53 protein-coding genes and 2 pseudogenes (1 of these 55 running past the window's edge) are annotated in these 54,503 nt (G+C 72.5%); 16 read left to right on the top strand and 39 right to left on the bottom strand.

Going from position 1 to position 54,503, the window contains the following annotated elements; all coding sequences use genetic code 11:
- A protein-coding gene (locus AB0J12_RS33430) for a tetratricopeptide repeat protein (RefSeq protein ID WP_363268369.1) crosses the window boundary here: on the bottom strand, positions 1-355 show its 5' portion. The gene continues 146 nt to the left of window position 1, outside the view; only the first 355 of its 501 coding nucleotides appear in the window; its start codon is at positions 353-355; its stop codon lies off the left edge, out of view.
- A gap of 109 nt (positions 356-464) precedes the next feature.
- Here AB0J12_RS33430 and AB0J12_RS33425 point away from each other — a divergent pair, with 109 nt between their 5' ends.
- Positions 465-875, top strand: a complete 411-nt coding sequence (locus AB0J12_RS33425; protein ID WP_363268367.1) for a hypothetical protein — start codon at positions 465-467, stop codon at positions 873-875.
- Positions 876-950: 75 nt separating this feature from the next.
- On the opposite strand, the gene AB0J12_RS33420 is transcribed toward AB0J12_RS33425, so the two are convergent.
- The 7 genes and pseudogenes from AB0J12_RS33420 to AB0J12_RS33390 form a co-directional block, all read right to left on the bottom strand.
- Positions 951-2,552: a DUF1996 domain-containing protein gene (locus AB0J12_RS33420; protein WP_363268365.1), complete on the bottom strand. Its 1,602-nt coding sequence runs from the start codon at positions 2,550-2,552 to the stop codon at positions 951-953.
- Positions 2,553-2,682: 130 nt separating this feature from the next.
- Positions 2,683-2,952, bottom strand: a pseudogene (locus tag AB0J12_RS33415) (helix-turn-helix transcriptional regulator); the annotation flags it as partial.
- Positions 2,870-3,442 (bottom strand): sensor domain-containing protein, encoded by a 573-nt coding sequence (locus AB0J12_RS33410; RefSeq protein WP_363268364.1) that lies wholly within the window; start codon positions 3,440-3,442, stop codon positions 2,870-2,872. The gene AB0J12_RS33410 and the pseudogene AB0J12_RS33415, both read right to left, overlap by 83 nt.
- A 140-nt stretch (positions 3,443-3,582) precedes the next feature.
- Positions 3,583-4,608, bottom strand: a complete 1,026-nt coding sequence (locus tag AB0J12_RS33405; protein ID WP_363268363.1) for an SDR family oxidoreductase — start codon at positions 4,606-4,608, stop codon at positions 3,583-3,585.
- A gap of 60 nt (positions 4,609-4,668) precedes the next feature.
- Positions 4,669-5,274 carry a winged helix-turn-helix domain-containing protein gene (locus AB0J12_RS33400; protein WP_363268362.1) on the bottom strand — a complete coding sequence of 202 codons (606 nt, stop codon included), beginning with the start codon at positions 5,272-5,274 and terminating at the stop codon, positions 4,669-4,671.
- A gap of 377 nt (positions 5,275-5,651) precedes the next feature.
- Positions 5,652-6,683: a glutamine synthetase gene (glnII, locus tag AB0J12_RS33395; protein WP_363268361.1), complete on the bottom strand. Its 1,032-nt coding sequence runs from the start codon at positions 6,681-6,683 to the stop codon at positions 5,652-5,654.
- Between the two features lie 306 nt (positions 6,684-6,989).
- On the bottom strand, positions 6,990-7,436 hold the full coding sequence (locus tag AB0J12_RS33390) for a MarR family transcriptional regulator (RefSeq protein ID WP_363268360.1): 447 nt from the start codon (positions 7,434-7,436) through the stop codon (positions 6,990-6,992).
- A gap of 69 nt (positions 7,437-7,505) precedes the next feature.
- Between AB0J12_RS33390 and AB0J12_RS33385 the strand changes: the two genes are divergently transcribed.
- Positions 7,506-8,366: an alpha/beta fold hydrolase gene (locus AB0J12_RS33385; protein ID WP_363268359.1), complete on the top strand. Its 861-nt coding sequence runs from the start codon at positions 7,506-7,508 to the stop codon at positions 8,364-8,366.
- A 24-nt stretch (positions 8,367-8,390) separates the two neighbouring features.
- Here the strand turns inward: AB0J12_RS33385 and AB0J12_RS33380 are convergent, their stop codons facing one another.
- Positions 8,391-9,101, bottom strand: a complete 711-nt coding sequence (locus tag AB0J12_RS33380; RefSeq protein WP_363268358.1) for a hypothetical protein — start codon at positions 9,099-9,101, stop codon at positions 8,391-8,393.
- 122 nt (positions 9,102-9,223) lie between these two features.
- Positions 9,224-9,583 carry an arsenate reductase family protein gene (locus AB0J12_RS33375; protein WP_363268357.1) on the bottom strand — a complete coding sequence of 120 codons (360 nt, stop codon included), beginning with the start codon at positions 9,581-9,583 and terminating at the stop codon, positions 9,224-9,226.
- Between the two features lie 244 nt (positions 9,584-9,827).
- Here AB0J12_RS33375 and AB0J12_RS33370 point away from each other — a divergent pair, with 244 nt between their 5' ends.
- Entirely contained in the window at positions 9,828-10,154 is a 327-nt protein-coding gene (locus AB0J12_RS33370; RefSeq protein ID WP_363268356.1) for a hypothetical protein, read from the top strand.
- Between the two features lie 134 nt (positions 10,155-10,288).
- Here AB0J12_RS33370 and AB0J12_RS33365 read toward each other — a convergent pair whose 3' ends face one another.
- Together AB0J12_RS33365 and AB0J12_RS33360 are read right to left on the bottom strand one after the other, a co-directional pair.
- Positions 10,289-11,476: a winged helix DNA-binding domain-containing protein gene (locus AB0J12_RS33365; RefSeq protein ID WP_363268401.1), complete on the bottom strand. Its 1,188-nt coding sequence runs from the start codon at positions 11,474-11,476 to the stop codon at positions 10,289-10,291.
- A 119-nt stretch (positions 11,477-11,595) separates the two neighbouring features.
- Positions 11,596-13,242, bottom strand: a complete 1,647-nt coding sequence (locus tag AB0J12_RS33360; RefSeq protein WP_363268355.1) for an alpha/beta fold hydrolase — start codon at positions 13,240-13,242, stop codon at positions 11,596-11,598.
- A 73-nt stretch (positions 13,243-13,315) separates the two neighbouring features.
- Between AB0J12_RS33360 and AB0J12_RS33355 the strand changes: the two genes are divergently transcribed.
- Complete coding sequence (locus tag AB0J12_RS33355) at positions 13,316-13,591, top strand: hypothetical protein (protein ID WP_363268354.1); 276 nt, start codon at positions 13,316-13,318, stop codon at positions 13,589-13,591.
- Positions 13,592-13,646: 55 nt separating this feature from the next.
- On the opposite strand, the gene AB0J12_RS33350 is transcribed toward AB0J12_RS33355, so the two are convergent.
- The 4 genes from AB0J12_RS33350 to glnA form a co-directional block, all read right to left on the bottom strand.
- On the bottom strand, positions 13,647-14,231 hold the full coding sequence (locus tag AB0J12_RS33350) for a hypothetical protein (protein ID WP_363268353.1): 585 nt from the start codon (positions 14,229-14,231) through the stop codon (positions 13,647-13,649).
- A gap of 2 nt (positions 14,232-14,233) precedes the next feature.
- The gene (htpX, locus tag AB0J12_RS33345) at positions 14,234-15,154 is read right to left on the bottom strand and encodes a zinc metalloprotease HtpX (RefSeq protein WP_363268352.1); all 921 of its coding nucleotides are present in this window, start codon (positions 15,152-15,154) and stop codon (positions 14,234-14,236) included.
- A gap of 160 nt (positions 15,155-15,314) precedes the next feature.
- Positions 15,315-15,572 carry a hypothetical protein gene (locus AB0J12_RS33340; RefSeq protein ID WP_363268351.1) on the bottom strand — a complete coding sequence of 86 codons (258 nt, stop codon included), beginning with the start codon at positions 15,570-15,572 and terminating at the stop codon, positions 15,315-15,317.
- A 125-nt stretch (positions 15,573-15,697) separates the two neighbouring features.
- Entirely contained in the window at positions 15,698-17,107 is a 1,410-nt protein-coding gene (gene glnA, locus AB0J12_RS33335) for a type I glutamate--ammonia ligase (RefSeq protein WP_363268350.1), read from the bottom strand.
- A 210-nt stretch (positions 17,108-17,317) separates the two neighbouring features.
- Between glnA and AB0J12_RS33330 the strand changes: the two genes are divergently transcribed.
- Complete coding sequence (locus AB0J12_RS33330) at positions 17,318-17,785, top strand: RDD family protein (RefSeq protein ID WP_363268349.1); 468 nt, start codon at positions 17,318-17,320, stop codon at positions 17,783-17,785.
- A gap of 250 nt (positions 17,786-18,035) precedes the next feature.
- Positions 18,036-19,115 carry an IS630 family transposase gene (locus AB0J12_RS33325; protein ID WP_363268348.1) on the top strand — a complete coding sequence of 360 codons (1,080 nt, stop codon included), beginning with the start codon at positions 18,036-18,038 and terminating at the stop codon, positions 19,113-19,115.
- 119 nt (positions 19,116-19,234) lie between these two features.
- Here AB0J12_RS33325 and AB0J12_RS33320 read toward each other — a convergent pair whose 3' ends face one another.
- From AB0J12_RS33320 to lipB, 4 genes are all read right to left on the bottom strand, one after another.
- Positions 19,235-19,933: a DUF4191 domain-containing protein gene (locus AB0J12_RS33320; protein ID WP_363268347.1), complete on the bottom strand. Its 699-nt coding sequence runs from the start codon at positions 19,931-19,933 to the stop codon at positions 19,235-19,237.
- Positions 19,934-20,004: 71 nt separating this feature from the next.
- Positions 20,005-20,229 carry a hypothetical protein gene (locus AB0J12_RS33315; RefSeq protein WP_363268346.1) on the bottom strand — a complete coding sequence of 75 codons (225 nt, stop codon included), beginning with the start codon at positions 20,227-20,229 and terminating at the stop codon, positions 20,005-20,007.
- Between the two features lie 275 nt (positions 20,230-20,504).
- Positions 20,505-21,470: a lipoyl synthase gene (lipA, locus tag AB0J12_RS33310; protein WP_363268344.1), complete on the bottom strand. Its 966-nt coding sequence runs from the start codon at positions 21,468-21,470 to the stop codon at positions 20,505-20,507.
- 73 nt (positions 21,471-21,543) lie between these two features.
- Positions 21,544-22,341 carry a lipoyl(octanoyl) transferase LipB gene (gene lipB / locus AB0J12_RS33305; RefSeq protein ID WP_363268342.1) on the bottom strand — a complete coding sequence of 266 codons (798 nt, stop codon included), beginning with the start codon at positions 22,339-22,341 and terminating at the stop codon, positions 21,544-21,546.
- Positions 22,342-22,572: 231 nt separating this feature from the next.
- Between lipB and AB0J12_RS33300 the strand changes: the two genes are divergently transcribed.
- Positions 22,573-24,027, top strand: coding sequence for a regulator (locus tag AB0J12_RS33300; protein ID WP_363268340.1), 1,455 nt, complete (start codon positions 22,573-22,575; stop codon positions 24,025-24,027).
- 116 nt (positions 24,028-24,143) lie between these two features.
- Here the strand turns inward: AB0J12_RS33300 and AB0J12_RS33295 are convergent, their stop codons facing one another.
- Positions 24,144-25,517, bottom strand: coding sequence for an NAD(P)/FAD-dependent oxidoreductase (locus AB0J12_RS33295; protein WP_363268339.1), 1,374 nt, complete (start codon positions 25,515-25,517; stop codon positions 24,144-24,146).
- Between the two features lie 172 nt (positions 25,518-25,689).
- A complete protein-coding gene (locus AB0J12_RS33290) occupies positions 25,690-26,583 on the bottom strand; it encodes a TIGR01777 family oxidoreductase (RefSeq protein ID WP_363268338.1) in 894 nt (297 codons plus the stop codon).
- Positions 26,584-26,657: 74 nt separating this feature from the next.
- Here AB0J12_RS33290 and AB0J12_RS33285 point away from each other — a divergent pair, with 74 nt between their 5' ends.
- Entirely contained in the window at positions 26,658-27,155 is a 498-nt protein-coding gene (locus tag AB0J12_RS33285) for a GNAT family N-acetyltransferase (RefSeq protein WP_363268337.1), read from the top strand.
- 13 nt (positions 27,156-27,168) lie between these two features.
- On the opposite strand, the gene AB0J12_RS33280 is transcribed toward AB0J12_RS33285, so the two are convergent.
- On the bottom strand, positions 27,169-28,353 hold the full coding sequence (locus AB0J12_RS33280; RefSeq protein ID WP_363268336.1) for a MarP family serine protease: 1,185 nt from the start codon (positions 28,351-28,353) through the stop codon (positions 27,169-27,171).
- A 200-nt stretch (positions 28,354-28,553) separates the two neighbouring features.
- Between AB0J12_RS33280 and AB0J12_RS33275 the strand changes: the two genes are divergently transcribed.
- On the top strand, positions 28,554-29,432 hold the full coding sequence (locus AB0J12_RS33275; RefSeq protein ID WP_363268335.1) for a peptidoglycan recognition protein: 879 nt from the start codon (positions 28,554-28,556) through the stop codon (positions 29,430-29,432).
- 55 nt (positions 29,433-29,487) lie between these two features.
- Here the strand turns inward: AB0J12_RS33275 and AB0J12_RS33270 are convergent, their stop codons facing one another.
- The 7 genes from AB0J12_RS33270 to AB0J12_RS33240 form a co-directional block, all read right to left on the bottom strand.
- The gene (locus AB0J12_RS33270; protein ID WP_363268400.1) at positions 29,488-30,006 is read right to left on the bottom strand and encodes a DUF4240 domain-containing protein; all 519 of its coding nucleotides are present in this window, start codon (positions 30,004-30,006) and stop codon (positions 29,488-29,490) included.
- Between the two features lie 56 nt (positions 30,007-30,062).
- Positions 30,063-31,064: a YafY family protein gene (locus AB0J12_RS33265; RefSeq protein ID WP_363268334.1), complete on the bottom strand. Its 1,002-nt coding sequence runs from the start codon at positions 31,062-31,064 to the stop codon at positions 30,063-30,065.
- 77 nt (positions 31,065-31,141) lie between these two features.
- Positions 31,142-33,853: a pyruvate dehydrogenase (acetyl-transferring), homodimeric type gene (gene aceE / locus AB0J12_RS33260; RefSeq protein ID WP_363268333.1), complete on the bottom strand. Its 2,712-nt coding sequence runs from the start codon at positions 33,851-33,853 to the stop codon at positions 31,142-31,144.
- 382 nt (positions 33,854-34,235) lie between these two features.
- The gene (locus tag AB0J12_RS33255; RefSeq protein WP_363268331.1) at positions 34,236-34,859 is read right to left on the bottom strand and encodes a GntR family transcriptional regulator; all 624 of its coding nucleotides are present in this window, start codon (positions 34,857-34,859) and stop codon (positions 34,236-34,238) included.
- A 311-nt stretch (positions 34,860-35,170) separates the two neighbouring features.
- On the bottom strand, positions 35,171-36,943 hold the full coding sequence (gene sucB / locus AB0J12_RS33250) for a 2-oxoglutarate dehydrogenase, E2 component, dihydrolipoamide succinyltransferase (protein WP_363268330.1): 1,773 nt from the start codon (positions 36,941-36,943) through the stop codon (positions 35,171-35,173).
- A gap of 57 nt (positions 36,944-37,000) precedes the next feature.
- Complete coding sequence (gene lpdA / locus AB0J12_RS33245; protein ID WP_363268329.1) at positions 37,001-38,389, bottom strand: dihydrolipoyl dehydrogenase; 1,389 nt, start codon at positions 38,387-38,389, stop codon at positions 37,001-37,003.
- Between the two features lie 313 nt (positions 38,390-38,702).
- Entirely contained in the window at positions 38,703-40,253 is a 1,551-nt protein-coding gene (locus AB0J12_RS33240; RefSeq protein WP_363268328.1) for a leucyl aminopeptidase, read from the bottom strand.
- Between the two features lie 351 nt (positions 40,254-40,604).
- Between AB0J12_RS33240 and AB0J12_RS33235 the strand changes: the two are divergent.
- Positions 40,605-40,802: pseudogene (locus AB0J12_RS33235) on the top strand (endo alpha-1,4 polygalactosaminidase); the annotation flags it as partial.
- Here AB0J12_RS33235 and AB0J12_RS33230 read toward each other — a convergent pair.
- Positions 40,762-41,367 (bottom strand): RDD family protein, encoded by a 606-nt coding sequence (locus AB0J12_RS33230; RefSeq protein WP_363268327.1) that lies wholly within the window; start codon positions 41,365-41,367, stop codon positions 40,762-40,764. The pseudogene AB0J12_RS33235 and the gene AB0J12_RS33230 sit on opposite strands and share 41 nt — an antisense overlap.
- A gap of 43 nt (positions 41,368-41,410) precedes the next feature.
- Positions 41,411-42,199: an adenosylcobinamide-GDP ribazoletransferase gene (locus AB0J12_RS33225; protein ID WP_363268326.1), complete on the bottom strand. Its 789-nt coding sequence runs from the start codon at positions 42,197-42,199 to the stop codon at positions 41,411-41,413.
- Positions 42,200-42,269: 70 nt separating this feature from the next.
- On the opposite strand from AB0J12_RS33225, the gene AB0J12_RS33220 reads away from it, so the two are divergent.
- Complete coding sequence (locus tag AB0J12_RS33220) at positions 42,270-43,034, top strand: hypothetical protein (protein ID WP_363268325.1); 765 nt, start codon at positions 42,270-42,272, stop codon at positions 43,032-43,034.
- Here the strand turns inward: AB0J12_RS33220 and AB0J12_RS33215 are convergent.
- From AB0J12_RS33215 to cobT, 3 genes are all read right to left on the bottom strand, one after another.
- Positions 42,932-43,678 carry a hypothetical protein gene (locus AB0J12_RS33215; protein WP_363268324.1) on the bottom strand — a complete coding sequence of 249 codons (747 nt, stop codon included), beginning with the start codon at positions 43,676-43,678 and terminating at the stop codon, positions 42,932-42,934. The two genes, AB0J12_RS33220 and AB0J12_RS33215, sit on opposite strands and share 103 nt — an antisense overlap.
- On the bottom strand, positions 43,675-45,411 hold the full coding sequence (locus AB0J12_RS33210) for a phosphatidylglycerol lysyltransferase domain-containing protein (protein WP_363268323.1): 1,737 nt from the start codon (positions 45,409-45,411) through the stop codon (positions 43,675-43,677). The genes AB0J12_RS33215 and AB0J12_RS33210 overlap by 4 nt, the downstream gene beginning before the upstream one ends.
- Before the next feature lie 110 nt (positions 45,412-45,521).
- Positions 45,522-46,646 carry a nicotinate-nucleotide--dimethylbenzimidazole phosphoribosyltransferase gene (gene cobT / locus AB0J12_RS33205; RefSeq protein ID WP_363268322.1) on the bottom strand — a complete coding sequence of 375 codons (1,125 nt, stop codon included), beginning with the start codon at positions 46,644-46,646 and terminating at the stop codon, positions 45,522-45,524.
- 168 nt (positions 46,647-46,814) lie between these two features.
- Here cobT and AB0J12_RS33200 point away from each other — a divergent pair, with 168 nt between their 5' ends.
- Positions 46,815-47,372, top strand: a complete 558-nt coding sequence (locus AB0J12_RS33200) for a class I SAM-dependent methyltransferase (protein ID WP_363268321.1) — start codon at positions 46,815-46,817, stop codon at positions 47,370-47,372.
- Positions 47,373-47,379: 7 nt separating this feature from the next.
- Here the strand turns inward: AB0J12_RS33200 and AB0J12_RS33195 are convergent, their stop codons facing one another.
- Positions 47,380-48,588, bottom strand: coding sequence for a bifunctional adenosylcobinamide kinase/adenosylcobinamide-phosphate guanylyltransferase (locus AB0J12_RS33195; RefSeq protein WP_363268319.1), 1,209 nt, complete (start codon positions 48,586-48,588; stop codon positions 47,380-47,382).
- A 234-nt stretch (positions 48,589-48,822) separates the two neighbouring features.
- Between AB0J12_RS33195 and AB0J12_RS33190 the strand changes: the two genes are divergently transcribed.
- Complete coding sequence (locus AB0J12_RS33190) at positions 48,823-49,035, top strand: hypothetical protein (RefSeq protein ID WP_363268318.1); 213 nt, start codon at positions 48,823-48,825, stop codon at positions 49,033-49,035.
- Positions 49,036-49,078: 43 nt separating this feature from the next.
- Here AB0J12_RS33190 and AB0J12_RS33185 read toward each other — a convergent pair whose 3' ends face one another.
- The 3 genes from AB0J12_RS33185 to AB0J12_RS33175 form a co-directional block, all read right to left on the bottom strand.
- A complete protein-coding gene (locus tag AB0J12_RS33185) occupies positions 49,079-50,158 on the bottom strand; it encodes a trypsin-like peptidase domain-containing protein (protein WP_363268317.1) in 1,080 nt (359 codons plus the stop codon).
- 84 nt (positions 50,159-50,242) lie between these two features.
- On the bottom strand, positions 50,243-50,944 hold the full coding sequence (locus AB0J12_RS33180; protein ID WP_363268316.1) for a methyltransferase domain-containing protein: 702 nt from the start codon (positions 50,942-50,944) through the stop codon (positions 50,243-50,245).
- A gap of 83 nt (positions 50,945-51,027) precedes the next feature.
- Positions 51,028-51,657: a DUF3043 domain-containing protein gene (locus AB0J12_RS33175; RefSeq protein WP_363268315.1), complete on the bottom strand. Its 630-nt coding sequence runs from the start codon at positions 51,655-51,657 to the stop codon at positions 51,028-51,030.
- A gap of 257 nt (positions 51,658-51,914) precedes the next feature.
- Between AB0J12_RS33175 and AB0J12_RS33170 the strand changes: the two genes are divergently transcribed.
- The 3 genes from AB0J12_RS33170 (at position 51,915) to AB0J12_RS33160 (ending at position 54,303) form a co-directional block, all read left to right on the top strand.
- Positions 51,915-52,700, top strand: a complete 786-nt coding sequence (locus AB0J12_RS33170) for a PspA/IM30 family protein (protein WP_363268314.1) — start codon at positions 51,915-51,917, stop codon at positions 52,698-52,700.
- A gap of 36 nt (positions 52,701-52,736) precedes the next feature.
- Positions 52,737-53,015, top strand: a complete 279-nt coding sequence (locus tag AB0J12_RS33165; protein ID WP_363268399.1) for a hypothetical protein — start codon at positions 52,737-52,739, stop codon at positions 53,013-53,015.
- 61 nt (positions 53,016-53,076) lie between these two features.
- Positions 53,077-54,303 (top strand): histidine kinase, encoded by a 1,227-nt coding sequence (locus AB0J12_RS33160; protein ID WP_363268313.1) that lies wholly within the window; start codon positions 53,077-53,079, stop codon positions 54,301-54,303.
- Positions 54,304-54,503: the final 200 nt, after the last annotated feature.

The following is a 54,503-nucleotide window of genomic DNA, read 5'->3' as shown; positions in this document are numbered from 1 at the left end:
GTACCGCGTCGTCCAACTCGTCGGAAGGGCGCTCCAGTTCGGGGGTCAGGAGTTTGACGCCCTCCTCCGGCCGGCCGACGTTGCGCAGGGAACTGGACAGCTGGATCTTCGCCCGTCGGCCCCGGTATCCGTCCAGGCCGCGCGCCAGCGCCTCCTGGTACAGCGGGACGGCCTGGTCGGAGTGGCCGGTCGAGTCGAAGGCGCAGGCCCGCTCGAAGGGGCCCAGCGGGCTGTCCTCGGGCAACTCGGCGACGAGCGCGTCGATCCGGGCGCGGAACTCGGCGGCCCTGTCCTCGGGGTAGTCGTCGAAGGCGGCCCAGGCCGTGGCCACCCGGTCTTCCCAGTCCTGGTTCACCGGCACACTGTCGCACAGGGGTACGGACACGCGGTACCGGATTGAGCGTCGGGCGCGCGGCAGCCGTATCGACAGGCGTCGCGCACCCGCCCGGACCCGGAGGAAACAGATGAGACGCACCCGACCGATGCTCGCCGTGACCGGTGCCCTCGCCGCGCTGGCGGTCGCGGGCTGCGGCGCCGGCGGCGGCCAGGACGACGCCGTACCGCCGACGGCGACCGGCAGCCTGGAGCACCTGGCCGCCGAGGCCAAGTGCCGGCCGGACATGCAGACCGACGCCGACGAGATCCGGCAGGCCATCTGCACGACCACCGAGGGGAAGTTCGTGCTGGCCACCTTCGCCACCGACCGCGGGCAACGCGAGTGGATCAACGAGGCGAAGGACTACGGCGGTTACTACCTGGTCGGCCGCAAGTGGGTCGCCGTCGGCGACGACGGCGTGGTCGGCGCGCTGCGCTCCACCCTGGGCGGCACCCTCGAGCAGGGCACCCAGCACGGGGGAGCGCACGCGGGTCACTGAGCCCGTTGGAGGCATACGAAAGCCGGCGGTGGGGGAGTGGCACCGCCGGCTTTCGCATGTGGGGGGCTCAGGGGGTCACTGGCACTTCTGTCCCCGGTTGATGCAGTTGGCGATCTTGCTGTTGAGGTTGCCGGTCATCACGTTGATGAAGTCGTCGTGGTCCGTGATCGCCTTGTGCAGCTGCTCCGGGAAGCCGTCGACCGCGTAGGCGTTCTTCAGCTGGCCGTTGCTGATCACCGGCGCCGGCACGTCGTACACCAGGCGCATGGTCAGCTGCGGGATCGCCTTGAAGCCGTTCTGGCAGCGGCCGTTCGCGTCGGCGAAGGCTACGTGGGTGCGGTGGTTGGCGCTGTCGACGTTCTGGCCGTCCCAGCAGGACTGGAAGGCGAACGAGCGCACCACACTGCTGCCGGCCGGGCAGACCGGGTACTTGTCGGTCAGCTGCACCTTGTTCTCGAAGCCGGTGCAGCTCCAGTGCGCGTTGGCGTTGCCGGGGCCGTTGGTGAAGGCCTTGGCGTCACCGGTGATGATGCGCAGGAACTGCGGCATCGCGACGACCTTGCTGGTGGCATTGCCGATGAACTTGATCTGGGCCTGCTTGGCGAGCAGGATCTTGCCGACGTTGCCCTCCTTGCCGCCGCCGTCGTTGTTCTGGTCGAAGTCCTGCGTGCCGTCCTGCACCCGCAGCACCGGCCAGTAGTACGACGACTTGTCCTGCTGGTTCTGGCAGGTGGTCTCGGCCGCGGCGAAGGTGTCGTTGTTGGCGAAGGCGTCGTTGGACTGGTTGCCGACGTAGTCGTGCAGGTGGTGGGCGCCGTTCTTGACGCCCGGGGCCACGATCACGTTGTCGGTGTTGTGGTTGCCGTTGGCGTTCACCCCGCAGCGGGTGGTGAAGGTGCCGACGGAGGCGTTGCGCATCTTGCGGGGCTGGGCGGGGACGTTCGGCTGCACCTTGGTGATGTCGACGAAGTCGGCGGCGGAGGGGCCGTTGCCGGCCTGGCCACCGCTGTTCTGGCCACCCTGCTGACCGTTGTTCTGACCGCCGTTGTTCTGGCCGCCCTGCTGGCCACCGCCCTGCTGGCCACCGCCCTGCTGCTGGCCGCCGCCCTGTTGCTGGCCGCCGCCTTGCTGCTGGCCGCCGTCCATCTGGCCGCCGTTGTTCTGGCCTCCGTTGTTCTGGCCTCCGTTGGTCTGCGGCTGTTCCGCGGGGCTGGCCGTGCAGCCGGCGAGGCCGTCGAGGCGGTCGGGGGCGTTGCCGCCGACCCGGTTGATCTCCAGCTGGATGCGGTCGATGATCGCCGCCCGCCGGTCCTTGAGCGGCTGGAGGATCGAGTTCTGCACGAAGCTCGCGTCGCGGGTCTGCGCGTCGCGCGTCGTCGCCAGCCGCTGGTAGGCGTCGGTGATCTGGCGGTCAAGGCTGGCCAGTTCGCCGTCCACCTCGGTGCGCGCCTGGCCCGGCACGTCCGTGAGCTGCTGACCGACGTCGGGGCAGGAGATCGTCGCCACCTGGGCGGCCGCCGCCTTGGTGCGGTTGCCGGCCCAGGAGTCGTGCGACTCGTGGGCCGACGCGTAGAAGTTCGCCCAGACAAGCCCGCCCCCGCCGAGCGCTAGGGCCGCCGATGCGGCTACGGCCTTGCCGGCCATGGACGAGCGGCGTTTTCTTGTGTTGCGTCCCATGGAACTCCTCTGACTTCCGTGCGGGCTTCCGGGGCGGCAGCGAGGCGCCCGAGGGGTGAAGCGGCGCCCTTGGATACGCAAGCGGCTCCAGTGGCGTTCAAAGCCCGTGAGGATTCAGTGGAGTTGCAGGTCAGCGGCCGTGATCGAGAAACGCCAGCACGGCCAGCACGCGCCGGTTGTCGTCGTCCGACACCTCCAGGCCCAGTTTCGTGAAGATGTTGGCGGTGTGCTTGGCGATCGCCCGTTCCGTCACCACGAGCCTGGCCGCGATCGCCGTGTTCGCCCGTCCCTGTGCCATCAGCTCCAGCACCTCCAGCTCACGCGGCGTGAGCCGGGCCAGCGGCCGGTCCGCACCCGCCCCCCGCGCCGGCAACTGCTGGATGACCTGCGGATCCATCGCGCACGGCGACGGCCAGCCAGACGCAGCCGAGCAGGGCGGCGGCGAAGGCCGTGCCCCAGCCGGTGACCGGGACGAACTCGTACCACCAGTCGTCGGAGGCGGCCACGATGGGCTGCCACAGACCGGCCCCGATCAGGATGCCGAAGAGCCCCTCGGCGAGCAGCCCCGGTGCCAGCGAGGCGACGGCCGCGCCCGCTGTCGCGTCCACGGACAGCCAGCGCAGGTCCTGCCAGGTCGCCGGGTCCCGCAGCAGCTCCCGGGTGAGTCCGGCCCGGCCCGGGAGCCCGCCCCGGGGCGGCGCCGGAAGCGGCCGGTAGGGGGCGGGTATCTCCAGGCCCGCCCAGCGCGCGGCCAGCTCCCGCCGGTGCTGGGCGTATCCGCGCACCATCCGCAGCACGGAGGGGGTGGTGAGCACCCCCAGGCCCAGGGGGATGAAGGAGAGGGACAGCAGGGCGAGGACGGACAGGCCGATCGAGGCGGTCCAGCCCATTGTGGACAGCGCGACGCCTGCGCCCCCGCCACCAGTGCGTCGCGTACCCGTGTCCGGTTCATGGCCCCCCGCCTTCGTCGCTCGGTGCGGGGACAGTCTGGCCGAGCGGGCGCCGGGCCCGCACGGGGCCGGGCACCCCGTCAGGGGGTGGTGCCGGGTACACCCCCGCCGATGGCCAGCACCTTCGCCTCGATCTCCGCGTCGAGCCCCTCGGCCGTGCGGTCCGCGCGCATCGGTGCCGTGCCGCCGAGTGCGCGCAGCCACCGCCAGGTGTCGGCGGCGGTCTCCTCGACCGGCCGGCAGCGCAGACCCGTGGCCAGCGCCCGGGAGACGTCCGCGCGGTGCAGCGCGTCGTGCAGGTCACTGCCCGGCGGCACCCACACCGGCAGCTGCACCCACGGCTCGATGCCGGCGTCGAGGATCGTCCGCGGGTCGGTCCAGCGCAGCTCCGCCGGGCCCGAGGTGGCCCGCACACAGGACTCCAGCAACGCGGCCATGGTGGCGTGCCCCGAGGGGCTGATCACGTTGTACGGCCCGCTCAGGTCCCGCTCCGCGGCCCCGAGGGTCCACTCGGCGAGGTCGCGGACGTCGATGAACTGCAGCGGCAGTTCCCTCGGGCCGGGCGCGAGCACCGGGCCGCCGCGCGCGATCCGGTTCAGCCACCAGGGCAGCCGGCCGACGTTCTCGTACGGCCCGAGGATCAGCCCGGCCCGCACCAGCAGTGAGCGGTCGGCGCCGAACTCCGCGGCGGCCGCCAGCTCACCGCCGAGCTTGTCGCGGCCGTAGTCGGTGTGGCCGGCGTCGGGGGAGGCGCCCTCGACGAGCGGCGCGTCCTCGCCGTACCCGGCGGGCGGCGCCCACGCGTACACCGAGCAACTGGAGACGTACACATACCGTCCGGCGCGCTCCCGCAGCAGGCGTGCCGTGTCCCGTACCGCGCGGGGCGCCGCCGACCAGGTGTCGACGACTACGTCCCAGCGCCCGTCCGAGCCGGCCAGGGCGGCGAGGCCGCCGGGAGCGGTGCGGTCGCCGTGCAGCGACCGCACCCCGGGCGGGGCCGCGTGCCGTCCCCGGTGGAAGACGGTCACCTCCCAGCCGCGGCCGAGGGCCGCCTCGGCCACGGCCCGCCCCACGAACTCCGTACCGCCCAGCACCAGAAGTCTCATGCCGACGACTGTGCCGGAGCCGGGCGGGGGCGGAACCGGGTTCTGCTCCCGGCAGAGGTGTCAGCGGCCGGCCGGCGGCGCGTACTTGTAGCCGACGCGGCGCACCGTCTGGATGGCCTCGCGGTGCTCGGCGCCCAGCTTGCGGCGCAGGCGGGCGACGTGGACGTCGACGGTGCGGCCGTCGCCCACGTGGCCGTAACCCCACACCGTGGTGACGAGCTGGTCGCGGGTGTGCACCCGGTGCGGGTTGGCCACCAGATGCGCGAGCAGCTCGAACTCCAGGTAGGTCAGGTCGAGTTCACGCCCGCCGACCCAGGCGGTGCGCCGCACGGAGTCGATCCGCACGAGCGGCTCTTCGAGGACCGCGCCGGACGCGTCGGGCACCGGCTGGTCCTGCACCGGCTGGTTCGCCACGGCCACCGGCAGGAACGGCGGCTGCTGGTCGGCCGGGACGAGCACCAGGTAGCCGACCATCGGCGGCCGGCCGGGCAGTGTGGGCAGGGCGTGCGGCGGGGCCGGCAGCCAGGTGGCACCGGGCGGCAGGAAGTCCGCCACGTCGACCACCTCGTCGCGGTCGACGGCGCGCAACCGGTGACGGGCGGCCGGGGCCGGGGCGGGAGCGGGGGCGGGCAGGGTGGCGGTGCTGAGGGAACGAGTGGTCGCCATGAGAGGTCAGCTCTTTCGCGCGAGAAGTTCGTCGTTCGTCGGACGGATCGACGGCGGCGATTCGTGGTCGCGGCCCGTCGGGGACGTACGGCTTGTCGCGCCGGCCGAAGGCCGGGTGTTACGGCTTTAGAGGGCCGGCGCGTTCGTCGCGCGGCAACACACCCGGTCGAAGTCGTGGTGCTGACGGGAGGGCCAGAAGGGCTCGAGGTCCTGGCGACCTGTCGCGGAGTGCTTCTGGATGCCGGCCATGGACTTATTGAACCAGACGTGAGCCGTTGACAGGAGCCCTCCTCTCACTGTGTGGACACTCGCCCGCCCCGGCAACGCGAAGGGCGCCCACCATGACGGTGGACGCCCCTCGCGCGCAGACGGGTGGATCAGACCTGGCCGGCCTTCTCCAGCGCCGAGCAGCAGGTCTCGACGAGCAGACGCGTCACGACGTACGGGTCGACGTTGGCGTTGGGACGGCGGTCCTCGATGTAGCCCTTGCGGTCCTTCTCGACCTGCCACGGGATGCGGACCGAGGCGCCGCGGTCGGAGACGCCGTAGGAATACTTGTCCCACGGGGCCGTCTCGTGCAGGCCGGTCAGGCGGGCGTCGATGCCGGCGCCGTAGTTCTTGACGTGGTCGAGCGGCTTGGAGCCCTCGCCGAGCGCCTCGCACGCGGTGATGATCGCGTCGTAGCCCTCGCGCATCGCCTTGGTGGAGAAGTTGGTGTGCGCGCCCGCGCCGTTCCAGTCACCCTTGACCGGCTTGGGGTCGAGGGTGGCGGCGATGCCGAAGTCCTCGGCGGTGCGGTACAGCAGCCAGCGGGCCACCCACATCTGGTCGGAGACCTCCAGCGGGGCCAGCGGGCCTACCTGGAACTCCCACTGGCCCGGCATGACCTCGGCGTTGATGCCGGAGATGCCGAGACCCGCCTTCAGGCAGTTGTCCAGGTGCGCCTCGACGACGTCACGGCCGAAGATCTCGTCGGAGCCGACGCCGCAGTAGTAGCCGCCCTGCGGGGCCGGGAAGCCGCCCTTGGGGAAGCCGAGCGGGTAGCCGTCCTTGAAGAAGGTGTACTCCTGCTCGATGCCGAAGATCGGCTCCTGCGCCGCGAACTGCTCCTCGATCTCGGCCAGCAGGGCACGCGTGTTGCTCGGGTGCGGCGTCATGTCCGTGTCCAGGACCTCGCACAGCACCAGGATGTCGTCGCCGCCGCGGATCGGGTCCGGGCAGCTGAAGACCGGCCGCAGCACACAGTCCGAGGAGTGGCCCTCGGCCTGGTTGGTGGAGGACCCGTCGAAGCCCCACAGCGGCAGCGCCTCCAGGCCGGCGGGGGCGTCCGTGATGATCTTCGTCTTGGAACGGAGCTTGGCCGTCGGCTCGGTGCCGTCGATCCAGATGTACTCAGCCTTGAAGGTCATCGGGGCCACATCCTTAACGTGGGTCTGGCGCACTGCGGGTGCTGCGGCGCTGCGGCACTGGGCGCCGCGGTGGATGTCGGCAGACTGTCAACAGGCGATTTCTCGTCCATTGCCCGAATGTGAACCCCGTGTTACCTGCGGGTGGTGTGGCACGCCTCACGTCACCGTGCGGGCGGCTGTGAGGAGGGCAGCGCGCGGTGCCGGGCCGCCGGATTCGTATGCGATGCGGTTGAGCCACCCGATACCCAGCGGCCGCCGCGCTCTCCGCCCGTCCGGTCCCCATCGGTCGCCGCGCTCTCCGCCCGGTCAGGAGTCGTCGGCCGCCGCGTCCCGTACCCCGGCGAGGAAGTCGCGGATCGCCGCCCGTTCGCGGTCGTCGTAGCGTGCGAGCAGGTCCACCGTCCGGCCGATGAGCGGGCCGAAGAAGTCCTGGCCCAGCCGTACCGCCCGCTCGTCCACCTCGACGACCACCGTCCGCCGGTCCAGCCGCCCCCGCGTGCGCCGTACGTGCCCGGCCCGCTCCAGCCGGTCGATGAGGGCCGTCGTCCCGGCCGAGTTCAGGCCCAGGTCGGCGCCGAGGCGACCGGCCGTCACCTCCTCGCCCGCCCGCCGGGCGTCCATCAGCGCGATCAGGGCCCGCACATCGGTCGGGTGCATGCCGTTGCGCTGGGCGAAGCGCGCGCTGTGCAGCCCCAGTTCGACCGCCACCGCGCGCAGCAGATGGACGATCTCCATCTCGGGTTCCTGGGACATCACGGCCGCCCTCCGCTATCGTCTCGCTCAACAAGAATCTTGCTCAACGAGATAATAGGGGGTGCGGCGATGAGCGGCCGGTTCGATGCGGACGGTTTCCGGGCGGCGTACGACAAGGTCATGGGGAAGTGGCCCGCCGAGCGGGAGACGGTCCTCGTGCCCACCCCGTACGGCACGGCGTACGTCAACCTCTGCGGGCCGCGCGACGCGCCCCCGCTGCTGCTCCTGCCCGGCGGCGGGGGCGCGACCTCGGCCTCCTGGTACGCCCAGGCCGCCGAACTGGCCCGCACCCGGCGCGTCTACGCCGTCGACCTGCCCGGCGCCCCGGGCCGCAGCGAGGTGCCCGCCGACCGCCGCCCCCGCACGGCCGCCGACCTGTGCGACTGGCTCCAGGTGCTGCTGGACGGCCTCGGCGCCGGCCCCGTGACCGACCTCGGCGGGCACTCCTACGGCGCCTGGATCGCCGTCCACTTCGCGTTGCGCTCGCCCGGCCGGGTGCGCCGCCTGTTCCTCCTGGACCCGACCCAGTGCTTCGCCGGGTTCAAGGCGGCGTACCTGCTGCACGCGCTGCCGATGCTGCTGCGGCCCGCTCCCCGTCGCACCCGGGCCTTCCTGGAGTGGGAGACGGCGGGGGCGCGGCTGGACGCCGACTGGCTGCGGTTGCAGGAGGCCGCCACCGGCTTTCCCTCCGTCAAGCCGGTCACCGGCCCCCGCCCGACGTCCCAGGCGCTGCGGGGTCTGGACGTGCCGGTCCTGCTGCTCGTGGCCGCGAACAGCAGGACCCACGACCCGCACGAGGTGGCGGCCAGGGCGGGGGCGCTGCTGCCGCGGGCGGACGTGGAGGTCGTACCGGACGTCTCCCACCACGCGCTGCCGCACGCCGCGCCCCCGGACCTGGGCCGCCGCCTCAGCGGGTTTCTGAGCGACTGAAGCGACGGACCAGCTCTACGGGCCTCACCCCACCTTCTCGATCAGCGCCCGGCGGATCAGGAACTTGCCGGGCTCGCGGACCTGTTCGAAGGCCGCGTTGTTCAGCAGGACACAGCTGCCCGAGACCGAGGTGACCTGGACCGTCGTGGTCTTGTTGTTGTCCAGGTTGGTCACCTTGAGCTTCGTGCCGGCCGGGAACTGGTTGCTGGACGCGGCCGGGGCGCCGCCCTCGCCGGAGAGGGTGACCGTCGAGCCCTTGCACACCTGCTGACCGGAGGCGGCCGCAGCGTCGTTTCCCGCCCCGGCGGCCTGCGAGGGCGGCGCGGACTGCTGCCCCATCTGCTGTCCGCCACCCTGGCCTTGTTGGGCCGCCTGGCCCTGCTGTCCCGACTGCTGTCCGTTCTGCCCGGCTTGGGAGTCCTGAGCCGACTCCCCGACCGCGCATCCGGACGCCGCCTGCTTGCGTTTGATCTCCTCGATGACCGCCTGGCGGTTGGCGATCCGCGCCTCCGACTGGGCGTCGGGGGCGGCCCGCTGGCCGTCGATGAACTTCTGGTTGTTGCCGAGCGCGGTGGCGAGCCCCTGGCATACCCCCGAGTCGGCGGACAGGGTCCGCGGCGGTGGGGAGGCGTTCGAGGTGCTCGCCATGGCGAAGGCGCCACCGCCGGCCACCGCCGCGGCAGTGACCAGCAGCGCGAGCTTCTTCTTCGTACTGAGCGTTCTCCTGCGCGACATGCGCGCCTCCTGAAGAGGTAGGGGAGCGTACGCCGCTATGTACGAGATACCGAACGGAGTTACTCAGCGGTCACGGCAGACGTCGAAGTGGCCTGCGTCACACCCGACTTCGACCCGCCGCCTCATCGGGACAGTGCGTCCCGTACGGCCTCCTCCGTGCGGCCCACCACCGCCGTGCCGTCGTCGGCCGTGATGATGGGGCGCTGGATGAGCTTCGGATGCTCGGCCAGGGCCGTGATCCAGCGATCCCGGGCGGAGTCGTCCTTCGGCCAGTCCTTCAGACCCAGTTCCTTCGCCTCGGCCTCCCCGGTGCGGGTGATGTCCCACGGCTCCAGCTGCAGCCGCTCCAGTACGTCCCTGATCTCGTCCTCGCTCGGTACCTCCTCGAGGTAGCGGCGGACGGTGTAGTCGGCGCCCTCGGCGTCGAGCAGGCTGATGGCGCTGCGGCACTTGGAGCAGGCCGGGTTGATCCAGATTTCCATGCCGCTCACGCTACCGGCCGGGTGGTGGAGGCTCCGGTTCCGGGGGAGTCCTGTTCGAATTCACGGTGTCTCATCAGCCTCTTCCGAAGCGTGCGTGACGCAGCGGCAAATCCCTTGTCCACCTGGGTGTTTGGCAGCCCTCACGGATCCCCGATTGTCAGTGCCGGACAGTAGAATTGACGTAGTGTTCGAGGGAAGACGCCGGGGCCTCCGGAGACTCCCTGACCGCGACAGGAGGATGCCTGTGCCCGCTGCCGCACTCCACCCCAAGCCGTCCCGCAAGCCGCTGCCGACCCAGTCCACCGCGAGCCACCCCGTGCTGTTCGACTCGCCGTACGCGCCGACGGCGAAGCGTCCGCTGCCGCCGGGCCGTCCGCGCGAGTGGTACATCACGCACAACCGGCGCCTGAAGGCCATGCGCCTGGCCATCGCCCTGCTCGACTCCGGCGTCTATGTGCCGGGCCAGGCCCGCAACGAGACGATACGGAGCGCGGCGGAGGAGATCGGCATCCACCCGCCGTCCGACACGACGTGCCACATGGTGCGCGCGCTCATGCGCTACTGCCGGTGAGCCGGTGAGCCGGTGACCGACGCCGGGTGCCGTCCCCGTGGCGGTGCCCGGTCCCGGCCGGAGCATGGGCGTGGCGGTGCCCAGACCGTGCGCGTGGCGGTGCCTGGTGCGGGCCGGGGGGCCGTCCCCGGGGGTCAGCCGGCCAACTCACGCTCCAGCGGCGTGCGGAACCTCGGCGTCACCCGGGTCGTCCCCACCCAGCCCCGCAGCCGCTCCGCCTCCGCCGCGATCGCCGCCTCGGCCTCGCGGCCCACGCCGTCCTTCTCCAGCAGCCGCCACACGATCTCCCCGTCCGGCCGCTGCGCCCAGCCGCCCACCACCCGGCCGTCCCACCACACCGTCGGCCCGACGTTGCCGCTGCGGTCGAACAGCGCCGGGCGCAGCGCGGGAGCCAGGCACCAGTCCCGCTGCTGCCAGCCCATCGCCGTCGGGTCCAGCCCCGGCAGCAGGGCCGCCCACGGCTGCGCCGCGCCCTCGGCGCCCGGCTCCTCGTCGTCCTCGACGACGTAGCCCGTGCCCTCGTCGACGGCCACCTCCCGCGCCCCGATCGCGGTGAGCGCCCGCCGCACCTCCGTCACCCGCCAGCCCGTCCACCACTTCAGGTCGGCCTCCGTGGCCGGGCCGCACGCCGCCAGCCAGCGGCGCAGCAGCTCCGCCTGGGCGCCGGCGGCGTCGAGCTCGGGATGCGCGGGGGCCGGAGCCCAGCGGAACTGGCTCGACGTCCAGAAGCCGAGCGGGCGGCCGCGGACCACCTTGCCCTCCACGCCGAGGACGCGCAGCAGACGCGAGGAGACCGTGTGCACGCCCTCGTAGCTCTTGCCGGCCGCGTAGACGAACTGCTCTCTCAGCCGCGGTTCGTCCTTGGCCAGTTCGGCCGCCGTGGCCTGCCCGCGCCGGGCCAGCGCCGCCAGGGCCGAGTCCTCGACCTCCTTCAGCCAGGCCGCGTCCGGGGCGCCCGCCCCGGCCATGTCCTTCAGCAGCTTTGCCCGCTCCCGCGCGGCCACCGCCAGACCGGTCGAGGCGTGCACCACGGCCGTCAGCTCCGTGGGGAACACGAACACGGTGTGCCGCATGCCGTGCATCCGCACCAGCGAACGGTCCTCGTACAGCGCCCGCTCGGTCTGGACGATCGTCTCCGCCGGATCCGCCAGCCGCGCGCCCACCGCCAGGTACACCGTCGCCGGGTCCGTGCCGTGCAGCGCGACCAGCGCGTCCGCCACCTCCTTCGGCGTCGCCGCCCGCGCCTGGGGTGCCAGCCGGTGCCGTACGGCCAGCCGTGCCCGCCGCTCCGCCACGCCGATGTGCCGTACCTGCCCGCCCATGCCGCCTCCGTCCGTCCCCACGGGTGCCTGACGCCATCTTCCAGGACCCCACTGACAACGGCCCCCGGACGCGGTCCCCGGACACGGCCCCCTGGCCCGGCCCCCGACGCGGCCGTCCGTCAGCCGTAGCGCTCGAGCAGCCCCTCGACGTACGCCTCCAGCCGCTCGCCCAGCACCTCGGGCGTCAGATCCGTGCGGCCCAACTCCCGCCACGGGCCCGCGAGCCGCGCCGCGTCCGGGGCGTAGGCCAGGGCGTCCAGCAGCCGCCAGTACAAGTGGTCCGGCCCGCCGGCGAGCCGGCGCCCGCCGTGGGCGTCGTACCGCTGCCGGAAGGCGAGCCCGTGTTCCGGTCCGTGCAGCAGGGCGAGGGCCGTGGAGCAGTGCGCGACGTCGAGATCGGCCGGGCCCCACGACGTCTCCACCCAGTCGACCACCCCGCTGATCCGCAGGTCCGCGCCCGACCCGCTGAACAGCACGTTCCCGGGACGGAAGTCCCGGTGCAGAAAGCAGCCGTCGTACGGCGGCGGCTCGCGGCGCAGCACGTCCACCGCCCGCTCCCACAGCGCGCCCGGCGCGGTGCGCACCCGCTCGGCGGAGGCGCACGCCTCGTACCGGCGCGGCCGCTCCGCCGGCACCACCCGGTGGATGCGCACCAGCTGGGCCGCCAGCAGGTCCAGGCGCCGGTCCAGCTCCTCCTCGCCGCTCTCGTCGACACGCACCCTTCCCGGCAGCGACGTCATCAGCAGGGACGGATGGTCGCAGTGCTCGGCGCCCGCGTCCACGGCGACCGGCTCGGCCACCGGGATGCCGTCCTCACCGGCGAGCAGCGCGAGCACCGACGCCTCGCGGGCCAGCAGGCCCCGGGCGTGCCGCCGGTAGAAGGGCTTGACGAAGCTGCGCAGCACCAGCGCGCCGCCGTCGTCCAGGGTCAGGCGGCGCATCTGCGAACTCCACCCGCCCCGCAGCACGCGCGTACCGGTGACCGTGCGCCCCTGGGACAGCTGCTTGGCGACCCACGCGCGCGTGGCCGTCCACCCGCGGTCGTCCGGCCCGGTGAGGACCGCGCTCACGAACGCCCGCCGGTCCTCGGCGTGGTCCCGCAGCCACGTCCCGACCTGGTGGTCGGCCGCGGGCAGGTCGAAGCGCGTGTACTGGGCGCGGGCGGTGAGCGCGTCCTGCACGGCCTCCGTCACGGCCGGCGGGATCACCGCGTCCGTGCCGGGCACGGCGAGCACCGCCCGGCCGTCGTAGACGCGCAGCGCGTCCAGCGCGCGGGAGGCACGCCAGCTGTCCGGCGTACGCAGGATCGTGCTGAAGCGTCCGTCGCCGTTGCCGAAGGGCAGCTCCCACGCCACGGGCGCGTACACGGCGGGTGCGCACAGCCCGATCGCGGCGACCCGCTGCGAGTAGTACGCGACCAGGTCGGCCACGGTCTGCCCGCTCATGCTGAATCCGACCAGGACCAGCGGCCCGTCCGGTGCGCAGGCGTCGATCACCGCGACGGCCTGCTCGAAGCGGCGCCGCAGGCTAGACCGCCGCAGCAGGCCGGTGCTGTCGCCGTGCCCGGAGAAGTCGAAGGCCAGCACGCGGCAGCCACGCGCGGTGAACTCACCGGCCAGCGGCAGCAGCCGCTCCTTGCTGCCGGCGCCGGCGCCGTGCAGCAGGACCACGGCCGGGCCGTCGCCGGCTCCGCCGTACACCCCGCTGAGGCGTTCACCGTCGATGTCGAGTGTGAAGGGAGACAGGGACTCGGTCATGCGCCCCATTCACTCACACCCCCAACTGCACCCGCGCAAAAAGCGGATGCGTCCCTTTCGCCGCTCTCCCTACCCTTCACGTATGGGCACCATCGTCATGGCCGCGACCGCGGTCCTGGTGGTCCTGGGCTTCACCGACCCTGTCTGGTGGCTCGCCGCCGTCGCCCTGCTCTGCGTGTACGCGCGCTCCGGGCGGGGCACGACCTCGGCGTCGAACGGGACGCCCCCGGCGTCCCCGGGCTCCGCGCCCGCCACCTACCGGGCGTACCGGGCCCGCCGGGACCAGCAGGCCAAGTGGGAGCGCCGCTACCGCCGCGAACGCCCCTTCGAGGCCCGCCGCCAGGAACGCGCCAAGTAAGCGATCCGCCAAGTAAGCGACCCGTCCGCGTCCCGTGCCGGGGCGCCCCCGTGTGTCACAGGCCGGGGGCGCCCCACACCGGGAACCAGCGCCCCAGATCCTGCTCGATGCGCAGATCGTTCGCGAGGGCCGCCTTGATCTGCAGCTCCAGCGCGTTGTCGCGCCGCTCGGCCGGCCCGGCCAGCGGCGCGAAGGGGTAGAACGTGCCCCGCTTGTACAGGTACACCAGCGCCAGCCGGCGGTCGCGGTCGTCGCGGAAGCCGGCCAGGGAGCACAGCAGCTGCGGGCCGAAGCCGTTGACCTCCATGGAGCTGTTCACCGCGTGCAGATCGTTGACGAGCTGGGGCAGCTCGTCGGGGGAGCGGTGGGAGACCAGCCAGGAGTAGCCGTAGCCGTCCTGCGTCAGCCGCACGGGCGGCCCGCTGCGGTCGGCGTCGGCGTCCAGCAGCGCCTGCACCTCCCGGTGCGTCTGCTCGAACGCCGAGCCCTCCACGGTCGCGAAACACACCGCGCCCCGGCCGGTCGGCCTGAAACCGGCCGCCGCCTCGAGCGTCACCGCCGCCGACGGCAGCGCGAAGAGCTGGTCCAGATCGGGCGCGACCGGTTTCGTACGGCCGAGCAGGATGTCCAGCAGGCCCATGCTCAGCCCGTCTTCCCGGGCGCCTGTGCCTCACCCAGCTCGACGGAGATCCGGCCCAGCAGCTCCAGCCGCTGCTGCAGCGTGGGGTGGGTGGAGAAGTACCGCTCGATGCCGGGCTCGGAGCCGGTCGCCGGGGTGAAGTAGAAGGCGTTGAAGGCCTGGGCGGTGCGCAGGTCCTTCGTCGGGATGCGGGCGATGTCGCCGGAGACCTTCGTCAGCGCGGACGCCAGCGCCGAGGGCCGGCCGGTCAGCAGCGCGGCCGCGCGGTCGGCGGCCAGCTCCCGGTAGCGGGACAGGGCCCGGATGAGCAGGAAGCTGATCGCGTACACGGCCGCGGCGACGCCGATCACGGCGGCGAAGACGGCGGCGGTGTTCTGGTCCCGGCGGCCGCTGCTGAAGATCTGCGAGTAGAAGGCGAACCGCACGATCAGACCGGCGAGCACCCCGAGGAAGGACGCGATCGTGATCACGGCGACGTCCTTGTGCGCCACGTGCGACAGCTCGTGGGCCAGCACACCCTCCAGCTCGGCCGGCTCCAGCCGTCGCAGCAGCCCCGTGGTCACACAGACCACGGCATGGTCGGGATTGCGGCCGGTGGCGAACGCGTTCGGCATGTCCATCTCGGACACGGCGATCACCGGCTTGGGCATGTCGGCGATCGCGCACAGCCGGTCGACGACCGCGTGCAGCTCGGGATACTCCTCCCGCTCCACCACCCGCCCGCGCATCGCGAACATGGCGATCTTGTCGGAGAACCAGAACTGCGCCACGAACATCGTCCCGACCAGGACGACGACCAGCACCCACGACCTCAGCAGCACGATCAGCGCCGCCACGAACCCCACGTACAGCAGCCCGAGCAGGAACAGCGTGACCGACATCCGCACGGTCAGCCGCCGATCACCGGCAAAGCGGCTCTGCATCTCGCATCACCCCGCAGTAAGGCACTCGCCCCCCTGCCAGTGTGCACCCCGCCCACCCATGAAGGGATCCCGATCGGCTCCAGCGCAGGCAAAAGGTCCCTGGCCCGGCTGGAGGCGAGCGGCCCCTGGCCCGGCCCGCGGTACTCGCCTCCACCGCGCCTCAGTACGACGACCGCAGCTGTACCCACCCCAGGAGGACGATCACCGCGACGACGCAGGTGAAGACGATCGCCGTCGACGACCACGACGAGCGGCGGGGGCGTACCGGGTCCGGGTCGGCGCGGAAGGGGACCGGCTCCGGTGGGTTGTCCTTCCAGCGCGCGGCCAGCATGCGGGCGCGGGCCGAGGGTTCCTTGTGCTCGGCCGCACGCGCCCAGCGGTGATCGAACTCCCGGTCGAAATCGTCGAGTTCGGGCATGGGAAAACACCCCCCGTGTGTCATGTCCTTGCCCGCATCGTACAGACAACGGCGCCCCCGCCTCCCGGGAGGGGGAGACGGGGGCGCCGGACGCTCTCATCCGCCGATCGCTCGGCGGGGGCCGATCACACGTCGAAGTAGAGCTCGAACTCGTGCGGGTGCGGGCGGAGCTGGAGCGGGGCGATCTCGCTCGTGCGCTTGAAGTCGATCCACGTCTCGATCAGGTCCGGCGTGAACACATCGCCCTGGAGGAGGAACTCGTGGTCGGCCTCGAGCGAGTCGAGAACGGCCGGGAGGGAGGTCGGGACCTGGGCCACGTTCGCGTGCTCCTCGGGAGCCAGCTCGTAGAGGTCCTTGTCGATCGGCTCGGCCGGCTCGATCTTGTTCTTGATGCCGTCCAGACCCGCGAGCAGCAGGGCCGAGAAGGCCAGGTACGGGTTGCCGGAGGAGTCCGGGGCGCGGAACTCGACGCGCTTGGCCTTCGGGTTGGAACCCGTGATCGGGATACGCATCGCGGCGGAGCGGTTGCGCTGCGAGTACACCAGGTTGATCGGCGCCTCGAAGCCCGGCACCAGGCGGTGGTAGGAGTTCACCGTCGGGTTGGTGAAGGCCAGCAGCGACGGGGCGTGCTTGAGGATGCCGCCGATGTAGTAGCGGGCGGTGTCCGACAGGCCCGCGTAGCCGGCCTCGTCGTAGAACAGCGGGTCGCCGTTGCTCCACAGCGACTGGTGCACGTGCATGCCCGAGCCGTTGTCACCGAAGATCGGCTTCGGCATGAAGGTCGCCGTCTTGCCGTTGCGCCAGGCGACGTTCTTCACGATGTACTTGAACAGCTGCAGGTCGTCCGCGGCCGCGAGCAGCGTGTTGAACTTGTAGTTGATCTCCGCCTGGCCGGCGGTGCCCACCTCGTGGTGCTGGCGCTCGACCTGCAGGCCGGCCTTGGCCAGCTCCAGGGAGATCTCGGCGCGCAGGTCGGCGAAGTGGTCGACCGGCGGGACCGGGAAGTAACCGCCCTTGTAGCGGACCTTGTAGCCGCGGTTGTCCTCGAGCGCACCGGTGTTCCAGGCGCCGGCCTCGGAGTCGATGTGGTAGAAGGACTCGTTCTCCGACGTCTTGAAGCGCACGCTGTCGAAGACGTAGAACTCGGCCTCGGGACCGAAGTACGCCGTGTCGGCGATACCGGTCGACGCCAGGTACGCCTCGGCCTTCTTCGCCACGTTGCGCGGGTCACGGGAGTACTGCTCGCCCGTGATCGGGTCGTGGATGAAGAAGTTGATGTTGAGGGTCTTGTCGCGACGGAAGGGGTCCACCCGCGCGGTCGACAGGTCGGCGCGCAGCGCCATGTCGGACTCGTGGATGGCCTGGAAGCCGCGGATCGACGACCCGTCGAACGCCAGCTCCTCGTCGGGGTCGAACGCCTCGACGGGCAGCGAGAAGTGCTGCATGACGCCCGGCAGGTCGCAGAAGCGGACGTCGATGAACTTGACGTCCTCGTCCGCGATGAACTTCTTGGCCTCGTCGGCGTTCTGGAACATCCAGCTCCTCCTACTCCCGACCGCCTCGCCGGGGGTGGTTGATCGGTCGTGCGGCCAGTGCGGTGGCACACGCTCCACTCGACCCTAGGGATGGGTGATTTCTCGGGCGTGACCCATTTGTTTCGCCGAAGTTAACCGGCTCCGCTACCAGGCTAGCCCCGACACACCCCGCCGTGCTCCGGTCATATACGGGCGCAGTACCGTGTACGGGTGGACAACAGGCAAGCAATCGGATCGTGGCTGTCCGGGCCCCGCGCGGCCATGGAGGACGCGGGTGCCGACTTCGGTTACCGGGGCGAACAGCTCGGTCTGCCGGAGAGCGGACCGAACTCGATCGCCCGGCCCGGCCGGCGGCTCGGCGCCCTCGCCGTGGACTGGGGCCTGAGTGTGCTGATCGCATACGGTCTCATCACCGACGGCTACTCGCCGGCCACCAGCAACTGGGCTCTGCTGGTCTTCTTCGCCCTGAGCGTCCTGACCGTCGGCACGATCGGCTTCACCCCCGGCAAGCGCCTGTTCGGCATCCGCGTCGTCGCGCTGGAGACCGGCACGGTCAACCCGCTGCGCGCCCTGGTGCGCTCGGTGCTGCTGTGCCTGGCGATCCCGGCCCTGGTCTGGGACCGCGACGGCCGCGGCCTGCACGACCGGCTGGCCAGGACGGTCGAGGTGCGGATCTAGGCCCTCTCGTTTGGATCATCCCGGCGTCGCGGGGTCTGGCACGCCCATCTGCGGCGTTGTCGTCGGTTGCCAACTCCCCCGAGCTCCTAGAGCAGGGGGGACCCCCACCGCGTTGGCGCCCTCCTCCGCCTTGCAGCTGCACGCACCAGACCCCCGCTCGGGTCGGCCGAAAGGCGCCGCATCTCACAGCCGGCCTGATCCAAACGACAGGGCCTAGTGACCTGAGTCGGAGATTCGTCGTTGGTTCGGTATGAGTCGTCCGGGTCCGAAGATTCCGCCGTTGTCGGTGACCGATGCCCAGCGGGCCGTGCTGGAGGGCTGGGTGCGTCGCCGCACGACGGCTCAGGCGCTGGCCCAGCGGTCGCGGATCGTGCTGGAGTGCGCCGACGGGCACTCGATCATGGAGGTTTCGCGCCGGCTGCGGGTCACTCCGGACACGGTCCGCACCTGGCGGCGGCGTTTCCTCGAACGGGGCCTGGACGGCCTGTCCGACGAGCCGCGGCCCGGTGTCCCGCGGAAGATCACCGACGCGGACGTCGAGCGGGTCATCGTCAAGACGCTGGAGGAGAAGCCGAAGAACGCGACCCACTGGTCGACGAGGTCGATGGCTGCGGCCACGGGCATGTCGCAGTCCGCGATCTCGCGGATCTGGCGGGCGTTCGCACTCGCGCCGCACCGGTCGCTGTCCACGGACCCGCTGTTCATCGACAAGGTCCGCGACGTGGTGGGCCTGTATCTCGACCCGCCGGAGAAGGCCCTGGTCCTGTGTGTGGACGAGAAGTCCCAGATCCAGGCACTCGACCGGTCCCAGCCCGTGCTGCCGATGGTGCCCGGCGTTCCCGAACGCCGCAGCCACGACTACGTCCGCGCCGGCACCACCACCCTGTTCGCCGCACTCGAAGTCGCCACCGGCAAGGTCATCGGCTCCCTGCACCGGCGCCACCGAGCCGTCGAGTTCAAGAAGTTCCTGACGAAGCTCGACAAGGAGGTCCCCGCCGACCTCGATGTCCATCTGATCCTGGACAACTACGTCACTCACAAGACGCCCGCGGTCAAGCAGTGGCTACCGGCGCACCCGCGGTTCCATCTCCACTTCACACCGACGAGTTCGTCCTGGCTGAACCTGGTGGAGCGGTGGTTCGCCGAGCTCACGCAGAAGAAGCTCAAGCGAGGCGTCCACCGCTCCGTCCAAGCCCTGGAACGGGACATCCGCAACTGGCTCGCCGACTGGAACGAAAACCCCAGGCCGTTCATCTGGACGAAGACCGCCGACGAGATCCTCGACAAAGTCGCCGCCTACTGCCGACGAATCTCCGACTCAGGTCACTAGCCCACAGAGGCGATACGACCACAGGCGACACGACCGGAGGCGATACGCCCACTCGGGCGACACGACGGAAGGGGGCGCCCGGGATCACCCGGGCGCCCCCTTCCGTCGTATCCAGGGGCTCAGCGGCCCTTGCCGCCCTTCGGGAGCTTCATGCCCTTCGGCATCGGGCCCTTGGGCAGCGGCATGTTGCTCATGAGGTCGCCCAGGGCGCGCAGTCGGTCGTTGGTCGCGGTCACCTGCGGGCCGGTGAGCACGCGCGGGAACTTCAGCATGGTGGTGCGCAGCTTCTTCAGCTCCACCTGGCCCTCGCCGGCGCCCACGATCACGTCGTGCACCGGAACGTCCGCCACGATGCGGTTCATCTTCTTCTTCTCCGCGGCCAGCAGCGTCTTCACCCGGTTCGGGTTGCCCTCGGCCACCAGCACGATGCCGGCCTTGCCGACCGCGCGGTGCACCACGTCCTGGTTGCGGTTCATCGCCACCGCGGGGGTCGTCGTCCAGCCCCGGCCGACGTTGTCCAGGACCGCCGCCGCTGCGCCGGGCTGGCCCTCCATCTGCCCGAAGGCGGCCCGCTCGGCGCGGCGGCCGAAGACGATCGCCGACGCCAGGAAGGCGAGCAGCACGCCCAGGATGCCGAGATAGATGGGGTGACCGATCAGGAAACCGATCGCGAGGAAGACACCGAAGGTGATGATGCCGACAGCCGCGAGTACCAGACCGATCGTCTTGTCGGCCCGACGGGTCATCTTGTACGTGAGGGCGATCTGCTTCAGTCGCCCTGCGTTCGCAGCGTCCGCTGCGTTTTCCTTCCTCGCCATGCCACGAAGTCTACGTGGCCCCGGGAGCGGCTACGTACGGCAGTGCCCGGCGACCCGCGGCGCGGGGCCGGTCAGGGGTGGGCGGTGGGCGTCTGCCGCAGGACGCGCTCGGCCTCGACCCGGTCCTTGGCGCGGCGGCGGTCCTCCAGGACGGAGGTCCAGGCGTTGCGCCGGGCGGTGCGCTGGCCGCTGCTCATCAGCAGCGACTCCACGGCGCGCAGCGCGTCGGTGAAGGACGGGATGGGGGTGGCGCGGGTGCTGTGCGGCATGACGTCGTTGACGGGCGCGGCCTGCATCGTCGAGGTCCCCCCTCGGGATGGGTGTACGGGGCGTGATACAAGAGTCACTGTTTGGTGTTACCAGGGCGTGACCGACCGGTCAAACGCGGATGAAACCCTGGAGCGGGACGTGCGAACGACGACGCGGCCCCGACGCACGTCCTCATCAGCGAGGACGGTCGGGGCCGCGCAAAATCGGTCACTACTGGCCAGTAGTAACTTGTGCGTGAGTTCACACGGTTGGCTCTCGCGCCGTCGGCGCTACATCGCCTGGCGATCACACCGCCTGGCGATCACACCGCCTGTGCGGCGATGAACTCCCCACGCTTCTCGATGGCCATCTGGTACAGGCGGCCGGCGCGGTAGGAGGAGCGGACCAGCGGGCCGGACATCACGCCGGAGAAACCGATCTGCTCGGCCTCCTCCTTCAGCTCCACGAACTCGTGCGGCTTCACCCAGCGCTCCACCGGGTGGTGCCGGACGGAGGGACGCAGGTACTGCGTGATGGTGACCAGCTCGCAGCCCGCGTCGTGCAGCTGCTTGAGCGCCTCGCTGACCTCCTCGCGGGTCTCGCCCATGCCGAGGATCAGGTTGGACTTGGTGACCAGGCCGAAGTCGCGGGCCTCGGTGATGACCTTCAGCGAGCGCTCGTAGCGGAAGCCGGGGCGGATGCGCTTGAAGATCCGCGGGACCGTCTCGACGTTGTGCGCGAAGACCTCGGGGCGGGAGGCGAAGACCTCCGCCAGCTGCTCCGGGACGGCGTTGAAGTCGGGGGCCAGCAGCTCGACCTTGGTGCGGCCGCCCTCGCGCTCCGCGGTCTGCTGGTGGATCTGGCGCACGGTCTCGGCGTACAGCCAGGCGCCGCCGTCCTCCAGGTCGTCGCGGGCGACGCCGGTGATCGTGGCGTAGTTCAGGTCCATCGTGACGACGGACTCGCCGACGCGGCGCGGCTCGTCGCGGTCGAGCGCCTCGGGCTTGCCGGTGTCGATCTGGCAGAAGTCACAGCGCCGGGTGCACTGGTCGCCGCCGATGAGGAAGGTCGCCTCGCGGTCCTCCCAGCACTCGTAGATGTTCGGGCAGCCGGCTTCCTGGCAGACCGTGTGCAGGCCCTCGCTCTTCACGAGGTTCTGCATCTTCGAGTACTCGGGACCCATTTTCGCCCGGGTCTTGATCCACTCGGGCTTGCGCTCGATGGGGGTCTGGCTGTTGCGGACCTCCAGGCGCAGCATCTTGCGTCCGTCGGGTGCGACTGCGGACACGACCGGCTCCCTAGCGATTGATTCTTCGGCGCCCTCAAGGGTACGCCCGTGGATTTGCATGTCCGGTGCCCCGTCAGGCCACAGACGGCTCGACCGGGCGCGGCTTGAGGTCCGCGTTCTCCAGTACGTCCTTCAGGTGCCGCTCGGCGACGGGCAGCACCTCGTCGATGGTGACCTCGCGGCCGAGTTCGTACGAGAGCGACGTCACGCCCGCGTCGCGGATGCCGCAGGGAATGATCTTGTCGAAGTTGGAGGTGTCCGGGTTCACGTTCAGGGCGAAGCCGTGCATGGTGACGCCCTTGGCGACGCGGACCCCCATGGCGCAGATCTTGCGGTCCTCGCGACGCTGTCCCGCGTTCGAAGGGGCGTACTCGGGGCCGTTCAGACGGGGGTCGAACTCCGGGTCGGTGCTCCGCGGATCGAAGTCGAGCGTCAGCCCACCGAGGGCGGGGCGCTCCTCGACAAGGTCGCCCAGCACCCAGACACCGGCCCGGCCCTCGACGCGCGAGGTCTCGACGCCGAACTCGGCGCACACCCGGATCATTGCTTCCTCCAGACGGCGCAGGTGGGCGACCACGTCCACCGGGCGGGGCAGCTTCTGGATCGGGTAGCCCACCAGCTGACCCGGGCCGTGCCAGGTGATCTTGCCGCCGCGGTCCACGTCGATCACCGGCGTGCCGTCCAGGGGGCGCTCACTGTCCTCCGTGCGCCGGCCCGCCGTGTAGACCGGAGGGTGCTCCAGCAGCAGGACCGTGTCCTCGATCTCGTCCGCGAATCGCGCCGCGTGCACCCGGCGCTGCTCGTCCCACGCCTCCTGGTACTCGACGGCATCCGCGCCGAATCCCATGCGGACGAACCGCAGCTCACTCACGGCAAGCGCCTCCTCGAAGTCGTAAGGCATGAAACGCGCCCACGCCACTGTACGACTGCCTCGGACGCGTCAGCCCTGCGGGCAATCCTCACACGATCGGATGAATGGGTGGGGAAGTGTGCGATCGCCTGCTTACGCTCCGCTACATTCGCGCCGTCCAAGAGGCCATAAGGGCTGCTCACAGGCAATCCGGCACCTCGCAGGCCTGGAAGGCAGGAGACCGCACCGCAGATGACGGAACGACCCGCGCAGCGCACTCCCAACCGACAGCTCGCCGCGCTCATCGCAGAAGCGGGGTTCTCCAACGCGGGTCTCGCCCGTCGCGTGGACCAGCTCGGGCTCGAACACGGGCTGGACCTCAGATACGACAAGACGTCCGTGACGCGGTGGCTGCGGGGGCAGCAGCCGCGCGGGGCGACCCCCGCCCTGATCGCCGAGGTGTTCACCCGGCGGCTCGGGCGGCGGCTCACCGCCCAGGATCTGGGCCTCGACGCGTGCGCCCCCGTGTACGCCGGGCTGGAATTCGCCGCGACCCCCGACGAGGCGATCGACATCGTCAGCGGCCTGTGGCGCAAGGACTCCGGTAACCACGCCGAGCTGCGGAAGATCGCCTTCACGCCGGCGGGACTCGTGGTGCCCAGCCGGGACTGGCTGATCGGGCGGTCCGACGACAAGGTCGCGCGCGGTGAGCCGCCGGTGCGGGTGCCGGTTCAGGGACGGTCGGTGGTTCAGGGGCGGTCTGTGGTGCCGCAGCAGCGGGGGCGGGCCGAGCGGCCGCCCGCCGTGCGGGTCTCCGCCGGGGACATCGCGGCGCTGCGGTCCGTCGCCGAGTTGTTCCGCACGCTGGACGACACCTACGGGGGCGGGCACGCCCGGCAGGCGCTGGTGCGGTACCTGGAGCACGAGTGCGAGCCGATGCTGCGCGGGGTGTACGGGGAGCAGACCGGGCGCCGGCTGTTCGCCGCGGCGGCCGATCTGACCCGGCTGGCGGGGTGGACGTCGTACGACATCGCGGCGCACGGGCTCGCGCAGCGGTACTTCGTGCAGGCGCTGCGGCTCGCCCAGGCGGCGGGGGAACGGGCGTACGGGGCCTATGTGCTGGTGACGATGAGCCGGCAGGCCGTGTACCTCGGGCACGGACGGGAGGCCGTGCAGCTGGCGCGGGTGGCGCAGCAGGGAGTGGGGACCGGGGTGCCGCCGGTGGTGCAGGCGCTGCTGCACGCGGCGGAGGCGCGCGGGCACGGGGTGCTGGGGGAGGTGCGGTCCTGTACCGCGTCCCTGGTGCGGGCCGAGCGGGCGCTGGAGGCGGCGCGGGGCGGGGACGAGGTGCCGCACTGGGCGCGGTTCTTCGACGAGGCGCAGCTGGCGGACGAGTTCGGGCACTGTCACCGGGATCTGCAGCAGTTCCGGGCGGCGGCGCAGCATGCGGAGCGGTCGTTGCTGCTGCGGGGGAGCGGGTACGCGCGCAGCCGGTTGTTCTGCACGGTGGTGCTGGCGTCGGCGCGGCTGGGGCTGGGTGAGCTGGAGCAGGCGTGCCGGCTGGGGGCCGAGGCGGCGGGGGCGGCCGCGGAGATGCGGTCCGTGCGGGCGGTGGAGTATGTGCGGGACTTCGAGCGGCGGTTGGAGCCGTATCGCGATGCCGCGGCTGTCCGGGGGTACCGGGAGCGGGTTGCTGCCCTGGCTTAGGGGGTGTGCGCGTCTGCGGGCGCATCGTGGCTGGTCGCGCAGTTCCCCGCGCCCCTGAGCCGGCTCGCGGGCACGCACCCGCGGCCGGCCACGACCAGCCTCGTTCAGGTGCCCCGCTACGCAGCCCTCCCCATCGTGGAGGCGGGGTCTGCTCGGTGGAGGGAGCCGGTGAGGCCCAGGTCGGTCAGGAGTGCCGTGGTTGCTCGGTGGGCCGAATGCAGGGCTCCCTGGACCGTGCTCGTGTCGCGGTGGTCGCCGCAGACGTAGAGCCCCGCCAGCAGGCGTACCGGTTTGCGCAGGTCGTGCGGGGGGCGCATCGCCGGGACCGCGTCGGGCGTGTGGTGGACGGCCAGGGTCTCCCAGCGGGCCGTCGACACGCCGTAGAGGCGGGCCAGATGGAGGCGGACGGCGGTGTCCACGTCCGGGGGCGGGGTGCCGAGGACCGTGGAGGAGATCAGGGCGCGGCCCGCAGGAGCGCGGGTCGGGTCGACGCGGCTGATCACCGCCGTATGGGCGACCGGGCCGCCGCGGTCGGCGTCCAGCAGCAGGGAGGCGCCCGTGCGCGGCGGGTCGTCCGTCGTGTGGTGGACGACCGTCACCGGGTGGAAGTCCGGCACCCGCAGCCCCGGCAGCAGCTCGGCGGCGGTGCGGGCGTCCGTGGCGACCAGGACCGCCCGGCAGCGGAAGACACCGTGTTCCGCGGTCGTCACGGAGGTCGTGGCGACCGACGTGGCGCGGACGCCCGTGTGCACGGTGCCCGGCGGCAGGGTGCGGGCCAGCAGCTCCGGCAGGACGTCCGCGCCGCCCTCCGGCAGGCACAGCCGGCCCGCGGCGAACGCGCGCAGCGCCAGGTCGGCGCAGCGGCTGGACGTGGTCAGCTCCGGGTCGCACAGCAGGGCGGCCAGCAGAGGGCGCAGGAAGCCCTCGACGGTGCGGGCGGGCAGGCCGCGCGCGGTGAGGGACCGGCCGGCCTGCGTCTCCGGGCGGGCGAGGACCTCGTCGATCGGCAGGTTGGCCAGCCGGGTCAAGGCCGGGACCAGACGGGCCTGGTCGACCGGCGTGCCCAGCGGGGCGCTCGCGCGTGCCCGGGGCGCGGCGGCCGTGCGGGGCGCACTGGCCAGAGCGCGCACTACGTGAAGTGCGCCGCGTGCGCCCCCAGTGCTCCATGCGCCCCGGCCGGCCGCGGCGGCGCCCGCGTGATGATGCCGGCCGTCGCTGTGCAGCAGGACGCCGGGGGCGAAGGGGCGCACGGCCAGTGCGCCCAGTCCCGGGGTCAGACGTAGTTCGGGATACGCGGTGGACAGCAGCTGGCCGACGCGGTCGAGCCGGAAGCCGTCGACCTTCTCCGTCGCCATGCGGCCGCCCACGCAGGGGGCGGCCTCCAGTACCGCGGTGGTGATTCCTGCGCTGGTCAGCCGATGCGCTGCCGAGAGTCCGGCAACCCCGGCTCCCACGACGACGACGTCTGCCTGGTACGCGGGCTCAAGCACGTGCCCCTCCTCGAGGTTGCGCGGCCGGTGGAGACGTCATGCCCCCAACGGGCGTCCCGGATACCCGAGTTCGGGTCGAGGGTAGGGCGGTGATCGGTCAGGGACAGTCGCGCATGGACAGGGCACGGGCGCACGCCGGTCGCATACGGTCACATCCGTCCCCGGTTCTGTCTCACGCCGCTCGGATCGCGTCCTCGATGCCCGGGAAGGCGAACGTGAAGCCCGACCGCAGCAGGCGCGTGGGAAGCACCCGTTGGCTGCCCAGGACGTCACCCGCCATCTCACCGAGGGCCAGGCGCAGCGCCGCGGCCGGGACCGGCAGCGAGGCCGGGCGGTGCAGGACGCGGGCCATGGCCTCGGTGATCTCACCGTTGGTCAGCGGCTGCGGGGCGGTGAGGTTGACGGGGCCCGACAGGTCCGTGCGGTCCATCAGATGGCGGATCGCGGCCACCTCGTCGTGCAGCGCGATGTACGACCAGTACTGCCGGCCGTCCCCCAGCCTGCCGCCGAGTCCCGCCCGGAACAGCGGGAAGAGACGGCCCCACGCCCCGCCCGACCGCGACACGACCAGGCCGGTCCGCGGCAGCACCGTCCGCACCCCGGCCGCGCGCGCCGGTTCCGTGGCCGCCTCCCACTCCACGCACAGCTCGGGCAGGAAGCCGGTGCCGGGCGGCGCGTCCTCGTCCACCGCCTGCTCGCCCGTGTCGCCGTAGATGCCGATCGCGCTGCCGTTCACGAACACCCGCGGCGGCGTGTCCAGGGACGCCAGCGCCCGCGCCAGCGTGCGGGTGCCCTGCACCCGGCTGGAGCGGATCCGCGCCTTGTACGCCGCGCTCCAGCGCCGGTCGCCGATCCCGGCCCCGGCGAGGTTGACCACGGCGTCGCAGCCCTCGAGCCCCGCGCTGTCCACCGACGAGCGCTCGGGGTCCCAGCGGACCTCGTCCGGGCCGGCCGGGTCGCGGCGCACCAGGCGTACCACCCGGTGCCCCTCCGCGGTCAGGGAACGGGCCAGGGCGCTGCCGATGAGGCCGGACGCGCCGGCCACCGCGATGCGTGCAGGGTGCATGACCCACATCCTCTCCGGCGCCCGCGCGAAAATCGCGGTGAGACGCGTGTGCTGTCCGACGTAGGGTGACCGGCATGTCCGAGCCGAACCCGTCGTTCATACGTACCGCCCGAGCCGAGGACGAGGACGCACTGCGCCGGCTCGACCGCGCCGTGTGGTCCTTCCTGCACTCCGTCGCGGGGCCGCCCGCGCCGGACGCGCCCTTCTTCCCGAAGGACGCCGGGCCCGAAGCCCACCTGGTCGCCGAGATCGACGGCAGCGTCGTCGGATACGTCCGCCTCGGCACGCCCACCCCGCTGCCCTCGAACGCGCACGTGCGCTACATCCGCGGCCTCGCCGTCGCCGAGGAGGCCCGCGGCAAGGGCGTCGGGCGGGCCCTGCTGCGGGCGGCCGTGGCTCAGGCCCGCGGCCAGGGCTTCCGGCGGATCACCCTGCGCGTCCTCGGGCACAACACCGGGGCACGCGCCCTGTACGAGTCGGAGGGCTTCGTCGTCGAGGGCCTGCAGCCGGAGGAGTTCTTCCTGGACGGCGTCTACGTCGACGACGTGATGATGGGCAAGCGGCTCCTCTGACGCACCCCCGCGGTCACGACGTGACGAGGTCGCCCGTGTCCACCGCCTCCGTGGCGTTCTTCCCCTGCCGGGCGTCCTCGGCCACCTCGGCCGTCGTCAGGACGTAGCCCGTCTCGTCGTCCGAGGTGGAGCGGGCGAAGACCACGCCGAACACCCGGCCGTCGGTGGTCAGCAGCGGGCCGCCGGAGTTGCCCGGGCGCACCGTCGAGCGGATGGAGTAGATCTCGCGGGTCACTGTGGCGTCGTTGTAGATGTTCTGGCCGGTCGCGCGCACCCGGCCCGCGACCGTCGCGGCCTGCAGGTTCAGGTCGCCGTCCTGCGGATAGCCGGCCACCACCGCCCGGTCGCCGCGCCGGGCGCCGTCGTCGAAGCGCAGCACGGGCGCCTTCAGGTCCGGCACGTACAGCACCGCCACGTCCCGGTCGGGATCGAACAGCACCACCCGCGCGTCGTAGGTCCGGCCGGCGCCACCCACCCGCACACCCGGGCGGTCGATGCCCGCCACCACGTGGGCGTTGGTCATCACATGCCGGGGCGCGTACACGAAGCCGCTGCCCTCGCGGCCCTGGGTGCCCGCGGCGCCCTCGATCTTCACCGTGCTCAGCTCGGCCGCGTTCGTGGCGGCCGCCGTGACGCTGTCCCCGGTGGGCCGGGGCACCTCGGCCGTCGACTCGTTCTCGAACGGGTTGAACACCTGCGGGAAGCCCGCCTCGGTGAGCGCGGACGTGGCCCGCGAGAACCACGCCGGCGTGGTGTCGGGCATCGCGTCCTGCACCGCGCCGAGCAGCCGCGAGTCCCGTATCGCGCTCGTCACGACGGGAGTGGAGGACGCGCCGAGCACGCTCGCGGCGACCCACGCCACCAGCAGCACGGCGAGCGCGTTGGCCGCCGCCCCGCCGACGCCGTCGGCCACCCTGAGCGGGCCCCGGTCCAGCTCCCGCCGCAGCCGCAGCGCGAGCCGCCCCGCCAGCTCGTGCCCCACCACGGCCGGCACCAGCACCGTGCACACCGCCACGACCGTCGCCGCGGTCGTCCCCGGCGACACGAGGCGCATCGCCCACGGCAGGACCCACACGCCGATCGCCGCGCCGCCCACGAACCCGGCGAGCGAGACGCACCCGGCCACCAGCCCGCGCCGGTAGCCGGAGCCCGCGTACGCCAGGATCACCAGCAGCAGCACGATGTCGAGCAGGTCCACGAAGCCGCCTTTCTCTCGTCCTCCGGACGTGCGGGCCGGGGGCACCCCTGGGTACGCGCGCCAGGGGCCGGATGATCAGCCGTCCACCGAACCCGTCACCGCCTCGGTATCCCGGGAAACGCCCCGGACCGGGACGATGGTTCCACCGGGTGGCACACCACACATCGCGGACCGGGCGCGGCGCGCCCACAGTGGGACACATGCGTGTCGTGCGAAGAGCGCGCGAAGCCGCCCGGGCCCGCGGCGGCGACCGGGCAGCCGCCCGCGTCTCCCCGCGTTCACCCCGGGCAGCCGGCCGTGCCCGCCCCCGGATACCCGGCCCCGCCCTCGCCGCGGCCGCCTGCCTGCCAGGCCTGGCCGCCGCCGTCGCCCTGGTGCTGTGCGCGAACGGTGTCGAGCGTGCCGCCGACGCCCCCCGTCCCGCCGCCCGGCCGCTCGCCGCCCGCCCCGCGCCGCACACCGCGCCCCCGCCGCGGATCGTGCCCCGCACCGCCTGGCTCGGCCCCGGCGTCCGGCCCAGCCAGCCGCCCCCGCGCTACGACGACGAGATCGTCGCCGTCTTCGTCCACCACACCGACACCCCGAGCGCCTACGACTGCGCCGACACGCCCCGCATCATCCGGGACGTCTACACCGGCCAGACCGGCGGCCGCGACTGGGACGACATCGGCTACAACTTCCTCGTCGACCGCTGCGGCACCATCTACGAGGGCCGCGCGGGCGGCGTCGACCGCCCGGTCACCGGCGCCCACACCCAGGGCTTCAACCACCGCACCGCCGGCATCGCCGCCATCGGCACCTTCACCGGGGGCACGCCGGTGCCGCGCGCCATGGCCGACGCGATCGCCGCCCTGGTCGCCTGGAAGCTCGGCCCGGCCGACGTCGACCCGCGCGGCACCGCCCGCCTCACCTCCACCAACAGCGGCAGCCGCTTCCCGCGCGGGGCCACCACCGCGCTTCCGGCGGTCGCCGCCCACCGCGACGCCTACGAGACCACCTGCCCGGGCGCAGCCCTGATCGCCCGCCTGCCGGAGATACGGCAGCGGGCCGCCGCCCTGCAAGGCCGGCCGCCCCGCTGAGGGAGCCCGGCCCAAGGACGCCGCCGGACGGACCGCCCGCGCGGGCGGAGCCGGCTCACTCCCGGAAGCGGTACCACAGCTTCGGATAGCGCTCCGCCAGCGCGCCCTCGTCCTCGAAGTCGACCGGTGTACCCTCCGGTTCCGACGGGGCCGGCGGGATGCCCAGGTCGGGGGCGACCGTGCCGGTGAGCTGTTCGTAGGCCTCGTCGGCGGCGTAGCCCAGCTCCTCGCCGTCGCCGTCGATCTCCTCGTCGAAGGCGTCCAGCAGGTCCGCGAGCGCGTCCGGATCGTGCAGGGCGCCCTCGAACACCTCCCGGCCCTGGCCGATCAGCCAGCAGCGGAAGAAGTCGAAGGCGTCGTCGCTGGCCCCGTCCAGCAGCACCCAGGCCGCGCCCCACAGGTCCCAGCGGTAGGCGCGGTTGTAGCGGACCTCGAAGTGACGGGCGAAGTCGAGCACCGCTTCGGGGTCCTGCCGGAGCAGCCGGTCGACGAGCAGGTCCGCCTGTTCCTCCGGGTCGCCCTCGGCGGCCTCACGAGTGGCGTCGATCAGCTCCCAGAACTCCGTCTCGTCCATCACGGGTCCAGCATCCTGCGTCGGGGACGGGGGCGCACGCGGAGTGCGCCGGTTCGTCACGGCCGGGCGCTCGCCGCCTCATCCGCGCCGCCGTACAGCCGCGCCAGCCGTGCCGCGTCCCCGGCGAACCGCGCGCGCAGGGCCGCCGGGGCCAGCACCTCCGCTTCCGGCCCGAGCGCCCTCAACTGGGTGTGCGCGACCTCCTCGGACTCCACCGGCAGCGTCACCGTCACCCAGCCCTCGCCGTCCGGTTCCCCGGCCGCCGCCAGCGCCTCCCGCGCGGACAGCGTGTCCACGGCCCACCGAAGGGTGCGCACGCCCTCGGGGGACAGCCGTACGACGACCTCGGTGCGCAGCAGCGAGCGGGCGAACCGCTCGGAGTGCTCCGCCCAGAAGCCGGGCAGGTCGAAGTCCTCGTCCCGCACGAAGCGGTCCTCACCGGTCGCGACGGCGGAGAACCGGTCGATACGGTACGTGCGGTAGGCCCCGCCCTCCGCGACCCGCGCGCACAGGTACCAGACCCCGGCCTTAAGCACCAGGCCGTACGGCTCCAGCACCCGCTCCACCTCGCGCTCGCCCCGCCGGTAGCGCGCCGTGACCCGGCGGTCGTCCCACACCGCCTCCGCGACCGCCGGCAGCAGCCGAGGTGTCTCCGGCTCCCGGAACCAGGCCGGCGCGTCCAGATGGAAGCGCTGCGCCGCCGTACGGGAGGCGTCCCGCAGCGACGGCAGCAGCGCTGCGGAGACCTTCAGCCGGGCGGCGGAGGCGGCGTCCTCCAGGCCCATCTCCCTGAGCGCCCCCGGCACCCCCGACAGGAACAGCGCCTCCGCCTCGCCGCGGGCCAGCCCCGTCAGCCGGGTGCGGTACCCGCCGATCAGCCGGTAGCCGCCCGCCCGGCCCCGGTCCGCGTACACCGGGACGCCCGCCTCGCTCAGCGCCTGCGCGTCCCGCGTGACGGTCCGCTCCGACACCTCCAGCTCCCGCGCCAGCTCGGCGGCGGTCATCGAGGGCCGGGACTGCAGCAGGAGCACCATCTTGATCAACCGGGCGGCACGCATACGGCCATCATGCCGGGGCCCACCGACAGCGAAGGGGCACGGCGGACGCCGTACCCCTTCGCTCAGACCCGAGTGACTTACAGGCCGTACTTCTCGCGCGCTTCCTTCACCGACGCCGCCTTGACCTCGCCACGGCCGGCGAGCTGGGCCAGCGCCGCGACGACGATCGACTCGGCGTCGACGCCGAAGTGGCGGCGGGCGGCCTCACGGGTGTCCGACAGACCGAAGCCGTCGGCGCCCAGCGAGGACCAGTCCTGCTCCACCCACTGCGCGATCTGGTCCGGGACCTGGCGCATGTAGTCGGAGACGGCCAGCACCGGACCCTCGGCGCCCTGCAGCGCCCGACGGACGAACGGCACCCGCTCCTCGCCGCGCAGCAGCGCCGCGTCGGCCTCCAGCGCGTCCCGGCGCAGCTCCGTCCAGGAGGTCGCGGACCACACGTCGGCGGCCACGCCCCACTCCTCGGCGAGCAGCTGCTGCGCCTTGAGCGCCCAGTGGATCGCCGTACCGGAGCCCAGCAGCTGGATGCGCGGGGCGTTCGCCGGGACGGTGACGCCCGCGGACTCCGCCGTGTTGAAGCGGTACAGGCCCTTGACGATGCCCTCGTCGATGCCGAGGCCCTGCGGCTTCGCCGGCTGCGGCATCGGCTCGTTGTAGACCGTCAGGTAGTAGAAGACGTTCTGGTCCTCGCCCGGCTTGGCCTCGCCGTACATCCGGCGCAGACCCTCACGCACGATCACCGCGATCTCGTAGGCGAACGCGGGGTCGTAGCTGAGCGCGGCCGGGTTGGTCGCGGCGATCACCGGCGAGTGGCCGTCGGCGTGCTGCAGGCCCTCACCGGTCAGCGTGGTGCGGCCCGCCGTGGCGCCCACCAGGAAGCCACGGCCCAGCTGGTCACCGAGCTGCCACATCTGGTCGGCCGTGCGCTGCCAGCCGAACATCGAGTAGAAGATGTAGAACGGGATCATCGCCTCGCCGTGCGTCGCGTACGCGGTGGACGCGGCGATGAAGTCGGCCATCGAGCCGGCCTCGGTGATCCCCTCGTTGAGGATCTGGCCGTTGGTGGCCTCCTTGTAGTACATCAGCTGGTCGCGGTCGACCGGCTCGTACGTCTGGCCCTTGGGCGAGTAGATGCCGAGGGACGGGAAGAGCGACTCCATGCCGAAGGTGCGCGCCTCGTCGGGGACGATCGGCACCCAGCGCTTGCCGGTCTCCTTGTCCCGGACCAGGTCCTTGACCAGGCGGACGAACGCCATCGTGGTCGCCACGCTCTGCGAGCCGGAACCCTTGTCGAAGGCGGCGAACGCCTTCTCGGCCGGGGCGGGCAGCGCCGGCAGCGGGTGCGTACGGCGGGCCGGGGCCGGGCCGCCGAGCGCCGCGCGGCGCTCCTGCAGGTAGCGGACCTCGGGGGAGTCGGCGCCCGGGTGGCCGTAGGGGACCACGCCGTCGACGAAGTCGCTGTCCTTGATCGGCAGCTCCAGCAGGTCGCGCATCGCCTTGAACTCGTCCACCGTCAGCTTCTTCATCTGGTGGTTGGCGTTCTTCGACGCGAAGCCCTCGCCGAGGGTGTGGCCCTTGACCGTCTGGGCCAGGATCACGGTCGGCGCGCCCTTGTGCTCGACGGCGGCCTTGTACGCGGCGTACACCTTGCGCGGCTCGTGACCACCGCGGGAGAGGTGGAAGCAGTCGAGGATCTTGTCGTCGCTCAGCAGCTTCGCCATCTCGGCGAGCGCCGGGTCCTTGCCGAAGAAGTCCTCGCGGATGTAGGCGGCGTCGCGGGTCTGGTACGTCTGGATCTGCGCGTCCGGTACCTCGCGCAGCCGGCGTACCAGCGCGCCGGTGGTGTCGAGCTGGAACAGCTCGTCCCAGGTGGAGCCCCACAGCGTCTTGATGACGTTCCAGCCGGCGCCGCGGAACTGGGCCTCCAGCTCCTGCACGATCTTGAAGTTGGCGCGGACCGGGCCGTCGAGGCGCTGCAGGTTGCAGTTGATGACGAAGGTGAGGTTGTCCAGCTCCTCACGGGCGGCGAGCGCGAGGGCCGCCGTCGACTCCGGCTCGTCCATCTCGCCGTCGCCGAGGAACGCCCAGACGTGCGAGGCGGAGACGTCCTTGATGCCGCGGTTGGTGAGGTAGCGGTTGAACCGCGCCTGGTAGATCGCCGACAGCGGACCCAGACCCATGGAGACGGTCGGGAACTCCCACAGCCAGGGCAGGCGGCGCGGGTGCGGGTAGGACGGCAGGCCGTTGCCGCCGGCCTCCTGGCGGAAGTTGTCCAGGTGGGCCTCGGTCAGGCGGCCGTCCAGGAAGGCACGGGCGTAGATGCCGGGGGAGGCGTGGCCCTGGATGTACAGCTGGTCGCCGGAGCCGGCGGCCTCTCCGGAGTCCTTGCCCTTGAAGAAGTGGTTGAAGCCGGTCTCGTAGAGCCAGGCCGCGGAGGCGAAGGTGGCGATGTGGCCGCCGACGCCGTGCTTGCTGCCGCGGGTCACCATGGCGGCCGCGTTCCAGCGGTTCCAGGCGGTGATGCGGGCCTCCAGCTCCGGGTCACCGGGCAGGCCCGGCTCCGCGGAGGTGGGGATGGTGTTGACGTAGTCCGTCTCGAGGAGCTTCGGCAGGGCGATGCCGGCGCCCTCGGCGCGCTCCAGCGTGCGGCGCATCAGGTACGCGGCCCGGTGCGGCCCGGCCGCCTTGGCGACGGCGTCCAGGGAGGCCTGCCACTCGGCGGTCTCCTCGGGGTCACGGTCCGGGAGCTGGTCGAGCTCGCTCGGCTGGATGGCGTTGGGGTCGGTCATGTCGCCGCCTTCCTCAGTCGAAGGGGGGTTCCCTCACAGCGAAGGGTTCGGGGGTGCCCTAGGTCTTTGGCAGGACAGGGCTCGAGAACTTCGGTGGAAGTCCGTCGGTGACTCTAACTCCGTGATCGATGATCGATCAAAGGGTTGAGGCCGAAAACCTCTTGATCACGAGAAAGTCGGCACGGGGTGCCTCCGGCGGTGGCACGGGGTGACGGCCCGGGTGGGGTATTTGTGCAGGTGAGCGCGGTGGGGCGCAGGAGAGCCCGGGCGGTGCGGTGGGGTGGCGGGTGCGGGTTGCGCTGTGGCTGATCGCGCAGTTCCGCGCGCCCCTTTCGGGGCGCCTTCGGGGACGGGAAGTGCAGGGGCGGCGGGGCGATACTCCCTAAGCGCGGGGGGCGCAGCCCAGGACGTGGGCCTTCACCAGTTCCGCGATCCGGGGATCGCGGCGCTGGAAGGCCTGCACCAGCTCCTCGTGCTCCTCCGCGTACGACTGCTGGACCGTGCCCAGCCAGCGGATCGACAGGGCCGTGAAGACCTCGATGCCGAGGCCCTCCCAGGTGTGCAGCAGCACGGAGTTGTCGGCCGCGCGGACCAGCTCGCGGTGGAAGCCCACGGTGTGCCGGACCTGGGCCGTGCCGTCGGCGTTGCGGTCGGCCGCGTAGAGCGCGGTGACGTGCGGCTCCAGCACCGAGCAGTCCACCGCCAGCTTCTCCGCCGCCAGCTCGGCCGCGATGGCCTCCAGGCCGGCCCGAACGGGGTAGCTCTCCTCCAGGTCGGCCGCGGTCAGGTTGCGTACCCGCACGCCCTTGTTCGGGGCCGACTCGATCAGCCGCAGCGACTCCAGCTCACGCAGCGCCTCGCGGACCGGGGTCTGGCTGACCTCCAGCTCGGTGGCGATACGGCGCTCCACGATCCGCTCGCCCGGCTGCCAGCGCCCGCTGACGATTCCCTCCACGATGTGCTCGCGGATCTGTTCGCGCAGCGAGTGGACGACGGGCGCGGTCATGAGGGCTCCTTAGGGAGGGCTGACATTTAGACAATACGGCGGCTTCGCTCCGCGGGAAGGGCGTGTGGGGGTGTCTTTGCGCAGGTGAGATGAGGGTTACACGCCGTGGGTGCGCCAGGGGCGCCCACTGGCTCGGGTTCGTCCCCTCTCGGGCGGGTGCGGGTCGTATGCGGCTGGTCGCGCCCACGCGGCGGAGCCGCATGTCGATACGGCCCCGCGCCCCTCGGGGGTGCGGCCGCCCCGCGCAGCAAAAGACGGCGCCCCGCCCGGAAGACTCCGGGCGGGGCGCCGTACTGCCTGGATCACAGAGTTCAGAGACCGAGCTCGACCTCGAACTCGCCCGCTTCCAGGATCGCCTTGACCGTGGTCAGGTAACGCGCGGCGTCGGCGCCGTCCACCAGGCGGTGGTCGTAGGACAGGGTCAGGTAGACCATGTCGCGGATGCCGATGACCGTGCCCTCGGCGGTCTCGATGACGGCCGGACGCTTGACCGTGGCACCGATGCCGAGGATCGCGACCTGGCCGGGCGGCACGATGATCGTGTCGAACAGCGCGCCACGCGAACCGGTGTTGGAGACGGTGAAGGTCGCGCCGGACAGCTCGTCCGGGGTGATCTTGTTGGCGCGGACCTTGCCGGCCAGCTCCGCCGTGGCCTTGGAGATGCCCGCGATGTTGAGGTCGCCGGCGTGCTTGATGACCGGGGTCATCAGGCCCTTCTCGGAGTCCACCGCGATACCGATGCTCTCGGTGTCGAAGTAGGTGATCGTGCCCTCGGCCTCGTTGATCTTGGCGTTGATGACCGGGTGGGCCTTCAGTGCCTGCGCGGCGGCCTTGACGAAGAACGGCATCGGGGAGAGCTTGACGCCCTCACGCGCGGCGAAGGAGTCCTTCGCCTGGGCGCGCAGCCGCATCAGCTTGGTGACGTCGACCTCGACCACCGAGGACAGCTGGGCCTGCTCGTGCAGGGCCTTGACCATGTTGTCGCCGATGACCTTGCGGATCCGCGGCATCTTCACGGTCTGACCGCGCAGCGGGGAGACCTCCAGCGCCGGGGCCTTCTTGGCGGCGGACGGAGCAGCCGGGGCCGGGGCCGGGGCGGCGGCGGGCGCCTTGGCGGCCTCGGCGGCGGCCACGACGTCCTGCTTGCGGATACGGCCGCCGACACCGGTGCCCTTGACGGTGGCCAGGTCGACGCCGTTCTCGGCGGCGAGCTTACGCACCAGCGGGGTCACGTAGGCGCCGTCGTCGGCCGGCTGGGCGGCGGCCGGAGCGGCCGGGGCCGGGGTCACCGGGGCCGGGGCCGGCGCCGGAGCCGCGGGGGCGGCCGGAGCCGGGGCGGCAGCGGCGGGCGCGGCCGGAGCGGCGGGGGCCGGGGCGGCGGGCTGGGCCGGGGCCGCGGGGGCGGCCGGGGCCTCGGCGGCGGGGGCCGGAGCCGGGGCCGGGGCGGCGGCCGGAGCGGCACCCGCCTCGCCGATGACGGCGAGCTTGGCGCCGACCTCGGCGGTCTCGTCCTCGTTCACCACGATCTCCAGCAGCACGCCGGAGGCGGGCGCCGGGATCTCGGTGTCGACCTTGTCCGTGGAGACCTCGAGCAGCGGCTCGTCGGCCTCGACGGAGTCGCCGACCGACTTCAGCCAGCGGGTGACGGTGCCCTCGGTGACGGACTCGCCGAGCGCCGGGAGGACCACGTCGGTGCCCTGTGCGGAGGAGGCGCCGGAGGTGGCCTCGGCGGACGGGGCCGGGGCCGGGGCGGCCTGCTCGGTGGACGGCGCGGCCGCGGCGGGCTCGGGGGCCGGGGCCGGAGCCTCCTCGGCGGCCGGAGCCGGGGCGGCAGCGGGGGCACCGGTGCCGTCGTCGATGACGGCCAGCTCGGCGCCGACCTCGACCGTCTCGTCCTCGGCGACCTTGATGGAGGCCAGGACACCCGCGGCGGGGGAGGGGATCTCGGTGTCGACCTTGTCGGTGGAGACCTCGAGCAGCGGCTCGTCGGCCTCGACGCGCTCACCCTCGGCCTTCAGCCAGCGGGTGACGGTGCCCTCGGTGACGCTCTCACCGAGCGCCGGAAGGGTTACGGAAACCGCCATGGTTTCGGTTGCTCCTTACGAGTTGCGGAAAGTCTGTGTCGTCGCGCCCGAGGGTGATCAGTCGTGCGCGTGCAGCGGCTTGCCCGCCAGTGCCAGGTGCGCCTCGCCGAGCGCCTCGTTCTGCGTCGGGTGGGCGTGGACGAGCTGGGCGACCTCGGCCGGCAGCGCTTCCCAGTTGTAGATCAGCTGGGCCTCGCCGACCTGCTCGCCCATACGGTCACCGACCATGTGGACGCCGACCACGGCACCGTCCTTGACCTGGACGAGCTTGATCTCGCCCGCGGTCTTCAGGATCTTGCTCTTGCCGTTGCCCGCCAGGTTGTACTTCAGAGCGACGACCTTGTCCGCGCCGTAGATCTCCTTGGCCTTGGCCTCGGTGATGCCGACGGAGGCGACCTCCGGGTGGCAGTAGGTCACCCGCGGGACACCGTCGTAGTCGATGGGGACGGTCTTCAGACCGGCCAGCCGCTCCGCCACCAGGATGCCCTCGGCGAAGCCGACGTGCGCGAGCTGGAGCGTCGGGACGAGGTCACCGACGGCGGAGATGGTCGGAACGTTGGTGCGCATGTACTCGTCGACCAGGACGTAGCCGCGGTCCATGGCGACGCCGGCCTCCTCGTAGCCCAGGCCCTGGGAGACCGGCCCGCGGCCGACCGCGACCAGCAGGACCTCGGCCTCGAACTCCTTGCCGTCGGCGAGGGTGACCTTGACGCCGTCCTGGGTGTACTCGGCCTTCTGGAAGAAGGTGCCCAGGTTGAACTTGATGCCGCGCTTGCGGAAGGCGCGCTCGAGCAGCTTGGAGGAGTTCTCGTCCTCGACCGGGACGAGGTGCTTCATGCCCTCGATGATCGTGACGTCCGAGCCGAAGGACTTCCACGCGGAGGCGAACTCGACGCCGATGACGCCGCCGCCCAGGATGATCGCGGACTTCGGCACGCGGTCCAGGACGAGGGCGTGGTCGGAGGAGATGATCCGGTTGCCGTCGATCTCCAGGCCCGGCAGCGACTTCGGCACGGAGCCGGTCGCGAGCAGGATGTGGCGGCCCTGGACGCGCTGACCGTTCACGTCGACGGAGGTGGCCGACGACAGGCGGCCCTCACCCTCGATGTACGTCACCTTGCGGGAGGCGACCAGACCCTGCAGGCCCTTGTACAGGCCCGAGACCACGTCGTCCTTGTACTTGTGCACACCCGCGATGTCGATGCCCTCGAAGGTGGTCTTGACACCGAACTGCTCGCTCTCGCGCGCCTGGTCGGCGATCTCACCGGCGTGCAGCAGGGCCTTGGTGGGGATGCAACCCCGGTGCAGGCAGGTACCGCCGACCTTGTCCTTTTCGATCAGGGCGACGTCCAGGCCCAGCTGAGCCCCGCGCAGGGCCGCGGCGTAACCACCGCTACCACCGCCGAGGATCACTAGGTCGAAAACGGTGCTGGCGTCGTTCGCCACGTCACGTCCTCCATGCATGTGCGCCGTACGCCGGTCGTCGATGACCGGCAGGCGGCTGGTGTCCGGCCGCTCGTTCTTCGGCCCTCGGGTAGGGGCCCTGTCCTGCCGGGCTCCATCTTTGCACTTGTCGGACGGGATCGAGACGCCGGGCCGGTGTGTGAGACGTCCCACCTTTCCTGGTGAGCGACGGGGCGGATGCCGACGCAAAGGGGCGCGGGGCCGTACCGACATGCGGCTCCGCCGCGTGGGCGCGATCAGCCCAACGCGGCGGAGTGCGTCGTACGGCGCCGACAGGCGACCTACGAACCGGACATCACCCGAGGTCACCGGCCGCGGCCAGCTCCGCGACCCGGACCAGCGTCCGCACCGCCGTGCCCGTGCCGCCCTTCGGCGTGTAGCCGAACGGCCCGCCCTCGTTGAACGCCGGACCGGCGATGTCGAGGTGCGCCCACGGGATGTCCTCGCCGACGAACTCGCGCAGGAAGAGACCGGCGACGAGGCCGCCGCCCATCCGCTCACCCATGTTCGCGATGTCGGCGACCTGGGAGTCCATGCCCTTGCGCAGGTGCTCCGGCAGCGGCATCGGCCAGGCCGGCTCGCCGACCTCCTCCGCGGCCTCGTGCACCGCGGCGCGGAACGCGTCGTCGTTGGCCATGACGCCGAACGTCCGGCTGCCCAGCGCCAGCATCATCGCGCCGGTCAGCGTGGCCACGTCGATGATCGCGTCCGGCTTCTCCTCCGACGCCGCCCACAGGGCGTCGCCCAGCACCAGCCGGCCCTCGGCGTCGGTGTTGAGCACCTCGACCGTCTTGCCGCTGTACATGCGCAGCACGTCACCGGGGCGCACGGCGGAACCGGAGGGCATGTTCTCGGCCAGCGCCAGCCAGCCGGTGACATTGACCTCCAGGCCCAGGCGCGCGGCGGCGACGACGGCGGCGAAGACGGCCGCCGCACCGCTCATGTCGCACTTCATGGTCTCGTTGTGACCGGCCGGCTTCAGCGAGATGCCGCCCGAGTCGTAGGTGATGCCCTTGCCCACGAAGGCGAGGTGCTTCTTGGCCTTGGAGCTGGTGTAGGACAGCTTCACCAGGCGCGGAGCGGCCGCGGAGCCGCCGCCGACGCCGAGGATGCCGCCGTAGCCGCCCTTGGTGAGCGCCTTCTCGTCGAGCACCTGCACCCTGATGCCGTGCTCCTTCGCCGCGGTCTGCGCGATCGCGGCGAAGGACTGCGGGGTGAGGTCGTTCGGCGGGGTGTTGATCAGGTCGCGGGCGCGGTTCAGCTCCTCGCCGACCGCGGTGGCGCGGGCCAGCGCGCCCTTGTACGCGGCGTCGCGCGGCTTGCCGCCGAGCAGCACGGCCTCGGCGAGCGGCGCCTTGCCGTTCTTGGCCTTCGCGTCGTTCTTGGCCTGACGGCCGTTCTGCTTGTAGACGTCGAAGGAGTACGCGCCCAGCAGCACGCCCTCCGCGACGGCGCCTGCGTCGGCGGCGTCGGTCAGCGGCAGCGCGAACGCGGCCTTCTTCGTCCCGGTCAGGGTGCGGGCGGCCACGCCGGCGGCCCGGCGCAGCGCCTCGGCGTCGTACGTCTCGTCCTTCTCCGGCTCCGCGCCCAGGCCCACCGCGATCACGAGCGGTGCCTTGAACCCGGCCGGCGCCGGCAGCTTCGTCACCTCGCCCTCGGCACCGGAGGCCCCGAGGGTCTCCAGGACGGCGGCGAGCCGCCCGTCGTAGGCCTTGTCCACGGCCTCGGCGCCCGGTGCGACGACCAGGTCGCCGGACTTGGATCGGGTGCCCTTGGCGACACCGATCACGATCGCGTCGGCCCGCAGACCGGACGCCGCGGCGGTGCTGAGAGTGAGAGCAGTCACGGTGGTGATATCTCGCTTCCGATGTGAAGTTCCTGCGGCCGAGTGGTGTGGGTTCGACCGGACCCGACGGCCGACACTAGATCCGGGTCCGGGAGGCGGTCCCCACCGGGGTGTCCTGACCGGCGCGGCGGACCGGCGGGACACCTGGAGGGAGCCTACGCTCGCGGGCCCGTTCGCTCACTCCTGCGAGCGTTCACCTGTCGGTGGCGTCATGGCCATTTCCCGATCCTCGCACCTGATGACCTGAGTCACACTCATCGGGTTCCGGTGAGTACCGACCTCATCGCTTCGCATCATTTCTGGAGAAGCTCGCCGCCGAACTCGGCATCACCGACGGCCGGCCTCACCTTCTTCGACTTCGCGGTGAACGAGCAGTGCGCCCGGTACGGCGAGTGCGCGCGGCTGACCCCGTTCGTGCGGGCCGGCAAGGCGGTCTTCGCCGTCGAGTACGAGCTGCCGACGGGCCGCTTCTGCGCGGCCTCGCGCCGCCTGGGGCTGAGTTCGATGCTCAAGAAGTACGAACTGGGGGCGTGGCGCCGGCCCTGCTGAGACCCAGTCCCGTCACCGCCGTCCCCGCGATCCGGTCGGCCAGTGAACGGCGGCTGGGGGAGAACACCGGCAGCGCGTTGACCAGGAACAGCAGCATCGCCAGCGCCCACACCAGGAACGACAGTGCGAAGTGCCCCCCGATCAGCAGCACGCAGGCCACCGCGTACACGGCGACGTCGGCGGCCGTGGTGACGGCGGCGCGCAGCGCGGCCCGGCGCGGGGCGGCCTCCGCCACCCTCAGACCGAGCACGCCCTTGCCGACGGTGCGCCCGAGGAGGACGAGGCAGGCCCACTGGTAGGCGAACGTGGCGAGCACCAGCACCGCGAAGGCCTGCTCCACGTACAGCACCGCCTTGTGCCACAGCGACGACCCGAGGTGCTCGGAGGCGCCGAGCACGTCGCCGCGCGAGGTCAGCAGATCCAGGCCGCCGCGGGTGGCGAGTTCGGGCACGTCGGTGACGAGCGCGGATATCCGGTGGAAGGTGAGCACCGCGAGCGCCGACGCCGCCGCGACGACGAGCGCGAAGTCGATGAACCAGGCCACGGCACGGCGCAGCTTGGGCATGACGGTCCCCCGATCGATCATTGTCCGTGTACGGCGGAAGAGATTACCGACCCAGGCACAGCACCAGCAGGACGACCGTTGCGGCCGTCTCCGCCAGCGCGCCGAACACATCACCGGTGACCCCGCCGAAGCGGCGGACGCAGTGCCGCAGCAGGAGTTCGGCGGCGGCGAGCGCGAGCAGCACCGCGAGAGCGGCGCGCAGCGCGTCGTATACGCCGAGGAGGGCGCCGCCCGCCGCGGCGGCAGCGGTGACCAGGGCGGCGGCGCCCGCCGCGCCGCCCGCCGGTACGACCCCTGCCACGGCGGCGCCGAGGCCCTCGGGACGGGCGGCCGGGACTCCCCGCCGGGCCGCCAGCGTCAGCGCCAGCCGGGCGGTGGCGGCCGAGACGAGGGCGGCCAGCGTGCCACGGCCCCAGGAGCCGCCGTAGAGCTGCGCGAGCGCCGCGACCTGGGCGAGCAGCACGAAGACCAGCGTGAGCACGCCGAACGGCCCGATGTCCGACTGCTTCATGATCCGCAGCGCGTCCTCGGCGGGCTTGCCGCTGCCCAGCCCGTCCGCGGTGTCGGCGAGCCCGTCCAGGTGCAGTCCCCGGGTCAGTACGGCGGGGACGGCGGCCGCGGCGGCGCAGGCGAGCAGCGCGCCGGCGCCCAGGGCCAGCAGGGCGAGCGCGCAGCCGGCGGCCAGGGCGCCGACGACCAGGCCGGCGACGGGCGCGGCCAGCATGCCGCCGCGAGCGGCTCCGCGGTCCCAGCGGGTGACGGTGACCGGCAGGACGGTGAGCGTGCCGAAGGCGAACCGCAGGCCGTCGAGGGGGGAGGGGGTCGTGGACACCGGCGCAGGGTATCCGGGGGGCGCGCGGGCACGGACGGCGGCCGGGGACGAGCGCGACTAAAGTGCGGATATGGGGCATTGGTGGGTGCGCAACATCGTGGAGCCGGGCAAGCTGCCCCTGCTCCTCGCTCTGACCGCCTTCGTGCTGACCTTTCTGGTCACCCGGCTCATCACCCGGCTGATCCGGGCCGGCAAGGGCCCCTTCGGCAATGTGAAGGCGGGCGGGGTGCACGTCCACCACGTCGTCCCGGGGGTCGTCCTCACCGTCGTGGGAGGCTTCGGCGCGGTCGCCGGCGGGCAGCACGGCTTCGGCTCGGGCCTCGCCGCGGTCGTCTTCGGCATCGGCGCCGGGCTGGTCCTGGACGAGTTCGCGCTGATCCTGCACCTCGACGACGTCTACTGGAGCGAGGCGGGCCGCCAGAGCGTCGAACTCGTCGTCTTCACCGCCGCGCTGGTCGGGCTGGTCCTCGTCGGCTTCGCGCCCTTCGGCGTCAACGACCTCAGCCAGGGGGAGCTGCAGGACCGGGGGCAGGTCATCCTGACCGTCGGGGTGAACTTCCTCTTCTCGCTGATCGCCCTCGCCAAGGGCAAGGGCCGCATGGCCGTCATCGGCGTGATCATCCCCTTCATCGCGCTGATCGGCGCCGTACGGCTGGCCCGTCCCGGCTCCCTGTGGGCCAAGCGCCTCTACCGCCGCCGTCCCCGCGCCCGGGCCAAGGCCGGACTGCGCGCCTACCGCCACGACCTGCGCTGGTCCCGGCCCCGCCGTGCCGTCCAGGACTGGCTCGGCGGCAAACCGGATCCCGAGCCGGCCCGGACCGTCGAACGCCGGTGACGCCGCCGCCACTGCGCCGCCGCGCACAGCACCACCACGCCCGCGAGCGCGGCCAGGTGCTCCTTGCCGGCCAGGTTCTCCTTCACCAGCACCTCGGCGATCATCGCCACGGTCACCGCCGCGGCCGTGACATGGGCCCCGTAGTGCCAGCACAGGTACACCGCGAGACACACCACGGCCGCCGACGGGCCCGTGTCGACCACCTGGGCGTCGGAGGCGGGCAGGCCGAGCGGGCTGTGCGGGCCGAGCCGGATGCCGAGGCGGGCGTAGAGGGTGCCGGCCAGGGTCGCGGCATAGGCGATGACCAGGGTCCGCCACCAGCCCAGGCACAGCTCGGCGATGCCGAACACCAGCAGGATCTGGGCCAGCGCGCCCCATACGGGCAGGTCGAGCGCGGGCACGTACAGGGACAGGGGCGTGCGCAGCAGGGCCAGCCAGAGGGGGTCCTCGGCACGCACGGCGCCGGCGGCCTGCACGACGCCGAAGCCCCAGGGCTGGTTCTGCACGAACTGGAGCACGGCCGTCAGGCACACCGCCGCCAACGTCATCGGAGCCGCCCGCCAGTGCCGCTTGAGCAGCGGCTCGCGCACGGTGACGTACAGCAGTCCCCATTCGGCGCGGGCCCAGCGGGCGAGGTGGTTCATCTGCGGGTCTCCAAATGCGTACGGTGCAGCCACTTCGGCAGCCCCGGCGCCTCCAGGAAGCCTTCCGCGCGCGCCGCGGCGAGGCCGATGCGCAGCAGGTCCGCGCTCTTCTCGAAGAGCAGGAACCGGGGCTCCCAGATGGGCCGGTACTTCGCGTTGGCGCGGTAGAGCGACTCGATCTGCCACCACCGGGAGAAGAAGCTGAGCAGCGACCGCCACAGCCTCAGCACCGGCCCGGCGCCGAGACGTGCGCCACGTTCGAAGACCGAGCGGAACATCGCGAAGTTGAGAGAGACCTGGGTGATCCCGATCTCGCCGGCCCGCCGCAGCAGTTCGATGACCATGAACTCCATCAGGCCGTTGTCGGAGTCCCGGTCCCGCCGCATCAGGTCCAGGGAGAGCCCCTTCGGACCCCAGGGCACGAAGGACAGCAGCGCCCGCAGCCGGCCCTCGGCGTCATGGCACTCCAGCATCACGCACCGGCCGTCGTCGCTGTCCCCGAGCCGTCCCAGCGCCATGCTGAAGCCCCGCTCGGTGGCCCCGTCCCGCCAGTCGTCGGCGCGGCGCACCAGATGCGTCATCTCGTCCGCCGGGATCTCCTCGTGCCGCCGGATCCGCACCGTGTACCCGGCCCGCCGCACCCGGTTGCAGGCCTGCCGCACCGTGCGCATGGCCCGCCCCTCCAGGGTGAACTCGGCGACCTCCACCACCGCCTCGTCGCCGAGCTCCAGCGCGTCCAGGCCGTGCCGCGCGTACACGGTCCCGGCCTCCTCGCTCGCCCCCATCACCGCCGGGATCCAGCCGTGCGCGCGGGCCTGTGCCAGCCACGGCTCGATCGCCCCCGGCCACGCCTCCGGATCGCCCAGCGGATCCCCGGACGCCAGTGACACCCCGCCGAGCACCCGGTAGGCGACGGCCGCCTTCCCCGTCGGCGACCACACCACGCTCTTCTCGCGGCGCAGCGCGAAGTAGCCGAGCGAGTCCCGCTCCCCGTGCCGCTCCAGCAGTTCCCGCAGCCCCTTCTCGTCCTCGGCGGTGAGCGGGTCGACGGCCCGCCGGGAGCGGAAGGCGGCGTACAGGACGGCGAGCACCAGGGCCGTGCTGAGCACGTTGACCGCCACGTCCACCCAGGTGGGCGTCGACAGGCCGGGGAAGCGGGAGTCGTCCGCGGCGACCGAGACCAGCCGCAGCGTGCCGTACCGCCAGCGGGAGGCGAACGTCGAACGGCCGGCGTCCGCCGCCTGGTTGGTGACCGTCACCAGCAGCGCCGCCAGCAGCGAAGCGGCGAGCCCGCCACCGGCGGCGACCACGGCGGCGAGCCGGGGGTTGGACCGGTCGCCCTTGGCGTAGAACGCACGCCGGCCGGCGAGCAGCGAAGCGACGAAGGCCGCGGTCAGGGCCAGCGACACCCAGTTCTGAGCGGAGCGCCGGATCTCCGGCAGCAGCGCCATGGCCAGGGCGAACAGCGCGAGGAACGCCCCGCCGAGCACCAGGTTCAAGATCCACGCGGCCCGTTTGCGCCGCCGTATGGTGACGGCCAGGAACGCGGTGAAGACACCCGACGCGAACCCGGCCGTCAGCAGGTAGGGCGTGAAGAGGTTCTCCTGGTTGTGCCGCCGTACGTCCTGCCCGAGGGAGACCCACACCGCGCTCAGGAAGTTGACGAAGGCGACGGCGCGCAGATACCAGACGGCGAAGGCGGCGGCCCGACGTGCGATGCGGCTCTCTCCCATGACCGGGGATCATATGGCCGCCGTTGGGGGAAACCGCCCCATTTGCTCTGCCCGGGGTGGTCGCTACTCCCCGTCGCTTTCGTCCACCGAAGCGGACTTTTCGGCCTTGTCTAGATGTCTGCGTTGTCTGCGTTGTCTGCGTTGTTTGCGTTCTCTGCGTTGACGGCGTCGTCTTCGCTGTCTTCCTTGACGTCCTTCTCCGGCAGCTCCGCCGCGAGGGCCGCCGCGGCCTGCACCAGCGGCAGCGCGAGCAGACCGCCGGCGCCCTCGCCGACCCGCACGCCCTGGTCCAGCAGTGGCTCCAGCGCCATCCGGTCCAGCGCCTTGGCCTGCCCCGGCTCCCCGCCGGTGTGCCCGGCCAGCCACCAGTCCGGCGCCCGGAACGCGATCCGCTGCCCGACCAGCGCGCACGCCGCGGTCACCACGCCGTCCAGGATCACCGGCACCTTGCGCACCGCGCACTGCAGCAGGAAGCCCGTCATCGCCGTCAGGTCGGCGCCGCCCACGGCCGCCAGCAACTGCAACTGGTCGCCCAGCACCGGCCGGGCCCGGCGCAGCGCGTCCCGGATCGCCGCGCACTTGCGCATCCACGCCAGATCGTCGATGGCCAGCCCGCCCCGCCCGGTCACCACCGACGCGTCGGTCCCGCACAGCGCCGCGATCAGCACCCCGGCCGCCGTGGTCCCGCCGACGCTGACGTCGCCGAGCACGATCAGATCCGTACCGGAGTCGGCCTCCTCGTCGGCCACCGCGACACCGGCCCGGAAAGCGGCCTCCGCCTCCTGGAGGGTGAGCGCGTCCTCGACGTCGATCCGGCCGCTCCCGCGCCGCACCCGGTGCCGTACGACGTCAGCGGGCAGCTCCTCCGGCGCGCAGTCCAGCGCCATGTCGACCACCCGCACGGGGACGCCGAGCTGCCGGGCCAGCACCGACACCGGCCGGGCGCCCTCCAGCACGTCCCGCACCAGCGCCGCCGCGGTGCCGGCGGGGCGCGCCGAGACGTCCAGCTCGGCGATCCCGTGGTCGCCGGCGAACAGCACGACCCGGGGATGTCCGACGGGGCGCACCGGCACGACGCCCTGCGCCGCGGCCAGCCACTCGCCCAGTTCGTCCAGGCGTCCCAGCGCTCCGGCCGGCACGATCTGACGCTCGCGGCGGGCCTCCGCGTCGCGGCGCACCCCGCCGTCGGGGCGCTCGATGAGATCGGTGAAGTCGTCGAGATTAAGCGAGCTCATTCGCCGAACAGTACCGGCACCGGTCGAACACGACCGCGCCACGCCGTGACCCCGCGGGCATGGCGTCGTTGCACCCCGGAAGGCGGTCCCGTACGTTCCGTTTTGCCACGGATTGTCGTCTGGGAGGCGCCGATGTCGACCGTTCCGCCCCTGCCGGCCGTTCCACCCATGCCGAGCCTCCCGCCCACCCCGCTGCAGCCACGGGCACCGCGCGCGCAGTGCCCATGGTGCGGCTCGGCGCTGCTGACCGGCCGGCGCCGCCTGCGGGCACTCGCCCGCCGCCTCGCCCGCCTCGTCGCGGAGCCCGAGAGCTGGCTCGACGTGGGCACCGGCGACGGCGCGTTCCCGGACGCGGCACGGGAGTTCTTCCCGTACACCTCCTTCGACGGCGTCGACCCCGCCCCCCGCGTGCTGTGGGCGCGCGCCGCGGAACGCGTCGAGGAGGCCTACGTCGGCCAGCTCACCGACACCGGGCTGACCGGCCGCTACGACGTCGTCACCCTGCTCCACCACCTGGAACACAGTGCCGACCCGCGCCGGGAACTGGCCGCCGCCCTCACCGCCCTGCGCCCCGGCGGCCACCTCGTCGTCGAACTCCACACCCGCAACAGCCCGTTCAGACCCGCCGACGTGCACACCGAACTGACGGACCGGGGCTGCACCCTGCTGACGAAGAGACCCCGCGCCTGGTCACCGACGTACCGCGTCATCGCCCGGAAGAACTGACCCGGGCTCAGCCGCGCAGCACCAGCGCCTGCCCGGCCACGACCAGCACCACCTGCTCGCACTCACCGGCGACCGCCGCGTTCAGCCGGCCCAGCTCGTCCCGGTAGCGCCGCCCCGACGCCGTGGCCGGCACCACGCCGGAGCCGACCTCGTTGGACACCAGCACCACCGTCCGCCGCGCCGTGCGCACCGCCCGAGCAAGCGCCGCCACCCGCTCGCGCAGGGCACGCTCACCGCCACCGGCCCACGTCCCGTCCTCCCACGCCCCGACCGAGTCCATCGCGTGGGCCAGCCACAGCGACAGACAGTCGATCAGCACCGGCGGCCCCTCCTCCTGCAGCAGCGGCACCAGGTCGACCGTCTCCGCCGTGCGCCACGACCCCGGCCGCCGCTCCCGGTGCAGCGCCACCCGCGCCGCCCACTCCGCGTCCCCGTCCCGGGCGCCGCCCGTCGCCACGTACAGCACGTCCGGGAACGCCTCCAGACGCCGCTCCGCCTCCACCGACTTGCCCGACCGGGCCCCGCCCAGCACCAGCGTCCGCCGCGGTACGTCGGGCACGTCCTCGTACGCCCCGACCACCAGCGTCGTCCCGTCCGGCACCGCCCGCGCGCCCGCCGCCGCGAGCCGCCGCGACAGCTCACGGCCCGGCGGCACATCGTGGTCGAGGTGGACCGCGACGACATCCGTGGCCGGCCCCACCGCGCCCACCGCCCGCAGCCGGGCCAGCGCGTCCGGCCGCCCCACGACGTCCGCCAGCACCATGTCGTACGGCGCCGCCGGACCGGATGCCGCCTCCAGCCCGGCCGGCGCGCAGCCCGGCGGCAGATACAGCAGCCGCTGCCCCTCGGGACCGGTCACCGCGTATCCCGTGCCCGGCGTGTCCATCGCCAGCGCCCGCACCCGATGCCCCGTCAGCAGCGCCAGCTCCCGCCCGTCCGGCACCCGCCCGGGCTGCGGCAGCCCGGCCGGCACCTCCACCGGCGGCCCGTCGTGCGGATGCGACAGCAGCACCTGCCGTACCCCGCCCAGCGAATGCCCGGCCCGGGCCGCCGCGAACGCCGCGCCCGGGGTGAGATCCAGCAGCAGGGTCCCGTCCACCAGGACAGCGGTCGCCGCCCGCGCGTCGCCGCCCAGCGAGGTCGCGCAACCGGCGCAGGGACAGTCGGGGCGGGGCAGTCCCGCGGGGGCACCGGTACCGAGCAGAGTCACGTCCACGTCATGATTTTCTCCGGTCTTCGCCCGGCTCGCGTCACGGAGACCCCCAGGGGGTTCGGGGCCCGCTCGATACGCGGCTCCGCCGCCTGGGCGAGACCAGCCCCACCGCCCGCATTTTGACCAATCACCTGCGGTCTCTTGGCGGCTCACCCGGCGGAGCGCATACGCTGCGGGCAGGAGCCGGACCAAGATCCGGCGTCCGCCGGAGCAGGTACTCACACCCGGGAGGCGTACATGGCGGCATGGACGTGGCGGTTCGAGAAGGCCGACGGGACGGAGGTCCAGCCCGCGGTGCAGCCGGAGGAGTTCACCACCCAGGGGGACGCGGAGTCCTGGATCGGGGAGAACTGGAAGGCCCTGGCGGAGGGCGGCGCGGACCAGGTACGGCTGTTCGAGGACGCCACGGAGATCTACGGCCCGATGAGCCTGCACGCGGACGAGTCGTAGGAAAGCGGCGCCCGGGGGCGGGCCGACCGCCCCCGGCGCCGTGTCACTGCTCGCCGAGCGTCACGTCCACCGTCTTCTCACGGCCGTCCCGCTTGTACGTCACCGTCGTCTTCTGGCCCGGCTTGTCCGAGGCCAGCGCCTCGGCGAGCGAGGTGATGGTGGTGATGGTGGTGGTGCCCACCTTGGTGATGACGTCCCCGGCCTGCAGGCCCGCCGTGTCGGCGGCGCCGCCGCTGACGACGTCGACGATCACGACCCCGGCGGGCTGGAAGCTGTCGTCGACGAACGTGCGGGCCGTGATGCCCAGCGCCGCGCGGCCCGAGTCGGTCACCTTGCCGCTGCTGACGATCTGACCCGCGATCGTCTTCACCATCGACGCGGGGATCGCGAAGCCGATGCCGGGCGCCGAACTGCCGCCGAGCTGGGGGTCGATGGCGGCCAGCGTCGGGATGCCGACGACCTGACCCTCCAGATTGACCAGCGCGCCGCCGCTGTTGCCGGGGTTGATGGCCGCCGACGTCTGCACCATGTTGGCGATGGTGGCGCCCGTACCCCCGCCGCTGCTGTTCTCGGTGACGGTCCGTCCGGTCGCCGAGACGATGCCCTGCGTCACGCTGGACGACAGACCGAGCGGCGAGCCCATGGCGAGCACGATCTGCCCCACCTCCACCTTGGCCGAGTCGCCGAACGTCGCGGCCCGCAGCCCGGCCGGCACCTTGTCCAGCTTGACTACGGCGAGATCCTGCTGCGGGTAGGAGGAGACCAGGGTCGCGGTGAGCGGTTCGCCGCTGTTGGCCGTCGTCACCTTGAAGGTCTTCTCGTCGCCGACGACGTGCGCGTTGGTGACGATGTGCCCCTTGCCGTCGTACACCACGCCCGAGCCGAGGTCGTTGCTCGCCTGGATCTGCACGACGGAGGGCAGTACCTCCCGGATCACCTTCAGATAGGCGGACTGGAGGTCGGTTCCCGCCCGGTCGGCCGCGGCGGGCTGCGCCGCCTGTGCCGTCGCGTTCTCCTCGCGGGACGAGGTGACGCCGGAGCACCCGGACAACAGGAGGGCACCGCACACACAGACGGCGACGGCGAACCGGAGACGGGCGGCAGCGGCACGGGAAACGTCCATGGCCCGAGTCTCACGTCCGGGCGGACCCCCGGCCCGCGCAGCTCACCCGAACGAGCGGCCCACCCGACGCAGCGGACCGGACCGTCAGCCGCGCACCCCGCACAGGTGCAGCAGCGCCGCGACGCCCCGGTAGGGGTCCGTGCGGCCGGCCTTCTCCTCGACCGTGAGGAGGGTGTCGAGGTCGGCGGGCGCCTCGGCGCCGTCCGCCGCCGTGTCGGTGAAGACCCGCACCCCGTACCAGCTGTGCAGGGGTGCGCCGATCCCGGCGAGCGTGGCCGTCAGCGTCGCCAGCCGGTCGGCGCGTACGTCCATGCCGAGGCGGTTGCGATAGGCGGTCGTGTCGAACGCGGCCAGCGCCCCGGCCCAGTCGCCGGACAGCCCCGGCCGCATCGCCAGCGCGTCGCCGTTGCGCACCAGCAGCGACAGCAGCCCGCCCGGGGCGAGCATCCGGGCCAGCCCCGCCACCAGCGGGTCGGGCTCCTCGACGTACATCAGCACGCCGTGGCACAGCACCACGTCGAAGCTGCCCGGCAGGAAGTGCACGCCGGTGTCCCGGCCGTCGCCCTCGATGATCCGCATCCGCTCCCGGATGCCCTCCGGCTCACCGGCGAGCATCTCCCGGGCCGCGGCGATCATCGTGCGGTCCTGCTCCAGACCGGTCACCTTGTGCCCGGCCCGGACCAGCCGCAGCGCCTGCGTGCCCTGCCCCATCCCCACGTCGAGCACCCGCAGCCGCTGCCCGATCGGGAACCGCCCGGCTATCTGCTCGTCCAGCTGCCGTGCCACCAGTTCCTGGCGGACGACGTCCCGCAGCCCGCCCAGCTTGCTCAGCCAGGCCTCGGCCGCGCCCCCGGTGAACGGTGTCGTGCTCAGGGCCGCTCTCCGCGCTTGACCTGCGGCTTGGGCAGCCGGAGCCGGCGCATCTGAAGCGAGCGCATCAGCGCGTAGGCCACCGCGCCGCGCTTGTTCTGGTCGGGGAAGCGCTCGGCCAGCCGCTTCTTCAGCCGGACGCCCGTGACGATCGAGTCGAGCACGATCAGCACGATCACGATCAGCCAGAGCAACAGCGCGATGCTCTGCAGGGCCCCCACGCGCACCATGCTCAGCACGAGGATGACCACGGCCATCGGGAGGAAGAACTCCGCGATGTTGAAGCGGGAGTCGATGAAGTCGCGCGCGAAACGACGCACCGGGCCCTTGTCCCGGGCCGGCAGATAGCGTTCGTCACCGCTGGCCAGCGCCTGGCGCTGGCGCTCCATCGTGACGCGGCGCTCCTCGCGCTGCCGCTTGGCGGCCTCCTTGCGATTCGTCGGCGTGGTGGCGACACTGCGGCGCTGGGAACGGGCCTCACTCCGCTTGGGAGTGGGCCTGCCCTTCGGGGCCTGCGGGTCGCGGGGCTGCTTGGAGAGGTCTACCGCCGCCTGATCGGCGCCGGGGGCCTTCTCTTCCTTGGCACGGCTACGGAACACAAAACCCAAGGGTAAGGGCATGACCCGCATGGACCCCAGCCCGGTGGGGAACGATCCCGCAACGCCAGACGTCTCTACAAGGACAGAAGGGGCACCGTGGGGCGCCGCGGCCGGGGTCCGCTCTCCTCCCTCCGCCGGAGCGGAGTCGGCCGCAGTCGTCCTTGGGGATGAGCGCATCCGTCCCCGAACAGTGCGTCAATGGAGGCAGGGCCCGTACTGTGGGTCTTGTCGCAGAGCTGGAGCCGGAGTCCGTCAGAAGGGGGCGCGCGAAGCCCATGAGCGGTGTCATGAAGCGTATGGGGATGATCTTCCGCGCGAAGGCGAACAAGGCCCTTGACCGGGCCGAGGACCCGCGCGAGACCCTCGATTACTCGTACCAGAAGCAGCTGGAGCTGCTGCAGAAGGTCCGCCGCGGCGTCGCCGACGTGGCCACCTCCCGCAAGCGCCTGGAGCTCCAGCTCAACCAGCTGCAGCAGCAGTCCACCAAGCTGGAGGAGCAGGGCCGCAAGGCGCTCGCCCTGGGCCGCGAGGACCTCGCCCGTGAGGCGCTGTCCCGCAAGGCGGCCCTGCAGCAGCAGGTGACGGACCTGGAAACGCAGCACGCGACCCTCCAGGGCGAGGAGGAGAAGCTCACCCTGGCGGCCCAGCGCCTGCAGGCCAAGGTCGACGCCTTCCGCACCAAGAAGGAGACCATCAAGGCCACCTACACCGCCGCCCAGGCCCAGACCCGGATCGGCGAGGCGTTCTCCGGCATCTCCGAGGAGATGGGCGACGTCGGCCTGGCCATCCAGCGGGCCGAGGACAAGACCGCGCAGCTGCAGGCCCGCGCCGGCGCGCTCGACGAGCTGATGGCCTCCGGCGCGCTGGACGACCCCTCCGGCATGCACAAGGACGAACTCCAGGCCGAGCTGGACCGGCTCTCCGGTGGTACGGATGTAGAGCTGGAGCTGCAGCGCATGAAGGCCGAGCTGGCCGGCGGCACGTCCGCCGACCGGCAGGCCATCGAGGGCGGCAACGGCCAGGCGCAGCCCCAGCAGCAGCCGCAGGACACCCCGCGCTTCGACAAGCAGTAGGTGAGCGCCGAGAGCCCGGAGGGCGACATGGCCGACATGATCGTACGGATCATGGGGGAGGGGCAGGTGAGGCTGGCGGACAGCCACCTCGCCGAACTCAACAAGCTGGACGACGAGCTCCTGGCCGAGATGGAGAACGGCGACGGGCCCGGCTTCCGCCGCACCCTGGCGGCCCTGCTGACCAAGGTGCGCGAGCTGGGCACACCGCTGCCCGACGACTCCCTGGAGCCGTCGGACCTGATCCTGCCCGCGGCCGAGGCGACGCTGGAGGAGGTCCGCGAGCTGCTCAGCGACGACGGCCTGATCCCCGGCTGAGCACGACCGGCCACGGCGTCCCGCTGCCGCCCGGCACCGGGACGCCGTACCGTACTCAGGCGTGAGCACCCCGCGTACCCTCGACCGCGCCCGATGCCGGCTCAAGGCGCACCCCGCGGCGTTCGACGCGGCGCTGGCCGCCGGGGTGCTGCTCTGCATGGTCGCCGGTTCCTTCGTGGACCCGCACGGCGAGAACGGCGTGACCTGGGGCGTGCGAAGCCCCGGCCTGCTCAGCCTGCTGCTCATGACCGTCGGCGCGGCGGCGCTGGTGGCCCGCCGCCGGGCCCCGATGAGAGTCCTGCTCGTCACGGGCACGGTCGCGATCGTCGAATGCGTCACCGGCGACCCGCGCGCCCCCGTCGCGATGTCCGCGGTAGTGGCCCTCTACACGGTCGCCTCCACCACGGACCGCCCCACGACCTGGCGGGTCGGCCTGCTGACGATGACCGTCCTCACCGGCGCGGCGATGCTCGCCGGCCCGCTGCCCTGGTACGCCCAGGAGAACCTCGGCATCTTCGCCTGGACCGGCATGGCCGCGGCCGCCGGCGACGCGGTGCGCAGCCGGCGCGCCTTCGTCCACGCGATCCGGGAGCGGGCCGAACGGGCGGAACGCACCCGCGAGGAGGAAGCCCGCCGCCGCGTCGCCGAGGAACGCCTGCGCATCGCCCGCGACCTGCACGACGTGGTCGCCCACCACATCGCTCTGGTCAACGTCCAGGCCGGAGTCGCCGCCCACGTCATGGACAAGCGCCCCGACCAGGCCAAGGAAGCCCTGTCCCACGTCCGCGAGGCCAGCCGCAGCGCGCTGAACGAACTGCGCGCCACGGTCGGGCTGCTCCGGCAGTCCGGCGACCCCGAGGCCCCCACCGAGCCGGCGCCCGGTCTGGACCGCCTCGACGAACTCGCCGGCACGTTCCGCAGCGCGGGCCTGCGCGTGGAGGTGGTCTGCGCGGACCAGGACACCACCCTGCCCGCCGCCGTCGGCCTGGCCGCCTACCGGGTCATCCAGGAAGCCCTCACCAACGTCCACAAACACGCGGGTCCCGGGGCGAAGGCCGAGGTCAGCGTGGTCCGGGTCGGCCCCCGCATCGAAATCACGGTCCTCGACGACGGCGCGGGCAAGGACACCACGGCCGCCGCCTCCGGAGGCGGCCACGGCCTCCTGGGCATGCGCGAACGCACAACGGCCCTGGGCGGCACCCTGACCACGGCTCCCCGCTACGGAGGAGGCTTCCGAGTCCACGCGACGCTGCCGCTGGAGCCGCCCGGAACCTCTCACCCTGGGTGACGTGTCCCCCGGCGCCGCTGCGCCTGGGAGGCACGACTGCCCGCAGCTGAGCCAGATGCGGCCGGCACCCGCGTACGGCGGGAAGGGGACGGGGTGGGGGGTGTCCGCCCGCAGCGGCCGGCACCGGCACACTGAGCGCTCGTCGGAAACGGGCGGCCGGACCGCCGTGGCGCCGGAGCACCCCGATTCCTACTACAACG

This window comes from Streptomyces sp. NPDC049915 (assembly GCF_040656475.1).
Lineage (GTDB): Bacteria > Actinomycetota > Actinomycetes > Streptomycetales > Streptomycetaceae > Streptomyces.
The sequence above is the reverse complement of the archived record's forward strand: the minus strand, read 5'-3'. Positions and strand labels throughout refer to the sequence as shown.

What these genes read in the sequence shown, in the direction of transcription:
- AB0J12_RS33425 (WP_363268367.1), top strand. Translation starts at nt 465, where the DNA reads ATGAGACGCACCCGACCGATGCTCGCCGTGACCGGTGCCCTCGCCGCG.
- AB0J12_RS33420 (WP_363268365.1), bottom strand. Translation starts at nt 2,552, where the DNA reads ATGGGACGCAACACAAGAAAACGCCGCTCGTCCATGGCCGGCAAGGCC.
- AB0J12_RS33410 (WP_363268364.1), bottom strand. Translation starts at nt 3,442, where the DNA reads ATGGGCTGGACCGCCTCGATCGGCCTGTCCGTCCTCGCCCTGCTGTCC.
- AB0J12_RS33405 (WP_363268363.1), bottom strand. Translation starts at nt 4,608, where the DNA reads ATGAGACTTCTGGTGCTGGGCGGTACGGAGTTCGTGGGGCGGGCCGTG.
- AB0J12_RS33400 (WP_363268362.1), bottom strand. Translation starts at nt 5,274, where the DNA reads ATGGCGACCACTCGTTCCCTCAGCACCGCCACCCTGCCCGCCCCCGCT.
- glnII (WP_363268361.1), bottom strand. Translation starts at nt 6,683, where the DNA reads ATGACCTTCAAGGCTGAGTACATCTGGATCGACGGCACCGAGCCGACG.
- AB0J12_RS33390 (WP_363268360.1), bottom strand. Translation starts at nt 7,436, where the DNA reads ATGTCCCAGGAACCCGAGATGGAGATCGTCCATCTGCTGCGCGCGGTG.
- AB0J12_RS33385 (WP_363268359.1), top strand. Translation starts at nt 7,506, where the DNA reads ATGAGCGGCCGGTTCGATGCGGACGGTTTCCGGGCGGCGTACGACAAG.
- AB0J12_RS33380 (WP_363268358.1), bottom strand. Translation starts at nt 9,101, where the DNA reads ATGTCGCGCAGGAGAACGCTCAGTACGAAGAAGAAGCTCGCGCTGCTG.
- AB0J12_RS33375 (WP_363268357.1), bottom strand. Translation starts at nt 9,583, where the DNA reads ATGGAAATCTGGATCAACCCGGCCTGCTCCAAGTGCCGCAGCGCCATC.
- AB0J12_RS33365 (WP_363268401.1), bottom strand. Translation starts at nt 11,476, where the DNA reads ATGGGCGGGCAGGTACGGCACATCGGCGTGGCGGAGCGGCGGGCACGG.
- AB0J12_RS33360 (WP_363268355.1), bottom strand. Translation starts at nt 13,242, where the DNA reads ATGGGGCGCATGACCGAGTCCCTGTCTCCCTTCACACTCGACATCGAC.
- AB0J12_RS33355 (WP_363268354.1), top strand. Translation starts at nt 13,316, where the DNA reads ATGGGCACCATCGTCATGGCCGCGACCGCGGTCCTGGTGGTCCTGGGC.
- AB0J12_RS33350 (WP_363268353.1), bottom strand. Translation starts at nt 14,231, where the DNA reads ATGGGCCTGCTGGACATCCTGCTCGGCCGTACGAAACCGGTCGCGCCC.
- htpX (WP_363268352.1), bottom strand. Translation starts at nt 15,154, where the DNA reads ATGCAGAGCCGCTTTGCCGGTGATCGGCGGCTGACCGTGCGGATGTCG.
- AB0J12_RS33340 (WP_363268351.1), bottom strand. Translation starts at nt 15,572, where the DNA reads ATGCCCGAACTCGACGATTTCGACCGGGAGTTCGATCACCGCTGGGCG.
- glnA (WP_363268350.1), bottom strand. Translation starts at nt 17,107, where the DNA reads ATGTTCCAGAACGCCGACGAGGCCAAGAAGTTCATCGCGGACGAGGAC.
- AB0J12_RS33325 (WP_363268348.1), top strand. Translation starts at nt 18,036, where the DNA reads ATGAGTCGTCCGGGTCCGAAGATTCCGCCGTTGTCGGTGACCGATGCC.
- AB0J12_RS33320 (WP_363268347.1), bottom strand. Translation starts at nt 19,933, where the DNA reads ATGGCGAGGAAGGAAAACGCAGCGGACGCTGCGAACGCAGGGCGACTG.
- AB0J12_RS33315 (WP_363268346.1), bottom strand. Translation starts at nt 20,229, where the DNA reads ATGCAGGCCGCGCCCGTCAACGACGTCATGCCGCACAGCACCCGCGCC.
- AB0J12_RS33300 (WP_363268340.1), top strand. Translation starts at nt 22,573, where the DNA reads ATGACGGAACGACCCGCGCAGCGCACTCCCAACCGACAGCTCGCCGCG.
- AB0J12_RS33290 (WP_363268338.1), bottom strand. Translation starts at nt 26,583, where the DNA reads ATGCACCCTGCACGCATCGCGGTGGCCGGCGCGTCCGGCCTCATCGGC.
- AB0J12_RS33285 (WP_363268337.1), top strand. Translation starts at nt 26,658, where the DNA reads ATGTCCGAGCCGAACCCGTCGTTCATACGTACCGCCCGAGCCGAGGAC.
- AB0J12_RS33275 (WP_363268335.1), top strand. Translation starts at nt 28,554, where the DNA reads ATGCGTGTCGTGCGAAGAGCGCGCGAAGCCGCCCGGGCCCGCGGCGGC.
- AB0J12_RS33270 (WP_363268400.1), bottom strand. Translation starts at nt 30,006, where the DNA reads ATGGACGAGACGGAGTTCTGGGAGCTGATCGACGCCACTCGTGAGGCC.
- AB0J12_RS33265 (WP_363268334.1), bottom strand. Translation starts at nt 31,064, where the DNA reads ATGCGTGCCGCCCGGTTGATCAAGATGGTGCTCCTGCTGCAGTCCCGG.
- aceE (WP_363268333.1), bottom strand. Translation starts at nt 33,853, where the DNA reads ATGACCGACCCCAACGCCATCCAGCCGAGCGAGCTCGACCAGCTCCCG.
- AB0J12_RS33255 (WP_363268331.1), bottom strand. Translation starts at nt 34,859, where the DNA reads ATGACCGCGCCCGTCGTCCACTCGCTGCGCGAACAGATCCGCGAGCAC.
- sucB (WP_363268330.1), bottom strand. Translation starts at nt 36,943, where the DNA reads ATGGCGGTTTCCGTAACCCTTCCGGCGCTCGGTGAGAGCGTCACCGAG.
- AB0J12_RS33230 (WP_363268327.1), bottom strand. Translation starts at nt 41,367, where the DNA reads ATGCCCAAGCTGCGCCGTGCCGTGGCCTGGTTCATCGACTTCGCGCTC.
- AB0J12_RS33220 (WP_363268325.1), top strand. Translation starts at nt 42,270, where the DNA reads ATGGGGCATTGGTGGGTGCGCAACATCGTGGAGCCGGGCAAGCTGCCC.
- AB0J12_RS33215 (WP_363268324.1), bottom strand. Translation starts at nt 43,678, where the DNA reads ATGAACCACCTCGCCCGCTGGGCCCGCGCCGAATGGGGACTGCTGTAC.
- AB0J12_RS33210 (WP_363268323.1), bottom strand. Translation starts at nt 45,411, where the DNA reads ATGGGAGAGAGCCGCATCGCACGTCGGGCCGCCGCCTTCGCCGTCTGG.
- cobT (WP_363268322.1), bottom strand. Translation starts at nt 46,646, where the DNA reads ATGAGCTCGCTTAATCTCGACGACTTCACCGATCTCATCGAGCGCCCC.
- AB0J12_RS33200 (WP_363268321.1), top strand. Translation starts at nt 46,815, where the DNA reads ATGCCGAGCCTCCCGCCCACCCCGCTGCAGCCACGGGCACCGCGCGCG.
- AB0J12_RS33190 (WP_363268318.1), top strand. Translation starts at nt 48,823, where the DNA reads ATGGCGGCATGGACGTGGCGGTTCGAGAAGGCCGACGGGACGGAGGTC.
- AB0J12_RS33185 (WP_363268317.1), bottom strand. Translation starts at nt 50,158, where the DNA reads ATGGACGTTTCCCGTGCCGCTGCCGCCCGTCTCCGGTTCGCCGTCGCC.
- AB0J12_RS33175 (WP_363268315.1), bottom strand. Translation starts at nt 51,657, where the DNA reads ATGCGGGTCATGCCCTTACCCTTGGGTTTTGTGTTCCGTAGCCGTGCC.
- AB0J12_RS33170 (WP_363268314.1), top strand. Translation starts at nt 51,915, where the DNA reads ATGAAGCGTATGGGGATGATCTTCCGCGCGAAGGCGAACAAGGCCCTT.
- AB0J12_RS33165 (WP_363268399.1), top strand. Translation starts at nt 52,737, where the DNA reads ATGATCGTACGGATCATGGGGGAGGGGCAGGTGAGGCTGGCGGACAGC.